This window comes from Embleya hyalina, assembly GCF_003967355.1.
Taxonomy (GTDB): domain Bacteria; phylum Actinomycetota; class Actinomycetes; order Streptomycetales; family Streptomycetaceae; genus Embleya; species Embleya hyalina.
Genome location: NZ_BIFH01000063.1, coordinates 1 through 43,657, shown reverse-complemented (window position 1 = coordinate 43,657; position 43,657 = coordinate 1). Strand labels below are relative to the sequence as shown.

The 43,657-nt window shown below is 72.7% G+C and carries 35 protein-coding genes and 3 pseudogenes; 21 read left to right on the top strand and 17 right to left on the bottom strand.

Features of this window, described 5'->3' with window-relative positions:
- The first annotated feature begins 167 nt into the window (after window positions 1-167).
- Window positions 168-1,130 (top strand): 2-phospho-L-lactate transferase, encoded by a 963-nt coding sequence (gene cofD, locus EMA17_RS50155; protein ID WP_126643899.1) that lies wholly within the window; start codon window positions 168-170, stop codon window positions 1,128-1,130.
- Window positions 1,130-2,464, top strand: coding sequence for a coenzyme F420-0:L-glutamate ligase (locus tag EMA17_RS50150; RefSeq protein ID WP_126643898.1), 1,335 nt, complete (start codon window positions 1,130-1,132; stop codon window positions 2,462-2,464). The genes cofD and EMA17_RS50150 overlap by 1 nt, the downstream gene beginning before the upstream one ends.
- Before the next feature lie 399 nt (window positions 2,465-2,863).
- Here the strand turns inward: EMA17_RS50150 and EMA17_RS50145 are convergent.
- Both EMA17_RS50145 and EMA17_RS50140 read right to left on the bottom strand, forming a co-directional pair.
- Window positions 2,864-3,307, bottom strand: a pseudogene (locus EMA17_RS50145) (SRPBCC family protein); the annotation flags it as partial.
- Between the two features lie 123 nt (window positions 3,308-3,430).
- Complete coding sequence (locus EMA17_RS50140; RefSeq protein ID WP_126643896.1) at window positions 3,431-4,360, bottom strand: DNA-3-methyladenine glycosylase family protein; 930 nt, start codon at window positions 4,358-4,360, stop codon at window positions 3,431-3,433.
- Between the two features lie 82 nt (window positions 4,361-4,442).
- Here EMA17_RS50140 and EMA17_RS50135 point away from each other — a divergent pair, with 82 nt between their 5' ends.
- On the top strand, window positions 4,443-5,642 hold the full coding sequence (locus EMA17_RS50135) for a glycosyltransferase family 4 protein (RefSeq protein ID WP_218043281.1): 1,200 nt from the start codon (window positions 4,443-4,445) through the stop codon (window positions 5,640-5,642).
- A 49-nt stretch (window positions 5,643-5,691) separates the two neighbouring features.
- Here the strand turns inward: EMA17_RS50135 and EMA17_RS50130 are convergent, their stop codons facing one another.
- Window positions 5,692-6,822, bottom strand: a complete 1,131-nt coding sequence (locus EMA17_RS50130) for a peptidoglycan recognition protein family protein (protein ID WP_246127443.1) — start codon at window positions 6,820-6,822, stop codon at window positions 5,692-5,694.
- A 124-nt stretch (window positions 6,823-6,946) separates the two neighbouring features.
- Here EMA17_RS50130 and EMA17_RS50125 point away from each other — a divergent pair, with 124 nt between their 5' ends.
- The 7 genes from EMA17_RS50125 to EMA17_RS50095 all read left to right on the top strand — a co-directional run bounded on the left by EMA17_RS50125 (window position 6,947) and on the right by EMA17_RS50095 (window position 16,824).
- Window positions 6,947-7,693 (top strand): TIGR03089 family protein, encoded by a 747-nt coding sequence (locus tag EMA17_RS50125; RefSeq protein ID WP_126643894.1) that lies wholly within the window; start codon window positions 6,947-6,949, stop codon window positions 7,691-7,693.
- Window positions 7,694-7,789: 96 nt separating this feature from the next.
- A complete protein-coding gene (locus EMA17_RS50120) occupies window positions 7,790-9,148 on the top strand; it encodes an LCP family protein (protein ID WP_126643893.1) in 1,359 nt (452 codons plus the stop codon).
- Window positions 9,149-9,404: 256 nt separating this feature from the next.
- Window positions 9,405-11,381, top strand: coding sequence for an LCP family protein (locus tag EMA17_RS50115; protein WP_246127440.1), 1,977 nt, complete (start codon window positions 9,405-9,407; stop codon window positions 11,379-11,381).
- A gap of 156 nt (window positions 11,382-11,537) precedes the next feature.
- On the top strand, window positions 11,538-13,046 hold the full coding sequence (locus EMA17_RS50110; RefSeq protein ID WP_160161882.1) for an LCP family protein: 1,509 nt from the start codon (window positions 11,538-11,540) through the stop codon (window positions 13,044-13,046).
- Window positions 13,047-13,391: 345 nt separating this feature from the next.
- Window positions 13,392-15,230: an LCP family protein gene (locus EMA17_RS50105; protein WP_126643891.1), complete on the top strand. Its 1,839-nt coding sequence runs from the start codon at window positions 13,392-13,394 to the stop codon at window positions 15,228-15,230.
- A gap of 561 nt (window positions 15,231-15,791) precedes the next feature.
- A complete protein-coding gene (locus EMA17_RS50100; protein WP_218043280.1) occupies window positions 15,792-16,283 on the top strand; it encodes a GNAT family N-acetyltransferase in 492 nt (163 codons plus the stop codon).
- Window positions 16,284-16,350: 67 nt separating this feature from the next.
- Window positions 16,351-16,824, top strand: coding sequence for a DUF6299 family protein (locus EMA17_RS50095; RefSeq protein WP_126643890.1), 474 nt, complete (start codon window positions 16,351-16,353; stop codon window positions 16,822-16,824).
- Between the two features lie 66 nt (window positions 16,825-16,890).
- Here EMA17_RS50095 and EMA17_RS55705 read toward each other — a convergent pair whose 3' ends face one another.
- The 4 genes from EMA17_RS55705 to EMA17_RS50070 form a co-directional block, all read right to left on the bottom strand.
- Window positions 16,891-19,719, bottom strand: coding sequence for a tetratricopeptide repeat protein (locus EMA17_RS55705; RefSeq protein WP_126643889.1), 2,829 nt, complete (start codon window positions 19,717-19,719; stop codon window positions 16,891-16,893).
- A 10-nt stretch (window positions 19,720-19,729) separates the two neighbouring features.
- The gene (locus EMA17_RS50085; RefSeq protein WP_126643888.1) at window positions 19,730-21,562 is read right to left on the bottom strand and encodes an HSP90 family protein; all 1,833 of its coding nucleotides are present in this window, start codon (window positions 21,560-21,562) and stop codon (window positions 19,730-19,732) included.
- Window positions 21,563-21,718: 156 nt separating this feature from the next.
- Window positions 21,719-23,095, bottom strand: a complete 1,377-nt coding sequence (locus tag EMA17_RS50080; RefSeq protein ID WP_174861548.1) for an LCP family protein — start codon at window positions 23,093-23,095, stop codon at window positions 21,719-21,721.
- A 78-nt stretch (window positions 23,096-23,173) separates the two neighbouring features.
- Entirely contained in the window at window positions 23,174-24,700 is a 1,527-nt protein-coding gene (locus tag EMA17_RS50070) for an LCP family protein (protein ID WP_160161881.1), read from the bottom strand.
- Between the two features lie 350 nt (window positions 24,701-25,050).
- Here EMA17_RS50070 and EMA17_RS50065 point away from each other — a divergent pair, with 350 nt between their 5' ends.
- The 6 genes from EMA17_RS50065 to EMA17_RS50040 all read left to right on the top strand — a co-directional run bounded on the left by EMA17_RS50065 (window position 25,051) and on the right by EMA17_RS50040 (window position 32,555).
- Entirely contained in the window at window positions 25,051-26,034 is a 984-nt protein-coding gene (locus EMA17_RS50065) for a glycosyltransferase family 2 protein (RefSeq protein ID WP_246127449.1), read from the top strand.
- A 206-nt stretch (window positions 26,035-26,240) separates the two neighbouring features.
- Window positions 26,241-27,773, top strand: coding sequence for a glycosyltransferase (locus tag EMA17_RS50060; protein ID WP_126643884.1), 1,533 nt, complete (start codon window positions 26,241-26,243; stop codon window positions 27,771-27,773).
- Between the two features lie 46 nt (window positions 27,774-27,819).
- Entirely contained in the window at window positions 27,820-28,416 is a 597-nt protein-coding gene (locus tag EMA17_RS50055; RefSeq protein WP_126643883.1) for an acyltransferase, read from the top strand.
- A 119-nt stretch (window positions 28,417-28,535) separates the two neighbouring features.
- On the top strand, window positions 28,536-31,634 hold the full coding sequence (locus EMA17_RS50050; RefSeq protein ID WP_126643882.1) for an AAA family ATPase: 3,099 nt from the start codon (window positions 28,536-28,538) through the stop codon (window positions 31,632-31,634).
- 127 nt (window positions 31,635-31,761) lie between these two features.
- Window positions 31,762-32,166: a cupin domain-containing protein gene (locus EMA17_RS50045; protein WP_126643881.1), complete on the top strand. Its 405-nt coding sequence runs from the start codon at window positions 31,762-31,764 to the stop codon at window positions 32,164-32,166.
- Window positions 32,163-32,555 carry a hypothetical protein gene (locus EMA17_RS50040; RefSeq protein WP_126643880.1) on the top strand — a complete coding sequence of 131 codons (393 nt, stop codon included), beginning with the start codon at window positions 32,163-32,165 and terminating at the stop codon, window positions 32,553-32,555. Before EMA17_RS50045 ends, EMA17_RS50040 begins: the two co-directional genes overlap by 4 nt.
- Before the next feature lie 143 nt (window positions 32,556-32,698).
- Here EMA17_RS50040 and EMA17_RS50035 read toward each other — a convergent pair whose 3' ends face one another.
- Window positions 32,699-33,577: an alpha/beta fold hydrolase gene (locus EMA17_RS50035; RefSeq protein ID WP_126643879.1), complete on the bottom strand. Its 879-nt coding sequence runs from the start codon at window positions 33,575-33,577 to the stop codon at window positions 32,699-32,701.
- A 192-nt stretch (window positions 33,578-33,769) separates the two neighbouring features.
- Between EMA17_RS50035 and EMA17_RS50030 the strand changes: the two genes are divergently transcribed.
- Window positions 33,770-35,734, top strand: coding sequence for an AfsR/SARP family transcriptional regulator (locus tag EMA17_RS50030; protein WP_126643878.1), 1,965 nt, complete (start codon window positions 33,770-33,772; stop codon window positions 35,732-35,734).
- A 22-nt stretch (window positions 35,735-35,756) separates the two neighbouring features.
- On the opposite strand, the gene EMA17_RS50025 is transcribed toward EMA17_RS50030, so the two are convergent.
- Both EMA17_RS50025 and EMA17_RS50020 read right to left on the bottom strand, forming a co-directional pair.
- Window positions 35,757-36,329 (bottom strand): hypothetical protein, encoded by a 573-nt coding sequence (locus EMA17_RS50025; protein ID WP_126643877.1) that lies wholly within the window; start codon window positions 36,327-36,329, stop codon window positions 35,757-35,759.
- Window positions 36,326-36,664, bottom strand: coding sequence for a PadR family transcriptional regulator (locus EMA17_RS50020; RefSeq protein WP_126643876.1), 339 nt, complete (start codon window positions 36,662-36,664; stop codon window positions 36,326-36,328). Before EMA17_RS50020 ends, EMA17_RS50025 begins: the two co-directional genes overlap by 4 nt.
- 176 nt (window positions 36,665-36,840) lie before the next feature.
- Here EMA17_RS50020 and EMA17_RS50015 point away from each other — a divergent pair, with 176 nt between their 5' ends.
- On the top strand, window positions 36,841-38,016 hold the full coding sequence (locus EMA17_RS50015) for a serine hydrolase domain-containing protein (protein WP_126643901.1): 1,176 nt from the start codon (window positions 36,841-36,843) through the stop codon (window positions 38,014-38,016).
- Between the two features lie 119 nt (window positions 38,017-38,135).
- Here EMA17_RS50015 and EMA17_RS55090 read toward each other — a convergent pair.
- Together EMA17_RS55090 and EMA17_RS55085 are read right to left on the bottom strand one after the other, a co-directional pair.
- Window positions 38,136-38,591: pseudogene (locus tag EMA17_RS55090) on the bottom strand (SRPBCC family protein); the annotation flags it as partial.
- A 51-nt stretch (window positions 38,592-38,642) separates the two neighbouring features.
- Window positions 38,643-39,176, bottom strand: a pseudogene (locus tag EMA17_RS55085) (YbhB/YbcL family Raf kinase inhibitor-like protein); the annotation flags it as partial.
- A 56-nt stretch (window positions 39,177-39,232) separates the two neighbouring features.
- Here EMA17_RS55085 and EMA17_RS50005 point away from each other — a divergent pair.
- Window positions 39,233-39,916 carry a GntR family transcriptional regulator gene (locus EMA17_RS50005; protein ID WP_126643874.1) on the top strand — a complete coding sequence of 228 codons (684 nt, stop codon included), beginning with the start codon at window positions 39,233-39,235 and terminating at the stop codon, window positions 39,914-39,916.
- On the opposite strand, the gene EMA17_RS50000 is transcribed toward EMA17_RS50005, so the two are convergent.
- The 5 genes from EMA17_RS50000 to EMA17_RS49980 all read right to left on the bottom strand — a co-directional run bounded on the left by EMA17_RS50000 (window position 39,876) and on the right by EMA17_RS49980 (window position 42,539).
- The gene (locus EMA17_RS50000; protein WP_148112352.1) at window positions 39,876-40,376 is read right to left on the bottom strand and encodes a hypothetical protein; all 501 of its coding nucleotides are present in this window, start codon (window positions 40,374-40,376) and stop codon (window positions 39,876-39,878) included. The genes EMA17_RS50005 and EMA17_RS50000 overlap by 41 nt on opposite strands.
- 158 nt (window positions 40,377-40,534) lie before the next feature.
- On the bottom strand, window positions 40,535-41,209 hold the full coding sequence (locus EMA17_RS49995; protein ID WP_126643872.1) for a hypothetical protein: 675 nt from the start codon (window positions 41,207-41,209) through the stop codon (window positions 40,535-40,537).
- 131 nt (window positions 41,210-41,340) lie between these two features.
- Window positions 41,341-41,520, bottom strand: a complete 180-nt coding sequence (locus tag EMA17_RS49990) for a DUF397 domain-containing protein (RefSeq protein WP_126643871.1) — start codon at window positions 41,518-41,520, stop codon at window positions 41,341-41,343.
- Between the two features lie 15 nt (window positions 41,521-41,535).
- Window positions 41,536-41,697, bottom strand: a complete 162-nt coding sequence (locus EMA17_RS55080; RefSeq protein ID WP_281290637.1) for a DUF397 domain-containing protein — start codon at window positions 41,695-41,697, stop codon at window positions 41,536-41,538.
- Between the two features lie 17 nt (window positions 41,698-41,714).
- Window positions 41,715-42,539: a helix-turn-helix domain-containing protein gene (locus tag EMA17_RS49980; RefSeq protein WP_126643870.1), complete on the bottom strand. Its 825-nt coding sequence runs from the start codon at window positions 42,537-42,539 to the stop codon at window positions 41,715-41,717.
- 432 nt (window positions 42,540-42,971) lie between these two features.
- On the opposite strand from EMA17_RS49980, the gene EMA17_RS49975 reads away from it, so the two are divergent.
- Window positions 42,972-43,172 (top strand): hypothetical protein, encoded by a 201-nt coding sequence (locus EMA17_RS49975; protein WP_126643869.1) that lies wholly within the window; start codon window positions 42,972-42,974, stop codon window positions 43,170-43,172.
- Window positions 43,173-43,321: 149 nt separating this feature from the next.
- On the top strand, window positions 43,322-43,471 hold the full coding sequence (locus EMA17_RS53665; RefSeq protein ID WP_218043279.1) for a hypothetical protein: 150 nt from the start codon (window positions 43,322-43,324) through the stop codon (window positions 43,469-43,471).
- The last annotated feature ends 186 nt before the right edge of the window (window positions 43,472-43,657 follow it).

The following is a 43,657-nucleotide window of genomic DNA, read 5'->3' as shown; positions in this document are numbered from 1 at the left end:
CCCCCACCCAACTCGCCCCACACCCCCACCCCACCCAACTCGCCCGACTCCCACCCCCCGACGCACCCCGCACCCCACCCCCGCCCCCCCTGCTTACGAGCCCATCTCCCCGCCCCCCACGTCGCCCACCCCCGTGCTTCGGGCTCGGGTGCTGCGAGACTGGTTTCATGCGCATCGTTGTACTGGCCGGCGGTATCGGCGGGGCTCGGTTTCTTCGGGGGCTCAAGGCGGCCGTTCCGGAAGCGGAGATCACCGTCGTCGGCAATACCGGGGACGACATCCACCTGTTCGGGCTGAAGGTGTGTCCGGACCTCGACACCGTCATGTACACGCTCGGCGACGGCATCAACGAGGAGCAGGGCTGGGGGCGTCGGGACGAGTCGTGGAGCATTCGCGAGGAGATGGCCGCCTACGGGGTCGAGCCGACCTGGTTCGGGCTCGGCGATCGGGACTACGCGACCCACATCGTGCGGACCCAGATGCTCGGCGCCGGGTATCCGCTGTCGGCCGTCACCGAGGCGCTGTGCGCGCGGTGGCAGCCGGGGGTGCGGCTGATCCCGATGAGCGACGATCGTGTCGAGACGCACGTGGTGATCGATGATCCGGACAAACCCGGCACCCGCAAGGCGGTGCATTTCCAGGAGTATTGGGTGCGCCTGCGGGCCGCGCCCACGGCGCACGCGATCGTGCCGGTCGGGATCGAGACCGCCAAGCCCGCGCCCGGCGTGCTGGAGGCGATCGCCGAGGCCGACCTGATCCTGTTCCCGCCGTCGAACCCGGTGGTCAGCGTCGGCACCATCCTGGGCGTGCCCGGCATCCGGGAGGCGCTGGTGGCCGCCGAGGCGCCGGTGATCGGCCTGTCGCCGATCATCGGGGGCGCCCCGGTGCGCGGCATGGCCGACCGGGTCCTGGAGGCCGTCGGCGTGGAGACGAGCGCGGCGGCGGTCGCGCAGCACTACGGCCCGGGTCTGCTCGACGGCTGGCTCGTGGACACCATCGACGCCGCGGCCGTGCTGAGCGTCGAGGCGGCCGGCATCCCGTGTCGGGCGATCCCGCTGTTGATGAGCGACGTCGAGGCCACCGCCGAGATGGCCCGGGCCGCGCTCGCGCTCGCGGACGAGGTGCGGTGATGGGCGCCCCGCCGAGCGGCTACTCGATCCTGGGCGTGTCCGGACTGCCGGAGATCGGCGAAGGCGCGGACCTGGCCGCGCTGATCGCGGACGCGGCGGCCGGCCCGGACGGCCCCGGGCTGCGCGACGGCGACGTGCTCGTGGTCACCTCGAAGATCCTCAGCAAGGCCGAGGGGCGGCTGCTGCGCGGGGTCGATCGGGAGAAGGTGATCGACGCCGAGGCGGTCCGCCTGGTCGCCCGCAGGGGGTCGACCCGGATCGTGCAGACCCGGCACGGCTTCGTGATGGCCGCCGCCGGTGTGGACGCCTCCAACACCGAGTCGGGCACGCTGTTGCTGCTGCCCGAGGATTCGGACGCCTCCGCCCGGCGGTTGCGGGCGGCGCTGGCCGAGCGGTCCGGCGTGCGGGTGGGCGTCGTGGTGTCGGACACCTTCGGCCGGCCGTGGCGCAACGGGGTCACCGACGTCGCGATCGGCGTCGCCGGACTGGCCGCGGTCGACGACCACCGGGGCCGGATCGACACGCACGGCAACGAGTTGGCGGTGACGATCACCGCCGTGGTCGACGAACTCGCCGCCGCCGCCGAACTGGTCAAGGGCAAGGCCGGCGCCGTCCCGGTGGCGGTGGTGCGCGGCCTCGCACACCTGGTCACCGAGGCCGACGGGGCCGGAGTGCGGCCGCTGGTGCGCGACGCCGAGAACGACATGTTCCGACTCGGTACCGCCGAGGCGGTCGCCGAGGGGGCCCGTACCGCGATCACCGCCCGGCGTACGGTGCGCGCGTTCACCGACGAGCCGGTGGATCCGGAGGCGGTGCGCCGCGCGGTGGCCGCCGCGATCACCGCGCCCGCGCCGCATCACACCGTGCCGTGGCGCTTCGTCCTCCTGGAGACCGCGCCGGCCCGGACCGCCCTGCTCGACGCGATGCGCTCCCGGTGGGTGGCGGATCTGCGCGCGGACGGGCTGGACGAGGAGCGGATCGCCCGGCGCGTGGGGCGCGGCGACGTGTTGCGCAACGCGCCGTACCTGGTGGTGCCGTGCCTGGTCACCGACGGCGCGCACGCCTACCCCGACCCGGTGCGCTCGCGCGCCGAGCGGGAGATGTTCACCGTCGCGGCGGGCGCCGCCGTACAGAATCTGCTGATCGCGCTGACCGCGGAGGGCCTGGGGTCCGCGTGGGTGTCGTCGACGATGTTCTGTCCGGACGTGGTGCGCGCCACGCTCGCGCTGCCCGCCGACTGGGACCCGATGGGCGCCGTCGCGGTGGGCCGGCCGGCCGAGCCGCCCCGGGAGCGTCCGGCCCGCGCGGCGGACGACGTGATCGTGGTGCGCTGAGCGCGGCGCCGGAGGACGACGACGGCGAAGGCGACGGAACCGGGACACCCGGACACCCGGACATGGCGAAGGGGTGGGCTCGCGACGGGCCCACCCTTTCGCCGCGGTTCACCGCGGTTCGTCACCGCTCGGCGCTGCCGGCCCGGAATCGGCGGGCCCACACCGCCGCCGACGTCGGGTCGACGGCGGCGTCCGGCCGATGTCCGGGGGCTTCACGCCTGGTCAGTAACCCTGCGTCCCGCCGCCGCCGACGGTCGGCGGAGCCTGCGGGCGCGGCGGCGGGATGTGCCCGCCGCCCGGGGCTCCGGTCCGCCCAGGAGTGGGCCGCATACCGGGGCCGGGGTAGGGCGGAGGCGGCGTCTGCGGCAGATCGGCGGACCCGTGGCCGCCGGGCGGCTCGACCTCACCGCGCCAACCGCCGGTCTCCCGGCCCCGCTCCTCCACGAACGTCTTGAAATGCTCCAGGTCGCCCTTGGTCCGGCCGCGGACGAAGCCGAGCTTGTCGCCGACCGTCTCCACCAGGCCGTCCGGGTCGAACTCCATCTGGAACATCACCCGGGTGTGCACGTCGTCGAGCCGATGGAAGGTGACCACACCCGCCTGATGCGGGCCGTCCACGGTCTTCCACGCGACCCGCTCGTCGGGCCGCTGTTCGGTGATCTCGGCGTCGAACTCCCGGGTCACTCCGGCGATTCTGGTCACCCAGTGGGTGTGTGTGGCGTTGATCTGGTCGATCCGTTCGACCCCGTTCATGAACCGCGGGAACTCCCGGAACTGGGTCCACTGGTTGTAGGCGGTGCGGACCGGCACGTCCACGTCGATCGAGTGCTGGACGGTCGTCACGAGCACTTCCTCCTCGTTCTCGGTGTCGGTTCCGAGCTGCCGTGCTGCGCAGCCGGGTCCTTCACCCGAACGGCTGCCCGAGGCTTCGGGGGACAAACGTGGCGCCCACCGGGGGACGACCGGTCACAGGGTCCTGCCGGTGAAGTGCGGGCGCGGGGCGTAGCGGGGCGCCCGGCGCGGGACCTTGACCCCCGACATGCGGATCAGCAGCGCGGCCCGGTGCCGGTTTCCCCCGTAGCAGGCCAGGAGTTCGAGCATTCCGGCGTCGTCCACGGCGTGCCCGGCGAGCGCGAAGCCGATGGTCTTGGGCAGGTGCAGGTCGCCCACGGACAGCGCGTCGGGGTCGCCGTGCGAGCGCTGCATGGTCTCGGCCGCGGTCCACACCCCGATCCCGGGCACCAGGCGCAGCAGCCGGGCCGCCTCGGGGTGCGACACCTCGGTGGTCGCCTCCAGGCGGCTCGCCACCCGGGTCGCCTCGATCACGGTCCGCGAGCGGCGCCCGTCCACCCCGGCGCGGGCCCAGTCCCAGGACGGGATCAGCGCCCAGGTGCGCGCGTCGGGGATCACCCGCAGGCCCGCCGGCGCCGGGCCGGGCGGGGCCTCGCCGTACTTGCCCAGCAGCAGCCGAAAGGCCCGGCGCGCCTCGATCGTGGTGACCTTCTGCTCCAGGATCGACGGCACCAGGGCGGCCAGGACCAGCGCGCTGCGCGGCATCCGCAGGCCGGTGTACCGGCGTTGCGCGTCCCGCACGATCGGGTGGCGGGCGACGAGCGCGGCCGGGTCGTCGTCGGCGCCGAGCAGCGCCGGCAGCGCGTGCAGCTGCCACCGCGCGCCCGGCCCCCACGCGCTCGCCTCGATCTCACCGGTCGCGGGTCGATCGATCACGCGCAGCGTGCACGGCCCTTCGGGGGTGCGCGAGGTACGCCACACCGAGCCGTCGGTGCCCGCGTGGTACGTCGGATCACTGTGTCCCCGGCGCAGTTGGCCGAGGGTGAGCCGGAGATCGAGGGCGAACCCGGGTCGCCACACGCGCCGGTGGGCACTGGGGTGCAACGGGCTCTCCTCGGGGTCCGGGTTCGGACCGCCACGGTACCTTCCCGGTTTTGTGCCGATGTGCGCAGAGCAGACTTCAGCTATGCGGGTGATGGCGTTCGGCACCTATGACACGACCGTCCACCCCCGGGTGGGAATCCTCATCGAGGGCTTGCGGCGGCACGGCATCGAGGTGGTGACCTGCAACGTTCCGCTCGGTCACATGGACGCGGGCCCGATGGTCCCGCCGCCGTCGACGCATCCCGGGATCCCCCGCCAGCGAATACGGCACGCGCGGTGCATCGCGGAGTTGGTGGCCAAGGCGCGGCGCGCGCCGCGGCCCGACGTGGTGATCGTCGGCTATCAGGGTCGGCTCGACATCCAGATCGCGCGGCGGTTGTTCCCAGGGGTGCCGCTGGTGCTGGACCACCTGGAGAGCGTGGACGACGTGGCCGATCGGCTGGGCCACGCCGCCCAGGCCGAGCTGCGCAAGGTGGACCGGATCGAGCAGGCGGCGATCGCCGCGGCGCGACTGATCCTGGTGGACACCGAGGAGCACCGCCGCGTGCTCGCGCCGCCGCAACGGGATCGGGCCGTGGTGGTGCCGATCGGGGCCGCGCCGATGTGGTTCGACGCGGGGCGGGCGGCGGATCGGCGGGTACCCGCGCCCGAGGGTCCGCTCGTCGACACGCCGGCCGAGCGGGCGGGCGAACGCGCGGCCGACCTCGAGTCGGACTTCCGGCCGGGCGAGGACCTGCGGGTGATCTCGGTCGGGCTGTACTCGCCGGTGCAGGGCGCGCCGGTGATCGGCGCCGCGCTCAGTCGGCTGGACGGCTATCCGATCACCGTGACCATGATCGGCCGCGGCCTCCAGGCCCAGCGCACGAAGGACCTGGTCGGGCCGAACGCGCCCCGGGTGACCTGGCGGACCTGGGTGCCCGAGGCCGAACTGCCGCGCCTGGTCGCCGCGCACGACGTGTGCCTGGGGGTGTTCGGCACCGGCGCCAAGGCGTTGCGGCTGGTGCCGAACAAGGTCTTCCAGGGCGCTGCGGCGGGGTGCGCGGTGCTCACCTCGGACACCGCGCCGCAGCGCCGACTGCTCGGCGCGGCCGGGTTGTTCGTGCCGGCGGGCGACTCCGACGCGCTGGCCGACGCGCTGCGCCGGCTGGCCCAGCATCCGCCGGAGGTGGCCCGACTGCGCGCGGCGGCGGTCGCGTTGGCGCGGGAGCGGTTCGTCCCGGAGGCGGTGGTCGAGCCGCTGGTGGAGCGCCTGCGGGAGATCGTCGACAAGGGCGCACGGTAGGCCCGCCCGCCGCCGGCTCCGAGGCCGCGGTGCCGTCCGCGCGCCGCCGTCAGCCCAGCCGCACGGCCACGTCCTTGCGGATCGCGGGCAGTTGCTCGTAGAGCGCCTGGCCGGGGCACTCGGTGTTGAACGCGTCCCGATGGCCGGAGATCACGTCGAAGGAGTGGGTCGAGCCCTTCGGATAGCGGCTGCCGCTGTCGGAGGAGGTCAGCGTGACCCGGCCGGCCGGGTCGCGGTCGTCGAGGCCGAGTTTCCAGGCGATCAGGCCGGACAGGGCGATCAGCATCGGCCCGGGCGGTTCGGCGCCGGTGTAGGTGCCCATCGCGGCCACGCCCATGCTGTCCGTGTTGAAGCCGAGCGTATGCGCGCCGAGCACCGGCTTGTCCACGCCGCCGGCGCGGCCCTCGAAGACGGTGCCGCACCGGTCGACCAGGAAGTTGTAGCCCACGTCGGCCCAGCCGTTGGTCTGCACGTGGTAGCGATAGATCGAGCGGATCACCTTGGCCGAGTCGCTGCACGGGAAGTCGTTGCCGTCGGCGGTGTGGTGCACGAACGCGGCGCGCACGGTGCCGGTGTACTTGAACTTCGTGTCCCGTAGCGACTCGTCCGCGCCCCAGTCGCGACGGGCCACGATCGCGGGCCGCTCGGCGCGGCCCTTGACCCGATCGGGCCGGGTCGTGCGCGGCGGCACGCGGTCGACGATCGACTCGCCGGGGTCCACGAGTTCGGCCCGCAGGTCCGCCGGCAGCGTCCCGTCGAGCACGCCCACGCGGATCTGCACACCGTCGGAACGACCGGTCCAGAACGGCTCGGTGCCGCCGCGGACGCGACCCTCGTCCGGCCCGATGCCGTCGCCGCTCGCGTGCAGCGCGTGCCAGGGGCTCCACACTCCGCCGGCGCGGGTGCGTACGTGCACGACCACACGCGCGCCCGCGGCCGGGTCGGGGTCGGCCCAGGTGACGCCGAGCAACGAGAAGGCCGCGGTGTCGCGTTCGGCGGTCAGTACCCCGGTCCGGCCCTCGCGGGGCGCGGCGACGTCGGACTCCTGTTCGACCCCGGTCAGCGGCAGGGTGATCGTGGTACCGGGGGTGCTCGGTCCCGCGTCGGCCCGCGCGGGAGGTCCGACGAGCACGGTCGGCACGGCCAGGGCGACGATCGACAGCACGATTCTGGTGAACACGGGCGGGCCCTCCATCGTGGGCGGTGGAGTCGTGCTGGTGCCCGATCCCACTACAACGCTTATACCAAATGCAGCAATTACACCCGTTTGTCGTATGAATTCGTGCGCTCGATAGGCTTGGCGCATGCCCAGCACTCCGGTCGATCAGTTGCGCTCCGCGCTCGCCGCCGACTCCGCGCGGCCCTTCACCACCTTCTACGACGACGCCACCGGCGAGCGGGTCGAGCTCTCCGTCGCGACGTTCGACAACTGGGTCGCCAAGACGGCGAATCTGCTGCGCGACGACCTCGCGGTCGAGCCCGGTGCCCGGGTGTCGCTGCTGCTGCCCGCGCACTGGCAGACCCAGGTGTGGCTGCTCGCCGCGTGGTCGCTCGGCCTGGCGGTGACCTTCGACGGCGATCCCGCCGACGCCGACGTGGTGGTGTCCGGCCCCGACACGCTCGACCGGGCGGCGAGTTGCCCCGGCGAGCGGGTCGCCCTGGCCCTGCGGCCGATGGGCGGGCGCTTCCCCGAGCCGCCGGCCGGTTTCCTGGACTACGCGGCGGAAGTGGCCGGACACGGCGACCGGTTCGTGCCCGACGGCTCGGCGCGCGCCGACGCGCCGGCGCTGATCGAGGCCGGCCGCGAGCACACCGCCGGCGACCTGGCCGCGTCGGGCGAGGCCGCCGCCCGGGAGTGGAACCTCGGCCCCGGCGATCGGTTGCTCACCTCTTCGAGCTTCGCCCGAACGGGTGGATTGCGGGCGGGCCTGCTCGCGCCCCTGGCCGCGTCCGTACCCGTCGTCGTATGCCGCCACCTGGACGAATCCCTGCTGGATCGGCGAATCGAGGCGGAGCGCGTCACGCGCGCCGTCACCCGTTCCGACGACTAGTCCATGACAAGACGGGTCGGGCTGCGCTTTCGTGGCCCCGACCGCCCGTAGTGCCGTGCCCGGCGGTCCCTCAGCAGGCGGGGAGGCGTGGGGTTCATGGACGTGTGGGATCACCTGTACCGGTCCGAACGTGCGCCCGAACCCGACCCGCCCGAACCGGCGGCGTGCCCGGAGTACGAGTCCACGCCGGTCGACGCCGCCGCCGGTCGGGCCGCCACCCGGCGCGCGCGCCGCAGGCGCAACCGGCGGCGCCGGGTGTTCCTGCCGATCGGGGTGGGCATCACGCTGATCCTGCTGACCGGCGTGTCGGCCGCCTACGTCGCGTATCAGCGGCTCGACGGCAACATCAAGACCGACCCGGTCGACGGCAAGCTCAACGCCGACCGTCCCGACGTGGGCGGCAACGGCAAGGGCAAGCCGATGAACCTGCTGATCATCGGCTCGGACTCGCGGGCCGGCGAGAACCGCGCGCTCGGCGGCGGGGGCGACATCGGCGAGCGCTCGGACACCACGCTCCTCGTGCATCTGACGTCCGACCGCGAACGCGCGGTGGTCATGAGCATCCCGCGCGACCTGCTGGTGACCGTGCCCTCGTGCGTAACCGGGGACGGGTCGCGCTCGGCCGAGCAGCGCGGAGTGATGTTCAATTCGGCGTTCGAACTCGGCGGCGCGGCCTGTACGCGCAACACCGTCGAAAAGGTCACCGCGATGCGCGTGGACCACCACATCGTCGTGGACTTCGCCGGCTTCAAGGGCATGGTCGACGCGGTCGACGGGGTGGAGATCTGTCTGCCCAGGACCGTGCAGGACCGCGAGGGCAACATCTCGTTGTCGGCCGGCCGGCGCAAGGTGCACGGTCGGGAGGCGCTGGACTACGTACGGCTGCGCCACGACGTCGGGCTCGGCGGCGACGGCAGCGACCTGGGCCGGATCAAGCGGCAACAGGCGTTCGTGGCCTCGATCGCCAAGCGGATCCGCAGCGGCGACACGCTGACCAGCCCGACCCGGTTGTTCGCCCTCGCCGACGCGCTGACCAGGTCGATCCGGGCGGACGAGGGCCTGGACTCGGTCTCCGCGCTGGTCGATCTCGCACGCGGGATGCGCGACCTGGAGACGAGGAACATCACTTTCGCGCAGATCCCGGTGTACAACCCGCCGGGCGACAACAACCGGGTCGCGCTGATCCAGCCCGAGGCCCGGCGGTTGTTCGACGCGATCAACCACGACGAGCCGCTGGACGGTCGGCGCAGACCGGGCGTGGAACCGGCGCCCGCCCCGGTCCCGCCCGCGGGTGGGGCGGTCCCGGCCGGTGCGCCCGCGCGAGCACTCGGCGGTCCGGGCGCGGCTCCCGCGTCCGCCCCGCCCCCGGCCGGTGCCGGTGCGATCGATCCGGTGAAGCCGCCGGTGAGGGCCGACACCCGCAACGGGGACCAGGACATCTGCAAGGCGAACTGACGGCGCGTCATCGCGGCTGCGGGCCGGCGCCCCACCTGGGGGCCGACCCGGGGGGTCGCGCACGATAACGTGCCGGCAGCCGTGCGGGCCGGGGCGGCACGTGGTGTTGCGACGGTTCGGCGTGACCTGTGTCACACGCACAAGGGTGCACGCAACTCGAAGAACCGGCGCCACGTCTATCAGTGCAACGGCCGCCCCACGCGCGGTTCGTCGCTTGATGAGCGTTGGGCGCCTTGGGGAAAGAAGCAGACACGACGTGAGTGACAGCGAACGGGCCGGCAAGCAGGCCGGATCCGGTCGGGACGCGAGCCCGGAAACGGCGCCCGAGACCCCGACCGAACCGGACATATCCGCGACTCCGCCTCCGAACGGACCGGCGGAGGCCCCGGAGGCCGGCGACGCGCGGGACGCGGAGGCGCCGGGCGCGGACGCGGTGACCCCGGACGCGGCCGCCTCGGGCGCGGACGCGGCCCCCGCGACGCCGACTTCGGGTGCGGCGACCGGGCCCGACACCGCCGAACCGGTAGGCGAATCCGCGGCGGCCGACCCCGCACCGACACCGGGCACGGAGGACGTCGCCGCGACCGGCGATGCCGCGGAGGCGGGCGAGGCCGGCGCGATCGCGGCGGGCAAGGCAGGCGAAGCGGGCGAATCGGGCGAAGGCCCGGCGGGCAACTCGGGTGAATCGGGCGAGGGTTCGGCGGGCGAGCCGAGCGGGGGCACGGCGACCGAGGGCGCGGCGGCCGAGGTGGCCCCCGGCGCGGCGGGCGCGACCGGGCCCGCCACCGTCCCCACCACCACTCCTCCCCCGGCGGCCGGCGACCCGCTCACCGCCGCCGTGGCCGCGATGGCCGCCGACGGCGGCAAGGCGGCCGACCGGCGGACCCGGCGCGACCGACGCCGCCGGGTGTACAAGCGCATCCTGATCGGCGTCACCGTCACCGTGGCCCTGAGCCTGGTCGCCGGCAGCGTCGTGGTCTACACGCTGTACCGCAAGCTGGACGGCAACATCACCACCGAGGACCTGACCGCGAAGCTCGGCCCGGAGGCCGAACGCCCGCAGGTGGTGGCGGGAACGCACGACGCCGCCAACATCCTGATGATGGGCTCGGACGACCGCAGCGGCGACAACAAGCAGTACGGCGACGTCGGCGAGGGCACCAAGCGCTCCGACACGACGATCCTGCTGCACCTCGCCGCCGATCGGAAGAGCTCGGTCGCGGTCAGCATCCCGCGCGACCTGATGGTGGACATCCCCTCCTGCGTGCGGCCGGACGGCAGCAAGTCGCGGGCGTACCGGGACCAGTTCAACCACGCGTTCGAGATCGGCGGCGCCGCCTGCACGATCAAGACCATCGAGCAGATGACCAAGGTCCGGGTCGACCACCACATCGTGATCGACTTCTCCGGCTTCAAGGACATGGTCGACGCGGTCAACGGCGTCGAGGTGTGCCTCAGCCGCCCGATGCGCGACACCGCGGCCAAACTCGACCTGCCGGCCGGCAAGCACAAGCTCGACGGCGAGCAGGCGCTCGGCTACGTACGCGCCCGCAAGAACGTCGACGACGGCAGCGACACCCAGCGGATGACCCGACAGCAGCGTTTTCTGGCCGCGCTCGTTAAGAAGGTCAAGGTCGGCGACATGCTGACCCAGCCGTGGAAGTTGTACAACCTCCTCGACGCCGGAACCCGGTCGATCACCGCCGACCCGGGACTGAGCTCGCTCAAGGAGCTGATGGACCTGTCCGACAGCATCAAGGGCATCCCGAACGACAAGGTCGCGTTCCTGACCGTGCCCCGTCAGCCGTACCGGTTCGACACCGACCGGGACGAACTGGTCCAGCCCAAGGCGGACCGGCTGTTCGACGCGATCCGGTTCGACCGGGTCGCGGTCGGCGCGGGCGTCAGCGGCAAGGACGAGAACGGCTTCGAGAACAACGGCGAGGTGCGGATCGAGCAGCCGGCGACCCCGCTGCCGTCCACGCGCACCACGATCGACGAGAACGGCGAACGGGTGACCGTCACCCCGACCGCCCCGGGCAAGGGCACCACCACGCGGTCCCCCGCCGGTGCCACGTCGTCGGCCACGGCCGGGCCGTCGTCGACGACGTCCACGCCGAACCCCACGTCGACCGCCGGCATCCCGTCGACCCAGCCGACCACGCCCGCGGACACGAGCCCCATCGTCACCGTCTCGGGACGAACGGCGGAACAGGACGTGTGCGCGGGCTGATTCATCGACACCGCATCAGGGAGAGCCGGGGACGTCGCGGACCGCGACGCCCCCGGCAGGTCGCCGGAGGGGACGCCACACATGGGCACGGACGCGGAGACCGGAACCGGGGGACCCACGGCACCCGGTGCACGGGACGGACGCAGAAAGAGCACGGTGAAGAAGCGCCTCAAGTGGATCGCGATCTCCGTGGTCGGTGTCCTGCTGATCCTGGCCGGCAGCGCGTACGGGTACATCCGGTACCTGAACGGGAAGTTGCACCACACCCAGATCACCGCCGACAAGAACAACCGACCACCGGCGTCCCCGAAGGACGCCCAGGGCCGAAGTCCGATGAACATCCTGCTGATCGGCAACGACAGCCGGATCGGCGAGGGCCGGCGCTACGGCGCGGAGGGGCACGAAGGGCTCGCCGACGTGGCGATCCTGATGCACCTGTCCGCCGACCGTTCCAACGCCACGCTGGTGAACATCCCCCGGGACACGATGGTGGACATCCCGCGATGTGAGATCGGCAAGGGCAAGGACAAGAAGGTCACCGAGGCCCGGTTCGGCCAGTTCAACGACAGCTTCCGCAGCATCGGCGCGCCGTGCTCGGTGGCGACGGTGGACCGGATGCTCCAGGTGCGCATCGACCACTACGTCGAGGTGAACTTCAAGGGAGTCCGCGACCTCACCGACGCGGTCGGCGGCGTGCCGATCTGCCTGGACGCGCCGATCCACGACCCGGTCCTGTCCGGTCAGCGCGGCGGCACCGGACTGGACCTGCCGGCCGGCCCGAACACCCTGAGCGGCAACGACGCGCTGCAATTCCTGCGCGCGCGCCATGCGTTCGGCGACGGCAGCGACCTGGCGCGGATCGAGGCGCAGAAGGTGTTCCTGGCGTCGCTGGCGCGCGAGTTGAAGAGCAACGCGAAACTGACCAACGTGGACGGCATGTTCCGGATCGCCAACAGCGCGGTCGGCGCGTTGACCGTCGACAACGACCTGGCGGGCGTGGACAAGCTGATCGACCTCGCCGACGAGATCAAGAAGGTGCCGGAAAAGCGCATGGCGTTCACCACGCTGCCGACCGAGACCTACCGGCCCGCACCGGATCAGGTCCAGCCCAGACGGCCCGCCGCCGACAACCTGTGGGCCGCGATCCGCGCCGATCGGCCGTTGACCGCGGGTGATCCGGCCACGGATCCGCCGCCCGCGCCGGTGACCGAGACGCCGGCACCGCCGCGGACGATCGCACCGTCCGACGCGGCGCAGATCCGGGTGACGGTGGACAGCGGGAGTGCGCGGAAACGAATCGCCCCGGTGGTCGACGCGCTCAAGCGGCTGGGTTTCAAGGCGACTTCGGGTACGTCCATGCCGGACGGGCGGGAACACGCCAACAGTCGGATCACCTACCCCGAAGGCAGACAGGAACAGGCCAAGGCGATCGCCGCGGCGCTGAACCTGCCGGAAACCGCGCTGGAGGCGGCCCGTTCGGGGGAGACGACGATCAAGCTGCTGATCGGCACGGATCTGCCCGACGCGGACACCGGCGGCAGCGGCGGCGCGCCGACGGGTTCGGCGACCGCCGGGCCGGAGCGGGCGCCCGAGCCGCCCAAGGCCGCCGACCTGAACCTGGAGACGGCCGACAACACGAAGTGCGCCTCACCGCGCCGGAAATGACCGGTGCCCGGTCGAGGGGGCAGGCCCGACGTGCGGATCAAGACGCTTGTGCGTGCTCCTCCTCGACCGGTCGACGACCGGTCCATGACCGGCTGTCGACCGACTGACGACGGATCGGGAACGGTCGGATCAGGTTTTTGTACCTTTTCCGATGATTCGAGTGTCAGGACTTCGCAGTCTCGGTGACCATGGCGAGATCTCGCCGGTTATGGTTGCTGCTTCATACCGACCATCACTTATCACCGTCGGGTTCCGTGTGGGTGGCTCCGGAACCCCGGTGTCGCCAAGAGGACCGTGCACAGCCGGGGGGACCGTGCGGCGGGTACAGCCGGAGGGGATCTCGGCGTGAACAGAGGGAACGGGCCGCATCGTGGCGCGCCCGGGGACAACGATCCCCTGGGCGGCATGGACGACGCGGACGTCGCGGACATGTGGGTGATGAACCCGGACACCGGCAGCTTCGAGCTGCGGGCGCCGGGCGGCGGTGCGGTCGATGCCCCCGGCACGACCCGGCCGCGCACCTCCGGGGCGGCGGGTACGTCCGAGGGCCGGCGCCGGCCGTCGGCGGTGGAGGCCGCCTCGGGCCGGGGCACCGGCTCGGATCGGGGCGCCGACGACGTGCCGGCGGCGGCGTCGCGTCGGCGCGGCGCGGGAACGGCCCCCGCCGGGCGCGCGGGCGCCCGCAACGCCGCCGCGGGCAAGGACAAGGCCGCGCCCAAGAGCAAGGTGAAGAAGCGGCTCAAGTGGATCGCGATCACCGTGGTGGGGCTGATCGTGGTGCTGGCCGGCACGGCGTACGGCTACATCAAGTATCTGGACAGCAAGATATCCACCACCGCGAAGAACGCGGGCAGCGAAGGTGTCCCCAAGGCGGAGGAGGACGCGTTCGGGCGCAGGCCGCTGAACATCGTGCTGATCGGCAACGACAGCCGTAAGGGTCTCGGCAAGAAGTACGGCGCGGCCGAGCACACCGAGGGCCTGGCCGACGTGACGATCCTGATGCACGTATCGGCCGACCGCAGCAACGCGACGCTGGTCAGCATCCCCCGCGACACCATGGTGCAGATTCCCAAGTGTGTCGTGGACGGCAAGACGTATCCCGCCTCCAACGGGCCGCAGTCGTTCAACGAGAGCCTGGCCAACGGCGGTCCGCCGTGCACGGTGTCCACGGTCGACAAGATGCTCGGGGTCCAGGTGGATCACTACATCATGATCGACTTCACCGGCGTGAAGAAGATGACCGACGCCGTCGACGGCGTGGACATGTGCATCTCGGAGCCGATCAACGACCCGGTGCTGCCGAACCAGGGGGGCGGCACCGACCTCAAGCTCGACGCCGGCGACCAGAACCTCAGCGGCGAGACCGCGCTGAAGTTCCTGCGCGCGCGGCACGCCTTCGGCGACGGCAGCGACCTGGCCCGGATCAAGGCGCAGAAGGCGTTCCTGATGGCGCTCACCCGCAAGCTCAAGAACAGCGCGTCGCTGACCAACGTCCAGGGCATGTTCAAGATCGCCAACATCGCGGTGGAGTCGCTGACCGTGGACAAGGGTCTCGGCGGCGTGGACAAGCTGATCTCGCTGGGCAACCAGTTGAAGAAGGTCCCCGAGAAGCGGATGGCGTTCACCACGCTGCCGGTCGAGGAATACCCGCCGCTGCCCAAGGTCAAGGTGCAGCCGAAGCAGCCCGAGGCCAACAACCTGATGGCGATGCTGCGTACGGACACCGCGGTCACCAAGGACGACAAGCCCGCGGAGCAGCAGCCGGGGACCACACCCACGCCGGAGGCGCCGAAGGTGGACCCGGCCACGCTCAAGGTCGACGTGCGCAACGGCAGCGGGGTCAACAAGCGGGCCAACGAGGTGGCGGCGGACCTGGTCGGCCGCAAGTTCGTCGCGGTCAGCGCGGGCAACGCGAAGGACGGCAAGACCCACCCGACCAGCTCGATCACCTACCCCAAGGGCCGCCTGGACGCCGCCAAGGCCCTGGCCGCCGCGACGGGCCTGCCCGACAGCGCCCTGACCGAGAGCACATCCGCCGCGGTGACCCGCTTCGAACTCCTGATCGGCAAGGACTACCCGGGCACCGCCCCGCCCAACAACGCGGCCCCGCCCACGGAACCCCCCAAGAACATCGACATGGAAACAGCCGACAAAAACGTCTGCGCACCCAAGAAAAACCGATAACCACCCCACCCACGGCCGCGCCTCGTCCCCCGACAGGAGGAAGAGGCGCGGCCGTCCCACGCCTGCCGGCCGGGCGGCCGGTGCCTGGCGGGCGTTGCCGGGCGAGAGGAGAGCCGGACGCCGGGGGGAAGCCGGATACCAACGGAGCGGGGCGCGAAGGTAGGCGGTCTGCTCCGCGCCGCGCCAAGGGAGCCGGGCACGAAGCGAGGCGGCCCGCTCCACGCCGCGCGCAAAGGGAAGCGGGCGCGAGGGGAGCCAGACGCGGGGAGAGCCAGGCGCCAAGCGAGGCGGCCCGCTCCGCGCCGCGCGCAAAGGGAAGCGGGCGCGAGGGGAGCCGGACGTGGGGAGAGCCAGGCGCCAAGCGAGGTGGCCTGCTCCGCGCCGCGCGCGAAGAGAGGCGGGCGCGAGGGGAGCCAGACGCGACGGAAGCCGGGCGCCAAGCGAGGTGGCCTGCTCCGCGCCGCGCGCGAAGGGAGGCGGGCGCGGAGGGGGAGCCTGGTGCGAGGGGAGGTGGGTGGAAATGGGTTTGACGGGGGTTGTGGGGGTGGGGAGGCTCTGGGGGTGGACGACTTTCGGGTGGTGCTTCGGCCGTTGGACGAGGAGTCGACCGCCTCGTTGCTGGATGCGGCCGTGTGTGGTGCCGAGCCGGAGGAGGTGATGCCGGCCGTGGTCGGGGCGCCCGGGTGGACCGCCGAGCGGCGGGCCGCGTTTCTGGCCTTTCATCACGAGTGGGCCGCCACGCCCACCACCTACGCGATCCTGGTCGACGACACGGTGGTCGGCGCCGCCCGCCTCCAGCCGACCCCGGACGGCGACCTGGAGACCGGCCTGTGGATCGGCCGCGAACACCGGGGCCGGGGCGTGGGCCGCGCCGTCGTCGCCCTCCTCCGCGCCGAGGCCCGATCCCAGGGCGCGCCCCGCGTCGTCGCCACCACGACCGACGCCAACACCGCCGCCCGACGCCTCCTCACCGGCGCCGGCGCCCACCTGCGCACCCGCGCCACCCCCACCGCCCACGGCGACACCATCGAGGCCACCCTCGACATCGACTGACCCCGGGCGGGTCCCCCGTTCGTAGGCGTGAGCGGAACCTTCGGGGGTGGGGATCGTTGGCGTCGACATGATGATCAGTTCCGGCCGTACGGCCATGGCCCTGTCCGTCGGATTCGCCGGACTCGCACTCGCGTTCGTCCCCGTCGCCGCACAGGCACAGGCACCGGCACAGCCGCCGGCGCGGCAGCTCCCGGTCACGAACGACCAGGTCTCGCTCGACCCCGCCGTGTGGATGGCGGCCGACGGAACCCTCACGATCTCCGGCACCTACCGCTGCTCGGCCGACCACACCGGGAACGTGCTGGTCGGCGGCAGCATCGACCAGGCCGGCCTGCACATCTCGATGGGTGGCAGCACCGCGACGTGCGACGGCCTGACGCACGACTGGCGCAGCTCCGAGCGGCCCCCGCTCGACTTCGTGCCCGGTCCCGCGCGCGGCGACGCGACGCTGCTCGAACTCCGGCGCGGCGAAGGCGTGGTCCCGGTGCTGCCGAACATCCTCGCGCAGGACGCGCGCGACGTGACGATCACCCGCGTCTGACCCGCCGCCCCCGGCGTGGTGTCCAACCCGGCCCCGGGCCGCGCCGGACACCACGCCCGGCCGGGCTCAGGACCGGTCCAACTCCTCGCGCAGCTCCGTCAGTTCCTCCACCGCCGTGATCCCGCTCGTCGCGCACACCTTGAGCGCCACGTCCAACCGGGTCACCGCCGCCGGGCGCTCGTCCAGGCCGAACGCCTCGATGCGCGCGGCCAGTTGCACCGCGTCCAGGTAGCCGTCGGCCTCCTCGGGCAGCACCGCCACATACGCGGTCGCCGCCTTGTCCGCCGCCGCCCGCGCGGGGTGCAGCCGGTCGGCACGGGCCAGCAGGTGGGCGAGTTGGTGGTGCGTACCCGCCCGCTCGACCGCGACCATCGTCGCCCCCTCGTCCGCCGCGCCCGCACCGGTCTCGGCGCCCGCCAGCTCGCGCAGCGCCTCGGCGAACAGCGCCACCGCGCGGTCCACCCCCGACGGGTCCTCCCGGTCGGTGCCGCTCGCGATGTTCCACGCCTTCGCCCGCAGCGCCCGGACCGTCTCGCGCACATCCCCCTCGGCGCGCAGCAGTTCGATCGCCCGCCCGAACGCCGCCTGGGCCTGCGGGGCCATCCCCGCGTCGTCGAGCGCGTGCGCCGCGGCCACCGCCAGTTCCGCCTGGGTCGCGCGGTCGGCCACCTTCACCGCGGTCTCCGCCGCCATCGCCAGGTGCCGGGCCGCCTCCCGGGTGTCGCCGAGTCGGCGCAGGCACAACCCGAGTGCCCAGCGTTCCTGCATCGCGTGTTCCGGGCCGTGGTGCTCCTCGACCTCCGGAAGCAACTCCTCCAGGATCGCCGCGGCCTCCGCGTCCCGCCCCAGGCCGAACAACATGCCCACCGCGCCCCGTCGACAGGCCGCGGCCATCTCCGGGTCGCCCTCGTCGTCGAAGACGTGCGCGGCCTCCAGCGCGAACGGCAGCGCGTCCTCGGGCCGGTTCTGCGCCCCGATCGCGTTGGCCAGCATGGTCAGCGCGTGTCCCACCGGGAACTGCGGCTCGGTGTAGAACGCGGCCGTCTCGAGCGCGGCCCGCATGTCCGCCTCGGCCGCCGCCGGGTCGGCGAGCCGCATCCGCACCTGGCTGCGCAGGAACAGCGGCCGGCAGGCCAGCCACGGCCGCTCGGCCTCGCGGCACAGCGTGATGGCCGCGCTCAGGTCGACCTCGGCGTCCGTCGTCCGGTCGGCCTGGAGCGCCCGTTCGGCCCGGATGTGCAGCGCCGCCGACTGGCGGTGCCGCAGACCGTGGTCACGACCCAGGTCGTGCAGCTCGGTCAGGATCGCGTCCGCGTCCTCGGCCTCGCCCGCAAGGGCCACGATCGCGCGGTGGTGCAGGACCAGCGCGAGCGGCGCGGCGTCGTCCGGCAGGAATCCGCCGGCCTTGACCTGCGCCGCGTCGAACAACGCGAGCGCGTCCGGCTCGTCGGCGCGGAACCGGGCCATCGCGAGCCGCACCTCGGCGCCCACCGCCCGCCCCGGAGCGTCCGCCGCCAGATAGCCGGTCGCAGCCCGGTCGAGCGCCGCGGCGCCGGCCGCGAACTCGCCCTCCTCGACCAGCTCGATGCCGTCCGCCTCGGTGATCGCGGCGAGCGCGAACGGGTCCACGTCCTGCCCCAGCGCCCGCGCCGCCGCCGCGTAGTCCCGCCAGGCGGCCTCCGCCCGGGGATGCCCCTGCTCATCCAACTCGCGCGCATAGGAAAGCAGTTCCGCAACCCCCCTGCCGGACACCGTGGTTGCCGCCGGATCGACGGCGGCCCGCGACGCCACCCGGACCGAACGCAGGCCCAGCGGCAGCGAATCCGCCACCGGGGCCGCCGCCAACCGGCGCCGCACCCGTGCACTCACCGCGTCGTTCCCGTTGCGCGCGTCGAAGCGCGCGGCGATCTCGAACAACTCCCGCTCGACCGTCTCCCCCAGCCCACCGGCGGTGGTGTCCTCGAACACCACCAGCTCCGGCCCGCCCACCGCGACCAGGCGCCGCAGCAGCACCGCGACCCCGGCCAGGAAGTCGGAGTGGTCCGACGGATCGCTCTGCGGGCGCGCCAGCCAGGCCCGGTGCTCGGCCAGGATCTCGATCCCGCGCCCCTCGTTGCCGGTCAGCGCGCAGAACTCGATGTGCTCGGCGACCGCCGCGTACGTGCTCACCTTGCCCCGCACCGACCGGTAGCCGCGCAGGTGGTGCGCCCGGGCCCGGTCCGGGCTGCCCTCGCGCACCAGCGGCAACATCGACGTGGCCAACGAGACCTGCGGCTCCTCCGCGCAGGTGAGCGCACCGTCCAGGGTCGGCGCGAGCAGTTCGAGCGCGTCCGCGTCCCGGCCCCGGGCGATCAACCAGCGGGCCTGCTCGCGCCGTTCGCACGCGTCGCAGTCGGCCAGCCGGTCCCGGTCCGCCGCCAGCCACGCCTCGAACGCCTCGGTGGTCTCCGCGTCGGCGCCGATGTGCCGGGCCAGGTAGAACCGGCTCTGGTACACCGGCCGCAGGCTGTGTCCGGCCGTGCGGTAGCGGCGTTCCATGTCGGCGAGGTAGCCGCGGATCGCGGTCAGCGGCACCTCGGGCACCGAGAGCAGCGAACTGGTGATCCACTTCAGATCCCAGAACAGGTGGTGGGTCAACTGCTCGTCGAAGCCCTCGGGGTGCTCGTCCCACAGCCCGAGCAGCCGGGACAGCGGCACCGGGGTGCGCGGCGACTCGCCGCCGTAGTTGTACGCGGTGATCAGCCGCAGCAGCGCCCAGGCGAGGTTCTCGTCGTTGCCCATGCGCTCGGCGACGGTGACCAGTTCCTCGGCGCGGGCGGTGCGAGCCTTGCCGTAGGGCTGTTCCTCGTTCGCGTCCAGGGCAGCGAAGAACCCGGCGTCGTCACGGATTTCCATCACAGGGTTCCTATTCGGCGGGGTTCGGCTGGTGGACGGCGCGCTCGAGCAGGCCAAGGAAGGATCGGCCGAGCAGGCCGGTCTCGGCCGAGGTGAGCGGACGGTGGCTGAGCAGCAGGGCCTGGCCGTAGAGCCCTTCGACCGCGGCCCGGGCCAGTTCCGGATCCGCCAGGCCGGCGATCCGGCGGACCAGCGGGTTGAGGTGGTTGAGCACGAGCTGCGCGCGCGGGCCCTGATCGCGCAACGAGCCGAGGATCCCCGACCACAGGTCGTCGCCGCGCCCGGCCGCGTCCTGCTCGGCCTCGGCCCGACCGCGCTCCCCGCGCGCGTCGCGCCCGTCGAGCAGCAGCGCGGGCACGGTCACCGGCTGGAACGTGCGCAGCGACAGGTCGCACGCGAGCGGGTCGAGCGCGGCCCGCGCGTGCGCGAGGAAGCTCGCCGCGCCCAGTTCGACGGCGGGGTCGACCGCGTCCAGGTGCGCGGTGACGGTGTCCGGGTCGAGTTCGGCGACGGTGGTGCCCGGCCTGATCTCCGCGAGCCGGTACACCAGGTCCAGGTCGTAGGTGTAGCCGCCGTTGACCACGCCGAGGCCGGCCGCCGCCGCGATCGGCGCGACCTGCCGATACTCCTCGACCGTCGAGGTCACGTGCACGACCGGGTGCCGGCGGGCGAACTCGTCCAGCGCGATCCGCCCGTCGGTGGTCTCGAACGGCAACCACGGCAGCACCAGGCGCAGCAGTTCGTCGTCGTGCCGGGCCAGTGCCTTGACGCCGAGGTGATGCACGCTCAGGAACCGGGCCAGGCGCGGCTGGTCGTGCGCGGCCAGGTCCGCGAGCCAGTCCCGGATGTGCCCGCCGAGCGCGTCGCGCACCCCGGCCAGCGACTCGTCGTCGTACAGGCTCTCCCGCGACGCGGTGGGCCGCAGCGTGTCGGTGTCCACCACGCAGCGCACGAAGAACGCCCAGTCGGGCAGCAGCCCGTCGGCGTTCTCGGTGAGCAACATGCCCTTCAGGTGCACGCGGTGCTTGCCGCGCATCGCCGGACTGACCGCCTCCGGCAGCACGAACGCGGCGCCGCGCACGCCCGCGAGCGGTACGTCGAGGTCGATCACGTCCAGCGGGGTGAAGCCGAGCCGGCTCTCGCAGTAGGCGGTCAGCGCGGCCCGCCGCAGGCCCACCGTCGGGTACGGCCGGTCCCACACCGCGGGGGTGTCGGTGATCGGGGTGTGCTCGCCGCCGGCCACCACGGTCACCCGGTACGGCAGCAACGCGCCGAAGTCGCGGGCCAGTTCGATCACCCGCTCGGGGGCGAACCACGCCTCGCTGCCCCGCCGCGGGGTCAGGAACACGGTGGTGCCCGGCGCTTCGTGTGCGCTCGGGTCCAGCGTGCGCACCGTGTAGCGACCGTCGGCGCCCGCCTTCCACTCCACCGGCGGCGTGTCGGTCAGCGCCGAGCGGGTCACCACGGTGATCTCGTCGGCGACCACGAAGCAGGCGAGCAGGCCGATGCCGAACTGGCCGATGTAGTCGCGCCGCGCGCTCTCCAGCGCGTCGCGCTTGGAGCTGCGGCCGATGGTGGCCAGGAAGCGGTGCACGTCGGCCTCGGTCAGCCCGACCCCGGTGTCGGCGACGCGCAGCCCGCCGTCGGCGACCGTGATGGTGATCGCCGCCTCGGCCTCCGGATCGACGGCCCGCCGCGCGGTGACCGCGTCGACGCCGTTCTGCAGCAGCTCGCGCAGGTATACCCGGGGGCTGGAGTAGAGGTGGTGCGACAACAGGTCGACCAGACCCCGCAGATCGACCTGGAAGGTGTGGTCTGCGTCGGATATCGCGGCGTCGTTCATGCGGAGTCAGTCACCTCGGGGCAGGGTCGCCGGCCGACATCCCGGCCGAGTGCCGATGGTACGAAACGACGGGGACAGGCGGCGAGTCACTTGTCGACCATCAGTCACCACGGGCGGGACGGGGCACCGCGATCCGGCGCCCCGTCCCCCCCCGGGTCAGTGCTTGGTCGCGTCCACCGTGCGTCCGTCGCGCAGCGCCTGGAACAGCGCCTTGGCGCCCTTGTCGTCCCACAACACGGTCGAGCCGACGTCCTTGACCATGTAGCCGGGGTTGGCGATCGGCACCGTGGTGGTGACGCCCTTGCCACCGGACAGGCTGCCCATGTCCTTGAACAGGTCGTACAGGTCGAACAGGCCCGCGTCGTCGTCCACCGTCACCGCGCTCAGCGAGGCGTCGGCGACCGGGAAGGCGCTGAACGGGTTGAGCAGGATCCCCGCCGACTTGGCCTTCTTGGCCAGCGCGCTGAGGAACATCTGCTGGTTCTCCATCCGGGCCAGGTCGGAGCGCGCCGGGTCGTAGTAGCGGGAGCGCACGAAGGCCAGCGACTGCTCGCCGTTCAGCGTCTGGCAGCCGGCCTCCAGGTTCGCCCCGGACTTCGGGTCCTTGATCGGCCCCTTGAGGCAGATGTCCACGCCGTCCATCGCGTTGACGATGTTGTTGAACCCGCCGAACCCGATCTCCGCGTAGTGGTCGAGCCGAATGCCGGTGGCCATCTCCACGGTGCGGGCGAGCAGCGGCGCGCCGCCCTTCTCGAAGGCCGCGTTCAGCTTGTTCTTCTGCGCCTTGACCGTCTTGCCGTTCTTGCTGAACGCGGGGATGTCCACGTACGAGTCGCGCGGCAGGCTGATCAGCGCGGTGCCGCCCTTGCCCTTGTGCAGCAGCATCATCGAGTCGGTGCGCTTGCCCGGGGCCTTGCCGGTGTGCAGCTTCTTGCGGTCGGTCGCGTCCAGCCCCTCGCGGCTGTCCGAGCCGACGATCAGCCACGTGGTGCCCTCGACGCCCTTGGGCCGGCCCGCGTAGTTGTCCAGGACGTCCTCGTGCCGGATCTTCGAGTCGGCCCAGAAGTAGGTCACCACGCCGAACGTGAGCACGAGCGCGACGAAGACGCCGATCCCGATGAGGATGCGCTTCTTGACGTTGACCGGACGCCGGGGGCGCGCGGGCGGGCCGCCGGGACCACCGGGGCCGTCGGGACCACCCGGGCCGCCCGGTTCGCCCGGGGCGCGCTGCGGCGGCCCGGGCGGTGCGGCCGGCGCGGCGTTCGCGTCGGCGAACGACGGCTGCGCCGGGTAGCCGTCCGCGCCGGGCGGCCCCTGCACCGGCGGCACGCCGCCCGGCCCGGCCGCGCCGGGATGCGGGCGCGGGTAGCCGTCGGGGGTCCGGGGCGGCGGCGGGTATCCGCTCGGGCTCTGCGCCGGTGGTGGTGGATAGCCGCCCGCGGCGTTCCCGCCGGGGCGGCTCGGAATCGTTCCCGGGGGAGGCTGCTGCGGCTGCTGGTCGCCATCCGCCCACCCCGGCGGCCACGTGTTCATGCCCCCGAAGCTGTCACTCGATCAGCCCCGAGGCAACCGAATGCCGAACTCGGCGACCATCTGTTCCACACTTGATGCTCACTTCTTACATGAGACCTCATCGCCGGATTTGGCGGAGTATGCCGGACTCGGCGTGGCCGGGTCGGTCGAGGGCGCCTCGGTGTTCGTGCCGCCGACCCGAACCGGGGTCAGGCCCGGGTACGACGAGCCCACGATCACCTCGATCGTCCGCCCCAGGCCGGTGACCTGCTCCGAGGTCGCGCCCGGCAGCGCGGCCTGCACCGTCTTGACCGAGCGGTTCCACTTGGGGTCGTAGCGGATGATCGTGCGCGTCCCGTCCGAGGCGTTGGAACTGCGCGGCAGACCGGCCATGGTGAAGCCCGCGCCCTTGAGGTCGTCGTACGCGCGGGTGCCCAGGCCCGTGGTCGGGGTGCCGTTGTACACCTGCACCGAGATGTCGCCCGGCGCCACCTCCACCGACACCGGCGAGGGCGCGGCGGCGGTGCTCGGGCTCGGCCCGTCGGCCTTCTTCTCCGGCGGCGCGATCAGGTCCTTGTCCTCGCGGATCGCCCGGAACAGGCCGGGGGCCTTGGCGTCGTCCCACAACACGGTCGAGCCCCACTCCGGGACCTGGTGGTCGATGCTCTTGAGCGGCACCTGGGCGTAGGTCACGCCCGAGTTGGACAGATTGCGCATCTTGGTGCCCAGCTCCAGGAAGGACTGCGAGCTCATCCCCTCGTCCACCTTGATCGACCCGAGCACCGCGTCCAGCACGTTCTTGAGCTTGAGCGGATCGGTCAGCGTGCCGGAGGAGGTCGCCTTCGCGAGCACCTGGGTAATGAACTTCTGCTGGCGCTGGGTGCGGCCGATGTCGCCGGTCGGGTCGCTGGCGATGTAGCGGGCGCGGACGAACTGCAGCGCCTTGACGCCGTCCAGCTTGCTGGTGCCGGCGGGCAGGTCCAGGCCCGACTTGGGGTCGCGCAGCGCCTTGGGCGTACACATCTCGATGCCGCCGAGGGTGTCCACGACGCTGACGAAGGAAACGAAGTTGACCTCGATGTAGTGGTCTATCCGGATTCCGGTGGCCTTCTCCACGGTGGCCACGGTCAGCGACGGGCCGCCGAGCGTGTACGCGGCGTTGATCTTGCCCTTGGACGGTCCCCGCTGCTGCCCGGTGGTCTTGTCCTTGTGCGCGGGGAAGTCCACGTAGCTGTCGCGCGGCAGGCTGGTGATGGTCGCCCGGTCCCGCTTGCCGTTGAGGTGCACGATCATGATCGTGTCGGTGCAGTCGCAGGACTCACCGCCCGCGTGCAGCTTGTTCAGCGTCTCCCTGGGGATGCCCTCGCGGTTGTCCGAGCCGACGATCAGGAAGTTCAGGTCCTTGCCGGATCCGGTGTCCGGACGGTCCGTCAGGTCCTTGAAGGGGTCTATCCGTTGGATCTTCCCGTCGAAGTGCTTCACCCAGGCCCAGCCGATGCCGCTGGTGGCCAGGATCGCCGCGGCCAGCGCGCCGGTGAGCAGCACCAGCCAGTTGCGGCCGACGCGCGGCCCGTTCCGGTCGCCTCGGGGGGTTCTCGCCGAGGATCGGCCGCCGGTTGTCGCCATGGGGTGCGGTGTCCCTCCTCGCGGACCGATCACGTCGCGCGGTTCCGTTGCGTGCCTGGCGGCGCGCGCCGTGCGGATGTCCATCCGTACCCGCTTACACCCGAAGGACGCCTCTTCGTCCGGCCACGGTTGCGGTGGGCGTCGAACCACCGTAAAGCGGGACCGGGGACGAACCGCAGCGGCACGCCGACGATCGGCCCCGCGCTCGCCCACCCGGTCGATGCCCGCCGACCCGGCCATTCGCAGTACGCTCCGAGGCGATGAATCACACCACCGACGAGCCCGCCAAGCCCGAGCCCTCAGCTCGCAGGGTGGAGCCGCTACCCGAAAAACCGCCCGTCTCCGTGATCATGCCGGTGCTCAACGAGTCCCGACATCTCGCGGAGGCCGTCGGTCGTGTGCTCGCTCAGGATTATCCGGGCGAGATCGAAGTCGTGATCGCGCTCGGCCCGTCGACCGACGACACCGACGCGATCGCCGCGAAGCTGGTCGCCGAGGACATTCGGGTACATACCGTCGCCAATCCGAGCGGTCGTACTCCCAGCGCGCTCAACGCGGCGATCCAGGCGTCGAACCACCCCGTGATCGTGCGGGTGGACGGGCACGGGATCCTGCCGGCCGGATACATCTCCACCGCGGTGCGGTTGCTCGCCGACACCGGGGCGGCCAACGTCGGCGGCCTGATGCACGCCGAGGGCACGACCCCGTACGAGGACGCCGTCGCGCGGGCGATGACCTCCAAGCTCGGCGTCGGCAACGCCCGCTTCCACACCGGCGGCGAGGCCGGCCCCGCGGACACCGTGTACCTCGGGGTCTTCCGGCGCGAGGTGCTCGACGAATTGGGCGGGTACAACGAGGAATTCGAGCGTGCCCAGGACTGGGAGCTGAACTATCGGATCAGGCAGGCGGGCTACCTGATCTGGTTCTCGCCCCAGCTCAAGGTCTCCTACCGGCCGCGGCAGACGCCCCGGGCGCTGGCCAAGCAGTACTTCAACTACGGCCGCTGGCGGCGCGTGGTCGCCCGGCACCACAAGGGCTCGGTCAACCTCCGCTACCTGGCGCCGCCGGCCGCGCTGCTCGCGGTCGCCGCGGGCACGGTCGCGGGTGTGTTCGGATTCTGGCCCGGGTGGCTGCTGCCGGCCGGCTACGTGATCGGCATTCTCGCCGGCGTCGCGTGGGAGGGCCGAGGTCTGCGGCCGGCCGCGTTCATCCGGCTGCCGATCGTGCTGGCGACGATGCACGGGTCGTGGGGGGCGGGTTTCCTGAGCAGCCCCAAGAGCCTGGCCGCCCGGGTCTCGGCGGGCACCGAACACCCGGAGGAAGAACTCCACTGAGTTCTCCCACCTCCGTCGTCGGGCGTGGACCGCACTCGCGGTCCGCGCCCGACGACGTTCGGGCCGCTCCCGGGCCGGCGACGCGCCGTGTGCCCGAGCGGAAACCGGGTCCTTTCGGCAAAGCCAAGTAACGTGGCGGCGCTGGTCACCGCTCGTCCCCGGTGACAGTCTGTGAACAGTCGGCACGGCCTTGGGAGACGACGGCAATGAGCGACAGGGACTCGGCTGTGGCCGCGGGTGTGGCGATTCCGGACGCCCGGCAGGCCGCGGAGGACCGTGGATTCATCCCGCCCGAGCGGCTGCGACGGGTCGTCGTCACCCACACGGACGTGGGCGAGGAGATGCCGCACGATCCGGTCGAGGGCACGTACACCCTGCACGTCGCGCCGGCCGAGACGGTCGCGGTGACCACCTCCGTCGAGGCGTCCGGGACCGGCGTGGTGCGGTCGCTGCGGGTGCCGGTGGACCCGGCCCGGACCGCCGAACTGGCCGCGGCGCGGGCCGCGGTCGAGGCGCTGGACGGCGGCGGGGTGATCCGCGGCCTGCGCCGGATGATGGCCCAGCGCGACCTGGACGCGGTCCGCAACCGGCACCGCGCCGAGGTCGAGCGCGACGCGACGGCGTGGGCGGCGCGCTGTGCCCGGGCGTACGAGCCGTACGTGCGCGCGTTCGCGGCCGACGCGGTGCCCGCTCCGACGCCCTCCCCCGTGCTCGGGATCGGGCCGACCAACACCGCCGGTCAGGGCCACGCGTGGGCCCGCGCGGTGGAGCGGCACCTGCCCGGAGTGCGGGCCGAGTCGGCCGCGCTCGCCTCGGCGAACACCCTCGGTCACCCCACCGATCGGGCGATCGACACCGACGACTGGTTGTCCACCCGCTGGCAGCTGGGCCGGCTCGCCGAGGTCCTGGACCGCTATACGCACGTGCTCGCCGAGTGCGGGATGCCCGCGTTCGGCCGACTCGGCGGCTCCTGGGTGGACACCGACCTGGCCGAGTTGCGGGCGGCCGGGATCGCGCTCGGGCTGGTCCTGTACGGCTCGGAGGTGCGCGATCCGGCGGCGCATCGGGCCCGGGTCGAGTTCTCCCCGTTCGACCCGCGCTACGAGCTGACCCACGCGCTCCAGGCCAAGGTGGACCGGCTCCTGCCGATCCTGCGCGGCCTGGAGGTTCCGACGTTCGTGGCCACGCCCGACCTGATCGCCGACGTCCCGGACGCGGTCTGGCTCCCCGCCGCGCTCGACCCGGCGACCTGGCACACCGAGACCCCGGTGCTCACCCGCGAACGCCCGGTCGTGGTGCACGTGATGGCCGGCCCCTTCCTGCGCGGCACCGCCCGCATCGAGCCGACGTTGCGCCGACTGCACGACATCGGCCTGATCGAATACCGCCGAATCCTGAACAGACCCGCCGCCGAACTCCCGGCGCTGTTCGCCGACGCCGACATCGTGCTCGACCAATTCGCCTGCGGTTCCTACGGGATGACGTCGTGTCAGGCGATGGCGGCGGGCCGGCTGACGATCTGCTACCTGCACGAGTCGGCAACCGAGCACCTGCCGGCCGACCTGCCGATCCGCGCCGCCGACCCGGACTCGCTCGCCGAGGTCCTGGAGGAGATCGCCGCCGAGCCCGACGCGGCGCGCGAGGTGGCCTCGCGGGGACCGGCCTACGTGGTCGAACACCACGACGGCCGACGCTCGGCCCGGATCCTCGCGGATTTCCTGGGCGTCGCGGCGGAGTGAGCGCTTTCCCGGGCGCGGCGATCGCACGGGCACTAGCGTTCGGGAAATGGCAATCGACCCGAGCGCGGACGTGGACGAGTCGGCAATCATCGGCGAGGGCACCCGTGTGTGGCACCTCGCCCAGATCCGGGAGGACGCGGTCCTGGGCCCGAACTGCGTGATCGGGCGCGGCGCGTACATCGGCCCCGCGGTGCTAGTCGGGGCCAACGTCAAGGTGCAGAACCACGCGCTGGTGTACGAGCCGGCGGTCCTGGAGGACGGCGTCTTCATCGGCCCCGCGGTGGTGCTGACCAACGACATGTATCCGCGCGCGGTCACCCCCGACGGCCGGATCAAGGGCGAACAGGACTGGCACGCACAGGGTGTGACGGTTCGTCAGGGGGCCGCCGTGGGCGCCAGGAGCGTGGTCGTGGCCGGCGTCACGATCGGCCGCTGGGCCCTGATCGCGGCCGGCGCCGTGGTCCACCGCGACGTCCCGGACTACGCCCTGATGGCCGGCGTACCGGCCCGCCGCATCAAGTGGGTGGGCCGCGCGGGCGTGCCGCTGACCCCGACCGACGACGGGTCGTGGCGCTGCCCGGAGACGGGAGACCTGTTCACCGAGCGGGACGGCGAACTGACCCCGGCGGCGACACGGACCTGAGCCGGGGCGGGCGACACGCCGCGAGCGGAGCAGGATGGTTGTCCGGTTCGGGTGGGTATCTCACGCTGAGGTGGTGAGCAGGGCACGCGTGGCCCCGGTGGCGGGTGGGAGGACTGAACATGGTCGGCTTTCCCTTCGTCGGACGCGCCGAGGTGTTGGCCGAGCTGGACGCGGCGCTGGCCGATGCCGGCGCGGGCAGCGGTGGTGCGGTCGCGCTGACCGGGGCGGCGGGTGCGGGGAAGACCAGGACCGCCGAGGAGGTCGCGCGGCGGGCGCGGGGATTCCGGGTCCTGTGGGTGAGCTGTCCGCCCGGGACGGCCTCCGCGCCGTTGCGCCCCTGGTCGGCGGCGGCACGGGAGCTGGTCACCGGCGACGTCGCGTGCGCCCGCCTGGCCGAGACGCTGCCGGCGCTGCGCGCGCTGGTGTCCGGCCGCGCGGTCGGCGAAACGCACGGGAGCGCACCCGAGGCGGCCCGCTTCCGGCTGGCCGGCGACATCACCGAACTGATCCGTACGGCCGCCGCGGGCACCCCGCTCCTGATGATCCTCGACGACGTCCAGGAAGCCGACGCCTCCTCGGTCCGCCTGCTCCCGGACCTCGCGCCGAGCCTGCGCACGACGACGGCGCTCCTGCTGGTGACCCTCCGGGAGGACGAGGCCTCCTGGCACGGCCGCTCGGCGGCCCGCTCGGCGCTCCTGCGCACCGCACGCCGCCTGCCGCTGGGGCCGCTCACCGAGCCGGACGTGGGCGCGCTGGTCGAGGCCGCCGGCGGCGGGCCGCCCGACCCGACGGCGGTCCGGACGCTGCACACCCGCTCCGGCGGGGACGCCTTCTTCGTCACCGAGCTGCTGCGCCACCGCGCCACCGGCCCGGTACCGGCCTCGGTCCGGGACGCGGTCGGTGTCCGGTCGGCCGAGCTGCCGCCGGAGTGCGCCCGGGTGCTGGGCGCGGCGGCGGCGCTCGGCACGGACTTCCGGCTCGACGTGCTCGCCGAGGTCACGCGGGTGCCGTTGGGCGAGGTGCGTACGGTCCTCACCGAGGCGACGGCGGCCGGGCTGCTCGCCCTGGTCGAGGCGGGCTCGGGCGCGTTCCGGCACGAGCTGATGCGGGAGGCGACGTACGAGGCGTTGTCCCCCACCGAGCGGGTGGCGTGGCACGAGCGGGCGGGGGCCGTCCTGGCCGAGTTCGCCGCCCGAGGCCGCGACGTCGCACCCGCCCAGGTCGCCCACCACCTGCTGCGCGCCGGCCCGGCACACGCCGAGGCGGCGGCCGGGTTCGCCCGCCGGGCCGGTGACGAGGCGGCGGACGTCTTCGCGTACGAGGACGCCGCCCAGTGGTACGAACGGTGCGCCGCGGCCCTGGCCACGATCGGCACGCCGGACACCCCACTCGCCGAGGTGCTGATCGACCTGGGCACGGCCCACCTGGGCATGGGCGAGCGCGCGGCGGCACGGACCGACTTCCTGCGTGCCGCCGACCTGGCCCGCCACGACGAACGCGCCGACCTGCTCGCCCGGGCCGCCCTCGGTCTGGGCAACGGCCCGGCCGGCATCGAGATCGACCTGCTGGACCGCCCCCAGATCGACCTGCTCACCGAAGCGAGAACCGCACTCGCCACCAAGCCCACCGCATCCCCCGCCCTCCTCGCCGCCGTCACCGCACGCCTTTCCGTGGCGGTCACCCTCATCGAGCCCGAGCCCATCCGCCTGGCCCTCGCCCAGGAGGCCGTGCGCCTCGCGCGCGGCTGCGGTGACGCGGCCGGCCTGGGCTACGCGCTCGCCGCCGAGTGCGACGCGCTCGCCGGCCCGGCGTACTGCGCCGAGCGGCTGGCCCGGTCCGCCGAAATCATCGACACGGCCCGCCGGTTGCCCGACCCGGCGCTCGAACTCCTGGGCCGCCGGCTGCGGATGGTGGCCCTGCTCGAACTCGGCAGGGTCGCCGAGGCCGATGCCGAGATGCCGGCCTTCGGCGCCGCCGAGCGTGCGCTGCGACATCCGCTCTACGCCTGGTACGTCCCGCTGTGGCGCGGCATGCGGGCGCTCCTGGAGGGCCGGTTCGCGGACTGCGCCCGCTGTGTCGATCGGGTGGAGGAACTGGGCCGCCGGGCCGGCAGCGGCAACGCCGCGCTGCTCGCGGCCACCCAACGCTGGTGCCTGCTGGCCGAGTCGGCGGACCGTACGGCCATCGCGGAGCTGATCACCGGGCAACCCCGCCTCGACGAGATCCCGGACGCGTGGGCCAAGGTGGCCCTCGCGCTGGTCGCCGCGCAGCTGGGCGACACCGAACAGGCCGAACGCCGGCTGGCGGCGGCCGGCCCGCTGCTCGCGGACGCGCCCCGGGACAGCGAGTGGTTGCCGATGCTCGCCCAGGCCGCCGAGACGATCGCGCTCATCGGTCCGACCCCGTTGGCCCGGCGGTTGTACGACTGGCTGTCGCCGTACCGGGACCTGTTCGTGGTCGAGGGCATCGGCGCCGCGGTGCGCGGCCCGGTGCACCGACACCTCGGTCTGCTGGCCACCGCGCTCGGCGACCACACCGCCGCCGAACGCCACTTCGCCGCCGCCCTGGCCGCCGCCCGGGGCATCGGCGCGGCCCGACTGGCCGCCCGGATCGCCCGGGAGGCCGGTGCCGCGCCGGCCACCGCGAACGGGCCGAACGTGTTCCGCCGCTCGGACCGCCTGTGGCGGCTGGGCTACGCCGATCGTGAGGTGACGCTGCCCGACAGCAAGGGCATGCGAGACCTCGCCGTACTGCTGGCCCGACCGGGCACGCCGGTGCCCGCGCTCGACCTGGCCACCACCGTGGGTCCCGGCGCCAAAGCCGCACCGCGGACCGACGACGCGCCGCACCGCCCGGGCGACACCGGCGAGGTGATCGACGCCGCCGCGCGCACCGCTTATCGACGGCGACTTCGGGAGTTGGAGGGCGAGGCCGCCGACGCGGACGCGGCCGGCGACGCGGAGCGTTCGGCCCGGATCGCCGTCGAACACGACGCGCTGGTGGGGCAGTTGTCCGCCGCGTACGGCCTCGGCGGCCGAGTCCGCCGCTCCGGCTCGCCCGCCGAACGAGCCCGAACCGCGGTCACCGCCCGCATCCACGCCGCCATCGACCGCATCACCCGGGCCCACCCACCCCTCGGCCGACACCTGGCCAACACGATCCACACCGGCACGCTGTGCGTGTACAACCCGGAACAGCCCGTCACCTGGCGGCTGTGAGCGGCGCGCAACACCCGATCGTGCGCCCGGCCGTAAGGCCCGATCGCACATCGTGCCGTGCGATCGCACGCCTTCCTCATACGGGGGTCCCCGGACGAGGGGATCGGAACCGATCGAGGAGGACATCGTGCCCGGCATCTCGAAAGCACAGGCCGCGTTCACCCTGGACGAGCCGGTGATCGAAGGCCGCTATGCCGAACTCGACGGCTACACCGTCGGGTTCGAGACCCACAAGGCCGACGTCGACCCGGCGGCGTTGTTCGCCGGACTGCCCGACGACCGTTGCCAGAGCCCGCACTGGGGTGTGGTGCTCACCGGAAAGGTGGTCTTCCGCTACCCGGACCACGACGAGGTCTACCGGGCCGGCGACGCCTACTACGGCGCTCCCGGCCACCTGCCGCTGATCTTCGCCGGCACCGAGCTGGTGGAGTTCAGCCCCACCGAGGCCCTGGCCCGGACCATGGCGATCGTCGGCCGCAACCTGGCCGCGACGAAGACGGCGCAGGGCGAGAAGGCGGGGGCCGAGCGATGAACGACGTACTCGTGGCCCGCCTGATCACCTTCCTGGAGACCGGCACCCCGCCGGAGGGCCTGTTCGCCCCGGACGCCTTCTGCGACCTGACCCTGCCGCAGTGGCGGCTCCAGGCCCGGGGCGTCGAGGACCTGATCGTGCTGCGCAAGGGCGGACACCCGGCCCCGGGCACCGTCGCGCGCCACCGGGTCGATCCGACCCCGAAGGGATTCGTGATCGAGGTCGAGGAGCGCTGGGAGCAGGACGGACGGCACTGGTACTGCCGGGAGTTGATCCGCGCCGACATCGAGGCCGACACGATCGCCCGGCTCTCGGTCTACTGCACCGGCGACTGGGACGAGGCACAACAGCGCCGGCACGCCGAGGAGGTGACACTGCTGGAGCCGTGAGCGCGTCGGGGTGGTCCTCCGCGGGCTCTCGCGGGCGCCTGCGGACGCCTGCGGGCTCTCGCGGGCTCTCGTGCGGGCCGAAGGCCACCCCGCCGGCCCGGCCCTGTCCCACACCCCGCCGGCGGCGGCCGCCCCGCACGCCCTCAGCGCCGCAGCAGGGCCCGCAACGCGTCGGCGACCTCGGTGGGCGCCTCCTCCGCCATGAAGTGGCCGGCGGAGACCGTCGTGTGGGCCAGGTCCGGCGCCCAGGCCGACCACAGTGCGGCGGCGTCGAAGCCGAGGGCCGCGCCCCAGTCCTGCTGGAGCACGGCGACCGGCATCGTCAGCCGGTTGCCGGCCGCCAGGTCCGCCCGGTCGTGCTCGACGTCGATCCCGGCCGAGGCCCGGTAGTCGGCGACGATGGACGGCACCGCCTCGCGGCAGGCCCTCAGGTACGCGGCGCGGACGTCGGCGGGGATCGCCCCCGGGTCGACGGTCCAGGTGTCCAGGAAGTGGCCGAAGAAGGCGTCCGGGTCGGCCGCGATCATCCGCTCCGGCAGGCCCGGCGGCTGGGCCATCAGATACAGGTGGAAGCCCACGGCCGCGGTCACCCCGTGCATGACGTCCCACATGTCGAGGGTGGGCAGTACGTCGAGGGCGGCGAGGTGGGTGATCCGGTCCGGGTGGTCGAGACCGGCGCGGAACGCCACCAGCGCGCCGCGATCGTGCCCGGCCAGCGCGAACCGGTCGTGCCCGAGGGCCGCGGCGAGCGCGACCACGTCGGCGGCCATCGCGCGTTTGGCGTAGGTCGTGCCGTCGGTGTCGACGGGCTTGTCGCTGGCGCCGTAGCCGCGCAGGTCGGGGCGGATCACCGTGTGGTCGTCGGCCAGGTCCGCGGCGACGTGCCGCCACATCAGGTGGGTCTGCGGGAAGCCGTGCAGGAGCACGATCGCGGGGCCCGAGCCGGTGACGGCGGCGTGCAGGGCGACCCCGTCCGCGACGGTGATCCGGTGGTGGCGTTCGGTGGTGGTGGCGGGTGTCATGGGTGGCCTCTGTTCCTCGTATCTTCTTCGTCGAGTCCTCGGCTTCGTCCGGTCCTCCTCGGCTTCGTCGAGTCCTCGTCGAACGGGTACCGCCAACCCTCGCCGCAGCGGATGAGCATCGGATGAGCGCGCGCTAGCGTGACTCGGAGCAGGACTCGGAGCGGGACTCCGGCAGGGACGAAAGGGCTGGTCATGGCGGCGGGCATCACGTTCGGGGTGCTCGGTCCCGTGGTCGCCTGGGACGCCGCGGGCGATCTCGTCGCCCTGAAGGGGCCCCGACACCGCGCGGTGTTGGCGCGGCTGCTCGTCGACCGGGGCCGGGTGGTGCCGGTCGCCCGGCTGGTCGAGGACCTGTGGGCGGATCCGCCCGAGGACGCGGTCGGTGCGGTCCGCACGTTCGTGTCCGCGCTGCGGCGGGCCGTCGAACCGGATCGGCCGCCGCGTGCTCCGGGCCGGCTGCTGGTCACGGCGGGGCCGGGCTATGTGTTGCGCGCGGATCGGGACGCGGTCGACGCCGGGCGTTTCGAACGCATGCTCGGCGCCGCCGACGCGCTGCCCCCGGGCGAGGCGCTGCTCCGGCTGACGGCGGCGCTGGACTGCTGGCGCGGGCCGGCGTACGCCGATTTCGCCGGCGAGCGGTGGGCCGGGGCCGAGCGGGCCCGGCTCGGTGAGCTGCGGCTGCATGCCGTGGAGCGCCGGGGGGCGGCCCGGCTGGCCGTGGGGCAGGCCGCGCGGGCGGTGGCGGATCTGGACGGGCACGTGGCCGAGCATCCGTGGCGCGAGGAGGGCTGGCGACTCCTGGCGCTCGGGCTCTATCGGGACGGGCGCCAGGGCGACGCGCTCGCGGTGTTGCGCCGGGCCCGACGGTTGTTGGTCGAGCGGCTCGGGGTGGATCCCGGGCCGGCGTTGCGGCGGCTGGAGGCGGACATCCTCGCCCAGGACGACCGGCTCGGCGCGACGGATCCGGCCGGGCGGGTGTGGGCGGAGGTCGCGGCCGAGTACGACCGCACGCTCGCCCCGGGCTCCCGGGCCCGGTTGGCGTCGTCGGTGGGCCTGGCACGCGACCTCGCCGTGGGTGGCGGAGGCGGCCTGGCGGCGGCCCGCCGGCACCGCGCGGCGACCATCGAGGCGGCCGAGGAACTCGGCGATCCGGAGCTGACCGCCCGGGTGATCGGGGCGTACGACGTCCCGGCGATCTGGACCCGCGTCGACGACCCGGAGCACGCGGCGCACGTGGTCGCGGCGGCGGAACGTACGCTGCGGGCGCTGCCGACGGGCGCGCACGAGGCCGCACGGGCCCGGCTGTCGGCCACGATCGCGGTGGAGTCCCGGGGGACCCGCTCGCCGCGCGCCGCACGGGCCGCCCGCGAGGCGGCGGAACTCGCCCGGCGGCTGGACGACCCGGCGCTGTCGGCGTTCGCCCTGAACGGCGTGTACATGCAGTCGTTCGAGCGGGCGGGCCTGTCCCCGCGCCGTGAGCGGATCGGCGCGGAACTGACCGAACTCGCCGAGCGACACGGCCTGTTCACCTACCTGGTCCTCGGCCGGCTGATCCGGATGCAGGGCCGTGCCGCCCTCGCGGACTTCGCCGCGGCCGAGGAACACGCGCTGGCGGTGGACCGGTTGGCCGACCGCCACGAACTGCCCGTGGCCAAGGTCTTCACCCGGTGGTTCCGCGCCCTGCGCCTGGCCGCGACCGGCTCGGCGGCAAAGGCGGACGAGGCCGAGGCCGCCTACCGCGACGCGGCCGGCCGGCTGTCCGGGGTCGGCATGCCGGGCCTCGAACACGGGCTGCTGCCGCTGGCGTTGTCGTGCCTGCGGCTACGGCACGGCCGGCCCGCGCCAGGCGACGAGGACACCGACTGGGGGCCCCACGAGCCGTGGGCCGGACCGCCGGCGCTGCTGGCCCGAGGCGCCCGGGACGAGGCCGCGGAGCGCCTGCGGGACGTACCGGACCCGCCGCCGGGGCTGCTGTTCGAGGCGCTGTGGTGCCTGGCCGCGCGGGCGGCGATCGGGGTGGGCGATCGGGCGGTGATGACGCGTGCCGTCACCGCCCTCACGCCGGCGGCGGCCGAGGAGGCCGGCGCCACGAGCGGCCTGCTGACCGCCGGCCCCGTGGCGGGTCACCTCCGCGACCTCGCCGACGCCCTCGGCTGAGCCCGACGGCGCGCCCTCGGAGTCAGGACCCGCTCGGGGCGCCGGGCGGTGGCGGCGCCGGCAGCAGGTCGGTGCCGTCCGCGGCGAACCGGTGCTTGTGCAGCGTGCGCGTGCGATAACGCCTGGAATACATGGGGTTGAGCGTCCCCAGTACGAGTACGGCGAGCAGGACCCACTGCCCGGTTCGGGGCGGAAGCAGGAGTTCGGGCTCGGTGAGAGCGGTGAGGCCGGGTCCGCTCAGGACCATCATGAGCACGAGGAGGACGATGCCCTCCAGATGGCCGCAGAGGTTTCTGCGGAGGAAGTGGAAACGGCCGAGGGCGTCGTCCCGGACCCACGTGCGATATCGGTCCGGCACCCGCTTGGCGAACAGGCGGTAGGCGAGCCAGTGGTGCAGCGGAGGGCGATCGCGCAGCCGGGTCAGCAGCCCGCCGCGCACGATGTCCCACGCCTCGCCCGTCGACGGCCGGGTCGCGCCGGGTGGGGCGGCGTCGAGCAGGGTGCCGAGGAGTTCGGCCTCCCGGGCGAGTCGGTAGCGGGGCGGGTAGGCGCGCAGCAGCAGGCGACAGTGTCTCTCGTACGTGTCGTTCATCATCCCGCCGGGTTGAATACGAAGGGTGGGCCACCGAGTCGGCGCGCGGCTCGGTGGGCGAGCTGTGCCAGTCGTGCGGTTTCGGCGGTGAGGGCTTGGCGGCCCTCGCCGGTCAGCGTGTAGTAGCGGCGGAACCGGCCGCCGACGACCTCTTCGCGGTCGAGGGCGATCAGGCCGTCGCCGGCCAGCCGGTCCAGCGCGCCGTACAGCGTTCCCGCGCCCAACTTGACTCTCTCGTCCGAGAGTTCGCGGACAGCGGTGATGATCCCGTAGCCGTACAGCGGCTCGGGGGCCAGTGCGAGCAGGATGAGGTAGCTCTGCTCTCTCAGTGGCTTCATGACCGTTATATATCGCGCGACGATATATAACGGCAAGAGGCGGTCGGGGGTGGTGGCACTACCCGAAGTCGGGCGGCTGGCCGGATCGTGCCGGGTGGGCACGGGCGCGGATCCTGGATCAGGCAACCGACCGCCATCCCCACAGGAGTTGACTCGTGCGTTCATCGGCACGGCACATGCGCCACCTTTCCCGACGACCCCGGATCGGCCGGCGCGGCACGGTCTCGGCCGTGGCGGCGCTGGCCGCCGGCCTGATCGTCGCGGGGGTGACGGCACCGCCCGCCGCGTCGGCCGCCGGCCGGCCGGACGGCGTACAGCGGGGCCTGGACACGCTGGTCGGGCCCGACGGCTCCGTGGGCGCGCCGGGCGCGCTCGCGAGTGTCGCGGACCGGCACGGGCACACCCGCACGTACACCGCGGGCGTGGGCGACATCGCCACCGGCGCCGAGGTGCCGCGGGACGGCCGGGTCCGGGTCGGCAGCAACACCAAGGCGTTCACCGCGGTGGTCGTTCTGCAACTGGTCGGCGAGGGCAGGATCCGACTCGACGAGCCGATCGAGACCTACCTGCCGGGCGTGGTCCACGGGGACGGGATCGACGGGAACGTCATCACCGTCCGACACCTGCTCCAGCAGACCAGCGGGCTGCCCAACTACACCGAGTACAACCTGCAACTCCGCTACTACGAGCCGCGCGAGCTGGTCGACATCGCGCTGCGACACCCGGCCGACTTCGCGCCGGGCGAGAGCTGGAAGTACAGCAACACGAACTACGTACTCGCGGGCATGCTCGTCGAGAAGGTGACCAGGCACCCCATCGCCCAGGAGCTGGACCGGCGCGTCATCAAGCGCATCGGCCTGCGCGACACCTACTTCCCCGCCCCGCACGACAGCACCATCCGGGGCCCGCACCCCAGGGGCTACGACCGGGAGTCGCCGGGTGCGCCGCTGACCGACATCACCGAGATGGACCCGTCGTGGGCGTGGTCGGCGGGCCAGATGGTGTCCACCGACTCCGACCTGAACCGCTTCTACGCCAAGCTCCTGAAGGGCGACCTCCTCAAGCCGGCCCAACTCGCCGAGATGCGCGGCAACACCCGCCCGGCGGACGAGACTTTCGGCCCCGGCGCGCGCTACGGCCTGGGCCTCGTCAGTAAGCCGCTGTCCTGTGGCGGTGGCGGCGGCAACGACCTGTACTGGGGCCACGGCGGCAGCTTCCCGGGCTTCGAGACCCGGGGCGGCGCCACCGACACGGGCCGCGCGGTCAACGTGGCGGTCACCGTCCAACTCGGCGACGCCGCCGCCAGGCAGCGTGTCGACGACATCGTGACCGCGGCCCTCTGCCGCCGCTGAGACGGGCCTTTCGGGTTCGTCCGGTTCGTCCGACGAGTCGGGCCGGCGGCGGTCGCGCGACTCGTCGGACGCCTCGGGTGCGCCGGGGTGGTCGGGTGGTCGGCTGGTCGGACGAGCCGTCAGGCCGCGGCTCGCCGGCGGACGGTGCGTTCGAGGATTCCGAGGGTGGCCTTGAGCGCCGACTCGGGGACCACCGGGAAGGTGAGGCGCCGCTTCCACTCCTCGGCGAGCCCCGACCAGTCGTAGTAGGACGTCACGAGGGTGCCGCCCTCGGCCGTCGGCTCCAACCGGTAGCCGTAGACGTGGCGCACGTGCGGTCGGATGCGGCCCTCGACGGTCCAGGCGATCTCCTCGTTCGGGACGAGCTTGGTGATCACGACCTCGACGTCGTACTTGCCCAGGGGGAAGTCCCCGAGGGCTTCCCGGTCCATGTGCACCACGAAGCGGTCGCCGGGGCGTTCCACCGGCCCGCCCTCGGCGTCGAGGAGCATTCCCGACGCGTCGATGTCCACGTGGCCCCGCGGGTCGGTCAGGACCGCGAAGACGGCTTCGGCGGAGGCGGGGACGAGGCGGGAGACCTCGACGCGTTCGACGGCCTCGTCCGGGTCGATCTCCTCGCCCTCGCCCGGCGTTCGCGCCGTGGCGGTCAGGGTCGCCCGGCCGAGGGTGTGGGTGGACATGGTGAAGCCGAGCAGGGCGGGGGTGCCGTCGACGGGGACGTCGATGGACTCGACGTCGAGGGCGTGTACGACCACGAGGTAGCGGTGTCGGCCGTGCCCGGCCGGCGGGGCGGCGCCGACGAAGCGGGGCGCGCGGGCGTCGTTGGGCAGTTGGAAGGCGCCTTCGGGCAGGCCCGAGCCGGTGTCGTCGCCCGCGCCCTCGGCGAGTTCGGTGACGTCGGCGGGGATGTCGGCGACCGCCCAGTGCCAGAAACCGGATCCGGTGGGGGCGTCGGGGTCGTGGATCGTGACGGCGAAGCTCTTGGTGCCTTCCGGCGCTCCGCTCCAGGAGAGGTGCGGGGAGAGGTCCTTGCCGCCCGGCATGCCGAACATGCCGGAGAGCTGCGCGGGCGCCCAGGGATCGCCGTCGGCGACGGAGGTGCTGGTCACGGTGAACGGGGCAGCCTCGGAGAGGCGGCTGAAGGGGTTGTCGGTGCTCATGGATCGACGATAACACGGATAATCGATTATCTGGAGGATCGTCTATAGTGAGCGGCGTGACCCAGACGTTCCCCGCCTCGTCCGCACCGGCGAAGCAGATGCTGTCCGAGCAGGTGCACGCGCGCCTGCGGGACGCGATCATGCGCGGCGTACACGCCCCCGGCGACGCGCTCAAGCCGCAGGACCTCGCGCGGGCGCAGGGCGTGAGTCTGGCCGTCGTGCGCGAGGCGCTGGTGCGGTTGGTCGGCGAGGGGCTGGCGGACCGGCTGCCCAATCGAGGGTTCGCCGTGCCGACCTTCTCGGATCGGCGCTGGCAGGAGATCGCCGAGGCGCGCCGGGTCGTGGAGCCGGTCGTGCTGCGCATGTCCGTCGAGCGCGGCGACGTCGACTGGGAGGTCCGCGTGCGAGCGGCGCACCACCGGCTGGCCCGGACGGCGCCGTACGACACCGAGGAGGGCGAGTACTACACCGGCGCCTGGGCCGAGGCGCACCGCGTCTTCCACCGCGCGCTGTTGGAGGGTTGCGGCAATCCGGTCCTGCTGGAGACGTTCGACCGCATGTGGACCGCGAGCGAGTTGGCCCGCCGCTGGTCGGCCCACCGCAACCCCGACCGCGACGGCATCGACGAACACCGCCGACTGGAGGAGGCGGCCCTGGCCCGCGACGCCGACGCCGCGGCCCGGATCCTGACCACCCACCTCACCCGAACCGCCGCGGACCTGACCCTCCCGGAATCCTGACCGGACCCGGGCCCCGACTCGTCACCGGACCGACGCGTCGAATCGCGAAGCAGAAGGCAACGATGAGCGCGTACCAGAGAGTCGTGCCCCAGTGCCAGGCGCCGATGACGACGAGGAAGAGCGCCCAGAGCAGAAGCAACGTGTGCCCCACCGCCGTTGCGGTGAACGCGCGCGATCGCAGGGCCGCCGAGCGCACGACGAGGCCGAACACGGCGTAGAAGTCGATCCCGGCCATGACCAGGGCGACCAGCGTCGACAGGCCGCGGCCATCGGAATCGACACCGTAGCCGTCGACCGTGGACGGACCCATGAACGGCCCGGTCAGCGGAGGCATGGCGTTCGAGTCGAGGCCGACATGGTCGACACCGACGGCGACGGCGTACCAAAGCCACACGGGGACTTCGAGCACCGACAACGCCCCGAGCCAGATACACAGGTACCTCAGGCCCCACGCGCGCAACGACTCGGAACGGACCACGTTTCCCCTCACAGTCCGACCCCGCCCCGGGCCGCCGGGCCGATTCCCCGCCCGGAGCCGAGAGTCGGCTCTGTGCGTCGGTGGGATCGACGCCTCGGACGACGACGCGGGTTCCGGGTTCCGAGTTCCGGGTTCCGGACTCAGCCGCGCCGCTCCCGGGTGAGCCGGTAGCGCCTCGGGTCCGCGATGCCGTGCAGATCCTCGGCGGCCAGGAACCGGTCGCCGCCGCCCAGGAGTTGCAGTCGCCGCACCTCGCGCACCGGCCGCAGCCCGAAGGCCGACTCCGGTTCCGGGTCGAGCCGACTCGCCGCGGCGCCGAACCGCCAACACCCGACGACCCGACCCTCCAGGCCCGCCCGACGGTGCGTGCCGGTCAGCGAACCGGGTCCGGCGGAGCCGTCCACCAAGGGGCCGAGTTCCACCGTCAACGACTCCCCGTATCGGGCATCACTCTCGATCGTCCAGGACCCGGGCCCGACCACCCCGCCGTACCCGAAACCGTCACCGGCCCGAGCCCCCAACCGCCGCCGAACCGAGGCGGCCACCTCGCGGACGCCACAACCGAGCGGCAACCGCTCCACGTCGCCACCACCCGGCGGGGCCGTCACATCGAGCGGCCGGACCACACACGCCTTGCCGAACGAGGCGGCGTATTCGCACTGCTCCCGCACATGCCGATCCCGGCTCGCGCCCCGAGACCAGACCAGCACAACGAGGTCGCAAGCCCCCAACTCCTGAAGCACCGACTCGGCGGGCAGGGGGTCGGCGGATTCCCGAACCTCGTCGACGGCGATCCGCACACCCCCGGCACGCAACAGGGCCCCAGACCGGCGGCCGGATCAGCGTCCACAGGCGAATGGGCGAGGAACACACCGCGCCGGAGGCGCCGTTCGGCCCCACCGGGCCCATCCCCCGGCGACCCGGGGCAGGTTCCGGCATTCACGACCTAGCCTCGAAGACCCCGAAGCAGTTCGATCCAGGCGGCTGGGCTGATCTGCAAGTGGCCGCGCCGGCGGTCCTTGGTGTCGCGGACGCCGGTGGACGTCGGGAGCGGGGCCACTTCGACGCACGACTGGTTCCCGGTGGATCGGCTGGCCTTTCGCCACGCGAAGTTGTCGATGTTCATGGCCCCCTCCCGTTGCTACTCCGCGAGGGCATCGAGCAGTTCACCCCATGCGGCCGGGCTTATCTGCAAGTGGCCACGCCCGCGATCTTTGGTATCACGTATACCCATGGACGTCGGCAAACGTGCCACCTCGACACATGAGTTGTCGCCCGATGAGTGGCTGGACTTCCGCCACACGTACGCCCCGATGATGCTCAAAGCGCTTCCAATCTGCTCTCGATCACCCGCCGCGACTCATCTTCGGAGAGCGCTGCGGCGAGTTGATAGTCCAGGTTTCGCCGGTGTCGACGAACACGCCGTTCATCCTTGATCATCTGCGATCCGCTCTCCCACTCGGCGTGCGCAACCGGCGCATCAGGGGCGGGCAGATCGAGCAACGTCACTGCCCCAAGGAACGGGTGGGCTTCGGCATCAAACGGCACGATTCTGAGGCACACGTGCTTGAGTCGACTCAGATCGAGCAGGTGCTGCAGCTGCTCTTGCAAGGCTACTCGCCCGCAGAAGCTTGCCGAAAGCACTGCTTCGGGAAGCGTTACGCGGACCGGGATTCCGCGCGCTGTGACGATTTCTGCACGGTGGAGTCGAACCTCCAAGAGCATTTCCGCATCGTCGGGATCCGGCACGAATGGCGTCTGCAGCAACGTTGCCCGGGCATAGCCGGGGGCCTGCATCGGCCCGGGAATGATGGTTGAAGCGACGTGCATCGCTGTCGCCCGTGCCTCGACCAGGATCAACTCTTCGTAGTCCTGATTCAGCACCTCCCCGTACTGCACCCACCAGCGATCCGGTTCCCGCTTCACACCCAACGCACGGTCGAGGTGCATCCGGGTCACCGGGGTCAGCGCCAGAATCTCTGCCAATACAGCCACATGATCCGGCTTGATGGGTGTCACCCCGGTCTCCAGCCGAGACTGTGTGCCTTCAGTCCAGCCGGCTTGCCGTGCCACGTGCGCCATGGGCAGGCCCGCCTCGCGGCGAAGCCGCCGCAGTTCAGCACCTACTTGTGCCGGAGTACGCATGATGTCTCCAATCACTCGTCTCGGCCGAGTTGCACGAAAAACGGAGTCAAGGTTGATGCAAGGTCACTTGCATGCAAGCGTAGTGGGTGTCACGAGTGATCGACTCTCCGTGATCGCAACTGATCACGCCTGCCCGAAGTCGAACGCCCTCGGTGACAGATGAGAGGCACCGGCATGCACAACATCCGGTCAGATCCACTAACCACAAAGACCGTTCGCCCCACCCCGGGCGCGTGGATCCGCGACGGTCTCAGCGGCCTGTGCGGGGTCTGCGAATCGTCCACCGCGCAAACCGTGTTCGCCCGCACACTCGCCGGCACGTCGTTCACGGCTCGTGCCGACGACGTCCGCGTCCTCTCACCCGAAGCGGCGACGGACGCGGTCTACACCCCACCCGTCAAGCCAACAACCAATCCCACCAAAGGAGTTCGCATGAGCAGCCTGCCACTGGTCCGCGAAGGCGACATCGTCGAGCACGCACACGAAGACCGACGCGGCGAGTTCCCGGCCGGCCGGGTCACCCTCACCGGCGTCGGCATGGTCACCGTCGAACCGCTCAACGGCACCCCGAAGTGGACCGTCGACCGCTACGACGTCCGGCACATCGACGAGGCAGCCCGCCGGTCCGACTGACCCGCAGGTGGGCGGGTGACCGATTCCAAGCAGCGCCCGCCCACCTGCGACACCCGCAACCCCGAAGGGCCGCAATGGCATACGCACCATACCGAGCACAACCACCCAACCGGTGCTCCGATCGCCAACCCCGTTCACTCGTCCGCTGGTTGCGCGCCGCAATCACGCGCAGGCCCGGCCTCGCAAAACCGATCCGCTTCCTGACCGGCACCGTGCCTCCCGACTACGTCCCGGCCGACTGGCGAGCCCGCCTCCCCAACCCGGCCGACCGCACCGAATCCGGCCTCGCCCACGACTGACCGCATCTTGCAGCTGCGGCGACTCAGGTGGGGAGGGTCGGGTCGGGTTCTCGAGAGGCGTTGCCGAGGGGGTCGGGCGTTCCCGGCGGGCGTTGCGCGTTTGGTTGCGGTGGCCGGTGCGGGGCTGGTCCGGCTCGCGGGGTGGGCCGCACCCGGCGTTCGGGGCTCCGAGGCTCGAAGCTCCCC

Bases quoted from the DNA above. Each gene is read 5' to 3' on its own strand.
- cofD (WP_126643899.1), top strand. From the start codon at position 168: ATGCGCATCGTTGTACTGGCCGGCGGTATCGGCGGGGCTCGGTTTCTT.
- EMA17_RS50150 (WP_126643898.1), top strand. From the start codon at position 1,130: ATGGGCGCCCCGCCGAGCGGCTACTCGATCCTGGGCGTGTCCGGACTG.
- EMA17_RS50135 (WP_218043281.1), top strand. From the start codon at position 4,443: ATGCGGGTGATGGCGTTCGGCACCTATGACACGACCGTCCACCCCCGG.
- EMA17_RS50125 (WP_126643894.1), top strand. From the start codon at position 6,947: ATGCCCAGCACTCCGGTCGATCAGTTGCGCTCCGCGCTCGCCGCCGAC.
- EMA17_RS50120 (WP_126643893.1), top strand. From the start codon at position 7,790: ATGGACGTGTGGGATCACCTGTACCGGTCCGAACGTGCGCCCGAACCC.
- EMA17_RS50095 (WP_126643890.1), top strand. From the start codon at position 16,351: ATGATGATCAGTTCCGGCCGTACGGCCATGGCCCTGTCCGTCGGATTC.
- EMA17_RS55705 (WP_126643889.1), bottom strand. From the start codon at position 19,719: ATGGAAATCCGTGACGACGCCGGGTTCTTCGCTGCCCTGGACGCGAAC.
- EMA17_RS50085 (WP_126643888.1), bottom strand. From the start codon at position 21,562: ATGAACGACGCCGCGATATCCGACGCAGACCACACCTTCCAGGTCGAT.
- EMA17_RS50080 (WP_174861548.1), bottom strand. From the start codon at position 23,095: ATGAACACGTGGCCGCCGGGGTGGGCGGATGGCGACCAGCAGCCGCAG.
- EMA17_RS50070 (WP_160161881.1), bottom strand. From the start codon at position 24,700: ATGGCGACAACCGGCGGCCGATCCTCGGCGAGAACCCCCCGAGGCGAC.
- EMA17_RS50065 (WP_246127449.1), top strand. From the start codon at position 25,051: ATGCCGGTGCTCAACGAGTCCCGACATCTCGCGGAGGCCGTCGGTCGT.
- EMA17_RS50060 (WP_126643884.1), top strand. From the start codon at position 26,241: ATGAGCGACAGGGACTCGGCTGTGGCCGCGGGTGTGGCGATTCCGGAC.
- EMA17_RS50055 (WP_126643883.1), top strand. From the start codon at position 27,820: ATGGCAATCGACCCGAGCGCGGACGTGGACGAGTCGGCAATCATCGGC.
- EMA17_RS50050 (WP_126643882.1), top strand. From the start codon at position 28,536: ATGGTCGGCTTTCCCTTCGTCGGACGCGCCGAGGTGTTGGCCGAGCTG.
- EMA17_RS50040 (WP_126643880.1), top strand. From the start codon at position 32,163: ATGAACGACGTACTCGTGGCCCGCCTGATCACCTTCCTGGAGACCGGC.
- EMA17_RS50035 (WP_126643879.1), bottom strand. From the start codon at position 33,577: ATGACACCCGCCACCACCACCGAACGCCACCACCGGATCACCGTCGCG.
- EMA17_RS50030 (WP_126643878.1), top strand. From the start codon at position 33,770: ATGGCGGCGGGCATCACGTTCGGGGTGCTCGGTCCCGTGGTCGCCTGG.
- EMA17_RS50025 (WP_126643877.1), bottom strand. From the start codon at position 36,329: ATGATGAACGACACGTACGAGAGACACTGTCGCCTGCTGCTGCGCGCC.
- EMA17_RS50020 (WP_126643876.1), bottom strand. From the start codon at position 36,664: ATGAAGCCACTGAGAGAGCAGAGCTACCTCATCCTGCTCGCACTGGCC.
- EMA17_RS50015 (WP_126643901.1), top strand. From the start codon at position 36,841: ATGCGCCACCTTTCCCGACGACCCCGGATCGGCCGGCGCGGCACGGTC.
- EMA17_RS49990 (WP_126643871.1), bottom strand. From the start codon at position 41,520: ATGAACATCGACAACTTCGCGTGGCGAAAGGCCAGCCGATCCACCGGG.
- EMA17_RS49980 (WP_126643870.1), bottom strand. From the start codon at position 42,539: ATGCGTACTCCGGCACAAGTAGGTGCTGAACTGCGGCGGCTTCGCCGC.
- EMA17_RS49975 (WP_126643869.1), top strand. From the start codon at position 42,972: ATGAGCAGCCTGCCACTGGTCCGCGAAGGCGACATCGTCGAGCACGCA.